53 protein-coding genes (1 of these 53 running past the window's edge) are annotated in these 57,671 nt (G+C 68.8%); 20 read left to right on the plus strand and 33 right to left on the minus strand.

All coding sequences use genetic code 11. The features are described 5' to 3' along the window. Window positions 1-104 precede the first annotated feature (104 nt). The 7 genes from A5691_RS08675 to A5691_RS08705 are packed head-to-tail and all read right to left on the minus strand — an operon-like array spanning window position 105 to window position 6,373. A complete protein-coding gene (locus A5691_RS08675) occupies window positions 105-452 on the minus strand; it encodes a metal-sulfur cluster assembly factor (RefSeq protein WP_067275683.1) in 348 nt (115 codons plus the stop codon). Further along, window positions 427-927 (minus strand): Fe-S cluster assembly sulfur transfer protein SufU, encoded by a 501-nt coding sequence (sufU, locus tag A5691_RS08680; RefSeq protein ID WP_067275677.1) that lies wholly within the window; start codon window positions 925-927, stop codon window positions 427-429. Before sufU ends, A5691_RS08675 begins: the two co-directional genes overlap by 26 nt. Next, window positions 924-2,165 carry a cysteine desulfurase gene (locus A5691_RS08685; protein ID WP_068016147.1) on the minus strand — a complete coding sequence of 414 codons (1,242 nt, stop codon included), beginning with the start codon at window positions 2,163-2,165 and terminating at the stop codon, window positions 924-926. Before A5691_RS08685 ends, sufU begins: the two co-directional genes overlap by 4 nt. Window positions 2,166-2,167: 2 nt before the next feature. Beyond that, window positions 2,168-3,004 (minus strand): Fe-S cluster assembly ATPase SufC, encoded by an 837-nt coding sequence (gene sufC / locus A5691_RS08690; RefSeq protein ID WP_068016151.1) that lies wholly within the window; start codon window positions 3,002-3,004, stop codon window positions 2,168-2,170. Further along, entirely contained in the window at window positions 3,001-4,188 is a 1,188-nt protein-coding gene (gene sufD / locus A5691_RS08695) for a Fe-S cluster assembly protein SufD (RefSeq protein WP_068016154.1), read from the minus strand. Before sufD ends, sufC begins: the two co-directional genes overlap by 4 nt. Next, entirely contained in the window at window positions 4,188-5,636 is a 1,449-nt protein-coding gene (gene sufB / locus A5691_RS08700; RefSeq protein WP_068016157.1) for a Fe-S cluster assembly protein SufB, read from the minus strand. Before sufB ends, sufD begins: the two co-directional genes overlap by 1 nt. Next, entirely contained in the window at window positions 5,633-6,373 is a 741-nt protein-coding gene (locus A5691_RS08705) for a metalloregulator ArsR/SmtB family transcription factor (protein WP_067753079.1), read from the minus strand. The genes sufB and A5691_RS08705 overlap by 4 nt, the downstream gene beginning before the upstream one ends. Before the next feature lie 164 nt (window positions 6,374-6,537). Here A5691_RS08705 and mptB point away from each other — a divergent pair, with 164 nt between their 5' ends. The 4 genes from mptB (at window position 6,538) to A5691_RS08725 (ending at window position 11,127) form a co-directional block, all read left to right on the plus strand. Further along, window positions 6,538-8,238, plus strand: coding sequence for a polyprenol phosphomannose-dependent alpha 1,6 mannosyltransferase MptB (gene mptB / locus A5691_RS08710; protein WP_068016160.1), 1,701 nt, complete (start codon window positions 6,538-6,540; stop codon window positions 8,236-8,238). Window positions 8,239-8,296: 58 nt separating this feature from the next. After that, entirely contained in the window at window positions 8,297-9,232 is a 936-nt protein-coding gene (locus A5691_RS08715) for an ABC transporter ATP-binding protein (RefSeq protein WP_156670053.1), read from the plus strand. A 77-nt stretch (window positions 9,233-9,309) separates the two neighbouring features. Next, window positions 9,310-10,020, plus strand: coding sequence for an ABC transporter permease (locus A5691_RS08720; protein WP_231968974.1), 711 nt, complete (start codon window positions 9,310-9,312; stop codon window positions 10,018-10,020). Between the two features lie 171 nt (window positions 10,021-10,191). Further along, window positions 10,192-11,127, plus strand: coding sequence for a heme A synthase (locus A5691_RS08725; protein WP_197504967.1), 936 nt, complete (start codon window positions 10,192-10,194; stop codon window positions 11,125-11,127). On the opposite strand, the gene A5691_RS08730 is transcribed toward A5691_RS08725, so the two are convergent. Beyond that, complete coding sequence (locus A5691_RS08730) at window positions 11,077-11,718, minus strand: hypothetical protein (RefSeq protein ID WP_068016163.1); 642 nt, start codon at window positions 11,716-11,718, stop codon at window positions 11,077-11,079. The two genes, A5691_RS08725 and A5691_RS08730, sit on opposite strands and share 51 nt — an antisense overlap. 19 nt (window positions 11,719-11,737) lie before the next feature. Between A5691_RS08730 and A5691_RS08735 the strand changes: the two genes are divergently transcribed. Next, on the plus strand, window positions 11,738-12,712 hold the full coding sequence (locus tag A5691_RS08735; protein ID WP_067753057.1) for a quinone oxidoreductase: 975 nt from the start codon (window positions 11,738-11,740) through the stop codon (window positions 12,710-12,712). Between the two features lie 118 nt (window positions 12,713-12,830). Here the strand turns inward: A5691_RS08735 and A5691_RS08740 are convergent, their stop codons facing one another. Then, window positions 12,831-13,757, minus strand: a complete 927-nt coding sequence (locus tag A5691_RS08740; RefSeq protein WP_068016165.1) for a heme o synthase — start codon at window positions 13,755-13,757, stop codon at window positions 12,831-12,833. A gap of 258 nt (window positions 13,758-14,015) precedes the next feature. On the opposite strand from A5691_RS08740, the gene tkt reads away from it, so the two are divergent. Genes tkt through A5691_RS08770 form a run of 6 tightly spaced genes read left to right on the plus strand, consistent with a single transcriptional unit; the run spans window position 14,016 to window position 20,917 of the window. Further along, the gene (gene tkt, locus A5691_RS08745; RefSeq protein WP_068016168.1) at window positions 14,016-16,106 is read left to right on the plus strand and encodes a transketolase; all 2,091 of its coding nucleotides are present in this window, start codon (window positions 14,016-14,018) and stop codon (window positions 16,104-16,106) included. A 15-nt stretch (window positions 16,107-16,121) separates the two neighbouring features. Continuing rightward, a complete protein-coding gene (tal, locus tag A5691_RS08750; RefSeq protein WP_067753048.1) occupies window positions 16,122-17,240 on the plus strand; it encodes a transaldolase in 1,119 nt (372 codons plus the stop codon). Further along, the gene (gene zwf, locus A5691_RS08755) at window positions 17,237-18,781 is read left to right on the plus strand and encodes a glucose-6-phosphate dehydrogenase (protein ID WP_068016171.1); all 1,545 of its coding nucleotides are present in this window, start codon (window positions 17,237-17,239) and stop codon (window positions 18,779-18,781) included. The genes tal and zwf overlap by 4 nt, the downstream gene beginning before the upstream one ends. Before the next feature lie 45 nt (window positions 18,782-18,826). Next, window positions 18,827-19,738: a glucose-6-phosphate dehydrogenase assembly protein OpcA gene (gene opcA, locus A5691_RS08760; protein WP_068016174.1), complete on the plus strand. Its 912-nt coding sequence runs from the start codon at window positions 18,827-18,829 to the stop codon at window positions 19,736-19,738. After that, the gene (gene pgl / locus A5691_RS08765) at window positions 19,735-20,490 is read left to right on the plus strand and encodes a 6-phosphogluconolactonase (RefSeq protein WP_067753039.1); all 756 of its coding nucleotides are present in this window, start codon (window positions 19,735-19,737) and stop codon (window positions 20,488-20,490) included. Before opcA ends, pgl begins: the two co-directional genes overlap by 4 nt. 28 nt (window positions 20,491-20,518) lie before the next feature. Next, window positions 20,519-20,917, plus strand: a complete 399-nt coding sequence (locus tag A5691_RS08770; protein ID WP_067275764.1) for an ATPase — start codon at window positions 20,519-20,521, stop codon at window positions 20,915-20,917. Window positions 20,918-20,928: 11 nt separating this feature from the next. Here the strand turns inward: A5691_RS08770 and A5691_RS08775 are convergent, their stop codons facing one another. The 11 genes from A5691_RS08775 to A5691_RS08825 form a co-directional block, all read right to left on the minus strand. Then, the gene (locus A5691_RS08775; RefSeq protein ID WP_067753036.1) at window positions 20,929-21,741 is read right to left on the minus strand and encodes a DUF1206 domain-containing protein; all 813 of its coding nucleotides are present in this window, start codon (window positions 21,739-21,741) and stop codon (window positions 20,929-20,931) included. Between the two features lie 16 nt (window positions 21,742-21,757). Next, a complete protein-coding gene (gene ppc / locus A5691_RS08780) occupies window positions 21,758-24,565 on the minus strand; it encodes a phosphoenolpyruvate carboxylase (protein WP_067753034.1) in 2,808 nt (935 codons plus the stop codon). Window positions 24,566-24,610: 45 nt separating this feature from the next. After that, complete coding sequence (gene secG, locus A5691_RS08785) at window positions 24,611-24,844, minus strand: preprotein translocase subunit SecG (RefSeq protein ID WP_040624202.1); 234 nt, start codon at window positions 24,842-24,844, stop codon at window positions 24,611-24,613. A 50-nt stretch (window positions 24,845-24,894) separates the two neighbouring features. Continuing rightward, window positions 24,895-26,343: an MFS transporter gene (locus tag A5691_RS08790; RefSeq protein WP_067753031.1), complete on the minus strand. Its 1,449-nt coding sequence runs from the start codon at window positions 26,341-26,343 to the stop codon at window positions 24,895-24,897. Then, window positions 26,340-26,906, minus strand: a complete 567-nt coding sequence (locus A5691_RS08795) for a PadR family transcriptional regulator (protein ID WP_067753020.1) — start codon at window positions 26,904-26,906, stop codon at window positions 26,340-26,342. Before A5691_RS08795 ends, A5691_RS08790 begins: the two co-directional genes overlap by 4 nt. Before the next feature lie 113 nt (window positions 26,907-27,019). Next, complete coding sequence (tpiA, locus tag A5691_RS08800) at window positions 27,020-27,805, minus strand: triose-phosphate isomerase (RefSeq protein ID WP_067753018.1); 786 nt, start codon at window positions 27,803-27,805, stop codon at window positions 27,020-27,022. Further along, window positions 27,802-29,040 (minus strand): phosphoglycerate kinase, encoded by a 1,239-nt coding sequence (pgk, locus tag A5691_RS08805; protein WP_067753015.1) that lies wholly within the window; start codon window positions 29,038-29,040, stop codon window positions 27,802-27,804. The genes tpiA and pgk overlap by 4 nt, the downstream gene beginning before the upstream one ends. A 5-nt stretch (window positions 29,041-29,045) precedes the next feature. Then, window positions 29,046-30,065, minus strand: coding sequence for a type I glyceraldehyde-3-phosphate dehydrogenase (gene gap / locus A5691_RS08810; protein WP_067753012.1), 1,020 nt, complete (start codon window positions 30,063-30,065; stop codon window positions 29,046-29,048). Window positions 30,066-30,175: 110 nt separating this feature from the next. Further along, a complete protein-coding gene (locus A5691_RS08815) occupies window positions 30,176-31,603 on the minus strand; it encodes an NAD(P)/FAD-dependent oxidoreductase (protein WP_067753009.1) in 1,428 nt (475 codons plus the stop codon). Continuing rightward, on the minus strand, window positions 31,600-33,363 hold the full coding sequence (locus tag A5691_RS08820) for a DUF3556 domain-containing protein (RefSeq protein ID WP_068016177.1): 1,764 nt from the start codon (window positions 33,361-33,363) through the stop codon (window positions 31,600-31,602). Before A5691_RS08820 ends, A5691_RS08815 begins: the two co-directional genes overlap by 4 nt. A gap of 141 nt (window positions 33,364-33,504) precedes the next feature. Further along, on the minus strand, window positions 33,505-33,831 hold the full coding sequence (locus A5691_RS08825) for a hypothetical protein (RefSeq protein WP_231969371.1): 327 nt from the start codon (window positions 33,829-33,831) through the stop codon (window positions 33,505-33,507). Between the two features lie 380 nt (window positions 33,832-34,211). On the opposite strand from A5691_RS08825, the gene A5691_RS08830 reads away from it, so the two are divergent. The 4 genes from A5691_RS08830 to A5691_RS08845 all read left to right on the plus strand — a co-directional run bounded on the left by A5691_RS08830 (window position 34,212) and on the right by A5691_RS08845 (window position 38,849). Continuing rightward, window positions 34,212-34,952: a lysophospholipid acyltransferase family protein gene (locus A5691_RS08830; RefSeq protein WP_156670056.1), complete on the plus strand. Its 741-nt coding sequence runs from the start codon at window positions 34,212-34,214 to the stop codon at window positions 34,950-34,952. 24 nt (window positions 34,953-34,976) lie between these two features. Beyond that, entirely contained in the window at window positions 34,977-36,584 is a 1,608-nt protein-coding gene (gene fadD12, locus A5691_RS08835) for an acyl-CoA ligase FadD12 (protein ID WP_156675578.1), read from the plus strand. Beyond that, complete coding sequence (locus A5691_RS08840) at window positions 36,584-37,846, plus strand: alpha/beta hydrolase (protein WP_067752996.1); 1,263 nt, start codon at window positions 36,584-36,586, stop codon at window positions 37,844-37,846. Before fadD12 ends, A5691_RS08840 begins: the two co-directional genes overlap by 1 nt. A 151-nt stretch (window positions 37,847-37,997) precedes the next feature. Then, a complete protein-coding gene (locus A5691_RS08845) occupies window positions 37,998-38,849 on the plus strand; it encodes a hypothetical protein (RefSeq protein ID WP_067752994.1) in 852 nt (283 codons plus the stop codon). A 64-nt stretch (window positions 38,850-38,913) separates the two neighbouring features. Here the strand turns inward: A5691_RS08845 and A5691_RS08850 are convergent, their stop codons facing one another. The 9 genes from A5691_RS08850 to uvrC form a co-directional block, all read right to left on the minus strand. Next, window positions 38,914-40,302 (minus strand): wax ester/triacylglycerol synthase family O-acyltransferase, encoded by a 1,389-nt coding sequence (locus A5691_RS08850; protein ID WP_067752991.1) that lies wholly within the window; start codon window positions 40,300-40,302, stop codon window positions 38,914-38,916. A gap of 274 nt (window positions 40,303-40,576) precedes the next feature. Next, window positions 40,577-41,584, minus strand: a complete 1,008-nt coding sequence (locus A5691_RS08855; RefSeq protein WP_156675577.1) for a PPE family protein — start codon at window positions 41,582-41,584, stop codon at window positions 40,577-40,579. Window positions 41,585-41,672: 88 nt separating this feature from the next. Next, entirely contained in the window at window positions 41,673-42,014 is a 342-nt protein-coding gene (locus A5691_RS08860) for a DUF732 domain-containing protein (protein ID WP_067752988.1), read from the minus strand. A 77-nt stretch (window positions 42,015-42,091) separates the two neighbouring features. Next, window positions 42,092-43,453 (minus strand): PPE family protein, encoded by a 1,362-nt coding sequence (locus A5691_RS08865; protein ID WP_068016183.1) that lies wholly within the window; start codon window positions 43,451-43,453, stop codon window positions 42,092-42,094. A 14-nt stretch (window positions 43,454-43,467) separates the two neighbouring features. After that, window positions 43,468-44,733 carry a PPE family protein gene (locus tag A5691_RS08870; RefSeq protein ID WP_068266534.1) on the minus strand — a complete coding sequence of 422 codons (1,266 nt, stop codon included), beginning with the start codon at window positions 44,731-44,733 and terminating at the stop codon, window positions 43,468-43,470. Window positions 44,734-45,591: 858 nt separating this feature from the next. Then, window positions 45,592-46,569 (minus strand): DNA-binding protein WhiA, encoded by a 978-nt coding sequence (gene whiA / locus A5691_RS08875; protein ID WP_139272911.1) that lies wholly within the window; start codon window positions 46,567-46,569, stop codon window positions 45,592-45,594. Beyond that, window positions 46,566-47,642 (minus strand): uridine diphosphate-N-acetylglucosamine-binding protein YvcK, encoded by a 1,077-nt coding sequence (yvcK, locus tag A5691_RS08880; protein ID WP_067752982.1) that lies wholly within the window; start codon window positions 47,640-47,642, stop codon window positions 46,566-46,568. Before yvcK ends, whiA begins: the two co-directional genes overlap by 4 nt. Beyond that, the gene (rapZ, locus tag A5691_RS08885) at window positions 47,639-48,556 is read right to left on the minus strand and encodes an RNase adapter RapZ (protein ID WP_067752979.1); all 918 of its coding nucleotides are present in this window, start codon (window positions 48,554-48,556) and stop codon (window positions 47,639-47,641) included. The genes yvcK and rapZ overlap by 4 nt, the downstream gene beginning before the upstream one ends. Next, window positions 48,553-50,508, minus strand: a complete 1,956-nt coding sequence (gene uvrC / locus A5691_RS08890; RefSeq protein WP_067752976.1) for an excinuclease ABC subunit UvrC — start codon at window positions 50,506-50,508, stop codon at window positions 48,553-48,555. The genes rapZ and uvrC overlap by 4 nt, the downstream gene beginning before the upstream one ends. A 272-nt stretch (window positions 50,509-50,780) precedes the next feature. On the opposite strand from uvrC, the gene A5691_RS08895 reads away from it, so the two are divergent. Further along, the gene (locus tag A5691_RS08895) at window positions 50,781-51,119 is read left to right on the plus strand and encodes a hemophore-related protein (protein WP_067275840.1); all 339 of its coding nucleotides are present in this window, start codon (window positions 50,781-50,783) and stop codon (window positions 51,117-51,119) included. A gap of 47 nt (window positions 51,120-51,166) precedes the next feature. Here the strand turns inward: A5691_RS08895 and A5691_RS08900 are convergent, their stop codons facing one another. The 3 genes from A5691_RS08900 to A5691_RS08910 are packed head-to-tail and all read right to left on the minus strand — an operon-like array spanning window position 51,167 to window position 53,434. Then, window positions 51,167-51,628, minus strand: a complete 462-nt coding sequence (locus tag A5691_RS08900) for a PH domain-containing protein (protein ID WP_067891077.1) — start codon at window positions 51,626-51,628, stop codon at window positions 51,167-51,169. Then, a complete protein-coding gene (gene ribH / locus A5691_RS08905) occupies window positions 51,625-52,104 on the minus strand; it encodes a 6,7-dimethyl-8-ribityllumazine synthase (protein ID WP_067275845.1) in 480 nt (159 codons plus the stop codon). Before ribH ends, A5691_RS08900 begins: the two co-directional genes overlap by 4 nt. A 52-nt stretch (window positions 52,105-52,156) precedes the next feature. Beyond that, complete coding sequence (locus tag A5691_RS08910; RefSeq protein WP_068016185.1) at window positions 52,157-53,434, minus strand: bifunctional 3,4-dihydroxy-2-butanone-4-phosphate synthase/GTP cyclohydrolase II; 1,278 nt, start codon at window positions 53,432-53,434, stop codon at window positions 52,157-52,159. 291 nt (window positions 53,435-53,725) lie between these two features. Here A5691_RS08910 and A5691_RS08915 point away from each other — a divergent pair, with 291 nt between their 5' ends. Continuing rightward, window positions 53,726-54,001, plus strand: coding sequence for a hypothetical protein (locus A5691_RS08915; protein ID WP_067891074.1), 276 nt, complete (start codon window positions 53,726-53,728; stop codon window positions 53,999-54,001). A gap of 15 nt (window positions 54,002-54,016) precedes the next feature. Here the strand turns inward: A5691_RS08915 and A5691_RS08920 are convergent, their stop codons facing one another. Next, on the minus strand, window positions 54,017-54,610 hold the full coding sequence (locus tag A5691_RS08920; protein ID WP_068016188.1) for a riboflavin synthase: 594 nt from the start codon (window positions 54,608-54,610) through the stop codon (window positions 54,017-54,019). 130 nt (window positions 54,611-54,740) lie between these two features. Here A5691_RS08920 and A5691_RS08925 point away from each other — a divergent pair, with 130 nt between their 5' ends. The 3 genes from A5691_RS08925 to A5691_RS08935 form a co-directional block, all read left to right on the plus strand. Continuing rightward, on the plus strand, window positions 54,741-55,448 hold the full coding sequence (locus A5691_RS08925; RefSeq protein ID WP_067752961.1) for an LppX_LprAFG lipoprotein: 708 nt from the start codon (window positions 54,741-54,743) through the stop codon (window positions 55,446-55,448). Continuing rightward, window positions 55,445-57,001: an MFS transporter gene (locus tag A5691_RS08930; protein WP_067752949.1), complete on the plus strand. Its 1,557-nt coding sequence runs from the start codon at window positions 55,445-55,447 to the stop codon at window positions 56,999-57,001. Before A5691_RS08925 ends, A5691_RS08930 begins: the two co-directional genes overlap by 4 nt. Before the next feature lie 268 nt (window positions 57,002-57,269). Beyond that, window positions 57,270-57,671: the start of a GGDEF domain-containing protein gene (locus tag A5691_RS08935; RefSeq protein WP_231980978.1), read on the plus strand. Its footprint extends 426 nt past the window's final position; only the first 402 of its 828 coding nucleotides appear in the window; its start codon is at window positions 57,270-57,272; its stop codon lies off the right edge, out of view.

Raw genomic sequence — 57,671 nt, forward strand, 5'->3', positions numbered from 1 at the left:
TGCCCACCGATGGGGCGCCCGCACCACCACCTTCACCTGCCGCATTTGCCCTTCCACCTTTAGCGGCGGATTGCCGCCATTGGCTAGCGGAAGGGCAGGTGGCTTCAGACGGTGAAGCCCAGGGCGCGCAGTTGTTCGCGGCCGTCCTCGGTGATCTTGTCCGGACCCCACGGCGGGTTCCACACCCAGTTGATCCGCAGGTCGTCGACCAGCCCGCTGCTGACCAGCGCGCTGCGCGACTGGTCCTCGATGACGTCGGTCAGCGGGCAGGCCGCCGAGGTCAGCGTCATATCGAGCAGGGCGACGGTCCCGTCGTCGCCCTCTTCCACGTTGAGGCCGTAGACCAGCCCGAGGTCGACGACGTTGATGCCCAACTCGGGGTCGACGACGTCGCGCATCGCCTCCTCGAGGTCGGCAAGAAATTCGTCACCCGGTGCGGCGGTCTCGCTCATCCTGTTCCTCCTCGAAGTCCGCGCCCCTGCCTGAACAAGCTTGGGCCAACGCGTCTTTGAAGGCCATCCAGCCCAGCAGTGCGCATTTCACCCGGGCCGGGTATTTGGCCACTCCGGCGAACGCGATGCCGTCGCCCAGGACGTCCTCATCGCCTTCGACGGTGCCGCGCGAGGACACCATTTCGGTGAACGCGGCGATGGTGTCCAGCGCCTCGGGCACCGTCTGACCGATCACCTGCTGGGTGAGCACCGAGGTCGCCGCCTGGCTGATCGAGCAGCCCTGCCCGTCATAGGAGACGTCGGCCACGCGCCGGCCGTCGTCCGACAGCGCGACCCGCAGCGTCACCTCGTCCCCGCACACCGGGTTGACGTGATACACCTGCGCGCCGAACGGCTCGCGCAGCCCGCGGTGCTGCGGATGCTTGTAGTGATCGAGGATCACGTCCTGATACATCTGCTCCAGGCGCACCGTCAGTCACTCCTAAAGAATTCCAGCGCGCGGCGCACGCCGGCCACCAGGCGTTCGACCTCGTCGGTGGTGTTGTACACGGCGAACGACGCCCGGGCGGTGGCCGCCACGCCGAACCGGCGGTGCAGCGGCATCGCGCAGTGATGCCCCACCCGGACCGCGACGCCCTCGTCGTCGAGCACCTGCCCGACGTCGTGGGCGTGCACCCCGTCAACGACGAACGACACCGGTGAGGCACGGTGTTCCATCGTGGTCGGCCCGATGATCCGCACGCCGTCGATGCCCGACAGGCCCTCCAGGGTCGCGGCGACCAGCTCGCGCTCGTGCGCCTCGACCGCGCCCATGCCGACGGCACCCAGATAGCGTGCGGCCGCGCCCAACCCGACGACCTGCGAGGTCATCGGCGTGCCGGCCTCGAACCGTTGCGGCGCCGGGGCGTAGGTCGACGTCTCCATGGTCACGGTCTCGATCATCGACCCGCCGGTGAGGAAGGGCGGGAGCTGTGACAACACCTCGCGCCGGGCGTAGAGCGCACCGACTCCGTTGGGGGCCAACATCTTGTGGCCGGAGAACGCGGCGAAGTCGACGTCGAGCGCGTGCAGGTCGACCGGCTCGTGCGGCACCGACTGGCACGCGTCCAGCACCGTCACGGCGCCGACGGCCTTGGCGCGGCCGACCAATTCCGTCACCGGCGCCACCGCGCCGGTGACGTTCGAGTGATGGCTGAAGGCAACGACTTTCACACGCTCGTCGAGCTCCAGCGAATCCAGGTCGATGCGCCCGTCGTCGGTCACGCCGTACCAGCGCAGCGTGGCGCCGCTGCGTCGGGCCAGCTCCTGCCACGGCACGATGTTGGCGTGGTGCTCCAGCTCGGTGGTGACGATTACGTCTCCCTCGCCGACGGCGCGCTCGAACCTGTTGTCACCCAGCACGTATGACGCCAGGTTGAGCGCCTCCGTGGCGTTGCGGGTGAAGACCAGCTCATCGGCGTGGACGCCGACGAAAGCCGCGATGTCGGCGCGGCCCTGCTCGTAGGCGTCGGTCGCCTCCTCCATCAGCTGGTGCGCGCCACGATGCACCGCGCCGTTGGACGTGGTCAGGAATTCGCGCTCGGCGTCGAGCACCTGCAGCGGGCGCTGCGACGTCGCGCCGGAATCCAGGTACGCCAACTGCTTTCCGCCGCGCATCACGCGCTTCAGGATGGGAAAGTCAGCGCGGATGGCGTCGACGTCCAGTGCGGTCATGCCTACGCTCCCGCGGCCGCCGCTCGCGGGGATCCCAAGCGCGGCGAAGCCGGGCGCAGGGGGTCGCCGCCATCGGTCTGGGTGAAGCGCACGTAGCCGTTCTCCTCGAGCTCGTCGGCCAGCTCCGGGCCGCCGGATTCGACGATCCGGCCCCCGACGAACACGTGCACGAATTGCGGGCGGATGTAGCGCAGGATCCGGGTGTAGTGGGTGATCAACAGGATGCCGCCGTGCTCGGCCTCGGCGTAGCGGTTCACGCCCTCGCTGACCACCCGCAGCGCGTCCACGTCCAGGCCGGAGTCGGTCTCGTCGAGGATCGCGATCTTGGGCTTGAGCAGACCCAGTTGCAGGATTTCGTGGCGCTTCTTCTCGCCGCCGGAAAACCCTTCGTTGACACTGCGCTCGGCGAACGCCGGGTCGATGTCGAGGTCGGCCATCGCGGCCTTGACCTCCTTGACCCAGTGCCGCAGTTTCGGCGGCTCGCCGCGGACGGCGGTGGCGGCGCTGCGCAGGAAGTTCGACATCGACACGCCCGGCACCTCGACGGGGTACTGCATGGCCAAAAACAGGCCGGCGCGGGCGCGTTCGTCGACGCTCATGTCCAGCACGTCCTGGCCGTCCAGCGTGATCGAGCCGGACGTCACCCGATACTTCGGATGGCCGGCGATGGCGTAGGACAGCGTGGACTTGCCCGAGCCGTTGGGGCCCATGACCGCATGCGTCTCACCGGACTTGACGGTCAGGTTGACGCCGTTGAGGATTCCTATCTCGCGGCTGCCCTCGGGGGCGTTCGGGTCTTCGACGCTGACGTGCAGGTCTTTAATTTCCAAAGTCGTCATGACGCTGTTGTCTTCTCCGTGATTTCCAGTTCGTGTTCGATGGCGGCGGTCAGGCGTTCGCGGATGTCCGGCACGGCGATCTTGGCGATGATCTCGCCGAAGAAGCCGCGCACCACCAGGCGACGCGCCTGGTCCTCGGGGATGCCGCGGGCCCGCAGGTAGAACAGTTGCTCGTCGTCGAAGCGTCCGGTGGCACTGGCGTGCCCGGCCCCGACGATCTCGCCGGTCTCGATCTCCAGGTTGGGCACCGAGTCGGCGCGCGCCCCATCGGTGAGCACCAGGTTGCGGTTGACCTCGAAGGTGTCGGTGTCGGTGGCCTCGGCGCGGATCAGCACGTCGCCGACCCAGACGGTGTGCGCATCGGGCCGCTGCGATGACGGATCCCCTTGCAGCGCGCCCTTATACAGCACGTTGGACTTGCAGTTGGGCTGGGCGTGGTCGACCAGCAGCCGCGATTCCAGGTGCTGCCCGTCGTCGGCAAAGTACAAGCCGAGCAGCTCGGCGTCCCCGCCCGGGGCGGCGTAGCGCACGTTCGCCGACATCCGCACCACCTCACCGCCCAGAGTGACGGCGACGTGGCGCAGCACCGCGTCCTTGCCCAGCTTGGCGTGGTGCGCGCTCACGTGCACGACGTCGTCGGCCCAGTCCGCGATCCACACCACGGTGAGGCGCGCGGCGTCGCCGACGATCAATTCGACGTTGTCGGCGTAGGTTCCGCTCCCCCGATGGTCGATCACCACGACCGCCTCGCCGAGCTCGTCGACGCTGATCTGCAGGTGCCCGTAGGCCACCGCGCCCGCACCGGGACCGGTCACGGAGATGTTGATCGGCTCGGCGACTTGCACGTCCCGGCCGACGCTTACCAGCGTCGCGGAGTTGAACGACGAAAACGCTTGCGCGGCAACGCGGTCGGTGGGCACCCCGGCGCGGCCGAGCCGCTCGTCACCGCGGTGGGCGGTTTCGGTGAGCACGCCCGGTTGCTCGCCGACGCTGATCTGCGCCTTGCCGGTGGCCTGAGCCGAGCCGTCGTGCAGCCCGCGCAGCCGCCGCAGCGGGGTGAACCGCCAGATCTCGTCACGCCCGCTGGGCACCTCGAAGGCGTCGACGTCGAAGGACGCGAACAATTCGCCCTTGTTGGCGGCGGTGAGGGCCGAACCCTCAACCGCTTCAGTCACGTTCGTCACTAGCCGACCGAGCCTTCCATCTGCAGCTCGATGAGCCGGTTGAGCTCCAGGGCGTACTCCATCGGCAGTTCCTTGGCGATGGGCTCGACGAAGCCGCGCACCACCATGGCCATGGCCTCGTCCTCGGTCAGCCCACGGCTCATCAGGTAGAACAGCTGGTTGTCGCTGACCTTGGACACGGTGGCCTCGTGGCCCATCGTGACGTCGTCCTCGCGGATGTCGACATAGGGGTAGGTGTCGCTACGGCTGATCGTATCGACCAGCAGCGCATCGCATTTCACGCTGGAACGCGAGCCGTGCGCGCCCTTGTTCACCTGCACCAGCCCCCGGTAGGAGGTGCGGCCGCCGCCGCGGGCCACGGACTTCGAGACGATGTTGCTCGACGTGTTGGGCGCCAGGTGCAGCATCTTGGCGCCGGCGTCCTGGTGCTGGCCCTCCCCGGCGAAGGCGACCGACAGGACCTCACCCTTGGCGTGCTCACCGGTCATCCAGACGGCCGGGTACTTCATGGTCACCTTGGACCCGATGTTGCCGTCGACCCACTCCATGGTGGCGCCGGCCTCGGCGCGCGCCCGCTTGGTGACCAGGTTGTAGACGTTGTTCGACCAGTTCTGAATCGTGGTGTAACGGCAACGGCCACCGGGCTTTACGATGATCTCCACCACCGCCGAGTGCAGCGAGTCCGAGGTGTAGATGGGCGCGGTGCAGCCCTCGACGTAATGCACGTAGGCGTTTTCGTCGACGATGATCAGGGTCCGCTCGAACTGGCCCATGTTCTCCGTATTGATCCGGAAGTAGGCCTGCAGCGGGATGTCGACGTGCACGCCCGGCGGAACGTAGATGAAGGACCCACCGCTCCACACCGCGGTGTTCAACGCGGAGAACTTGTTGTCCCCGGCCGGGATCACGGTGCCGAAGTACTGCTGGAAGAGCTCGGGGTGTTCCCGCAGGCCGGTGTCGGTGTCGAGGAAGATGACGCCCTGGGACTCCAGGTCCTCGCGGATCTGGTGGTACACCACCTCGGACTCGTACTGGGCGGCCACCCCGGCGACCAGCCGCTGCTTCTCGGCCTCGGGAATTCCCAAGCGGTCGTACGTATTCCGGATGTCCTCCGGCAAGTCATCCCATGAGGCCGCCTGCTTCTCGGTCGACCGCACGAAGTACTTGATGTTGTCGAAGTCGATGCCGCTCAGGTCCGAGCCCCAGTTGGGCATCGGCTTGCGGTCGAAGATGCGCAGCGCCTTCAGCCGGGTCTGCAGCATCCATTCCGGCTCGTTCTTCTTCGCCGAGATGTCGCGGACCACCGCCTCGGACAGCCCACGCTGGGCGCTCGCTCCGGCGACGTCGGAGTCCGCCCAGCCATAACCGTAGCGGCCCAGCGAGGCGATCGCCTGCTCCTGGGTCAGCGGCTCTGTTATGGCCTTCTGGGCCTCTGGCGTGAGGGTCATAACGACGCTCCTTCGATGCTCGTGGTGTCGCGACGCGGGCTGGGCGCCGGGGTAAGAGGTACGTGGGTGGTGCAGGCGCAGTTGCCGTTGACGATGGTCGCCAACCGCTGCACGTGGGTTCCGAGCACCTCGGCCATGGCCTGCTGCTCGGCTTCACACAGTTCCGGGAACTCCTCGGCGACGTGCGACACCGGGCAGTGGTGCTGGCAGATCTGCACGCCGTGGATCGGGCCGCCGACCCGCGTCGTGGTGGCGACGTAACCGGCCTTGGTCAGCGCGCCGGCCACCCGCTCCGCGGCCGCCTCGACTTCGGCGTCGTCGTCGCCCTCGGCCGACGGTACGCCGGCCAGGATCGAATCGATCCGTTGCCGGGCGAACGTGCGGACGGCGTCCTCACCGCCGATTTCCCGCAACTGCCGCATGGCGGCCGCCGCCAGGTCGTCGTAGGCGTGCTCGAGCTTGGCGCGGCCCCCCGCGGTGAGCCGGAACCGCTTGGCGGGACGCCCGCGACCGACCTGCTGCCAGGACGCGGCGGGCACCGACTCGGCGTCCCCCGCTTCGATCAGGGCGTCGAGGTGGCGTCGCACTCCGGCGGCCGCCAGCCCGAGCCGGTCACCGATCTCGCCGGCGGTGATCGATCCGGACTCCACCAGCAGGCGCACGATCGCGCGGCGGGTGTGGCCATCCGGCATCGCCGCGCCGACGGCGGCGTCATCGAGGCCGGTTCGGATTTTCACAACACCAGTGTGACGCAATTCCGGGGATCGGTCTACCAAGGGTCCCCTGCGCGGGCGTTGCACTGGTCACATTCGGTACAACGCGGCGACCCGTTGCAACCGCGCTCGCGATCGCCGCCGGGTTGGCAGGCGAGCCCGGTGACCCCGACGGTTACGCTGCTCTGATGGCAGCCCGCCACCACGTGCTGAGCTCGTCGATCGCCAGCCTGCATGGCGACGAGCAGGCGGTGGGCACGCCGCTGAACGATACCGAGCTCACCGCGCTGCAGCGCACCCGCCTCTTCGGTGCGACCGGCACCATCCTGATGGCCATCGGCGCGCTGGGCGCAGGCGCCCGGCCCGTGGTCCAGGACCCGACCTTCGGGGTGCGGTTGCTCAACCTGCCGTCCCGGATCCAGACCGTGTCCCTGACGATGACGACCACCGGCGCGGTCATGATGGCGCTGGCCTGGCTGATGCTCGGACGGTTCGCCCTGGGCAGCAGGCGGATGTCCCGCGGCGACCTGGACCGCACCCTGCTGCTGTGGACGCTGCCGCTGCTGATCGCCCCGCCGATGTACAGCAAAGACGTCTACTCCTACCTGGCCCAGAGCCAGATCTCCCTCGAGGGGCTCGACCCGTATCGGGTGGGGCCGGCGTCCGGGCTCGGCCTGTCCCACGTCTTCACGCTGTCGGTCCCGACACTGTGGCGGGAGACGCCGGCGCCCTACGGCCCGCTCTTCTTGTGGATCGGGCGCGGCATCTCGGCCATCACCGGGGAGAACATCGTCGCCGCCGTGCTGTGCCACCGGCTGGTCGAGCTGGTCGGCGTGGGCCTGATCGTGTGGGCGACCCCGCGGCTGGCGCGGCGCTGCGGCGTCGCGGAGGTCAGCGCGCTGTGGCTGGGCGCGGCCAATCCGCTGCTCATCATGCATCTGGTCGCCGGCGTTCACAACGAGGCACTGATGCTCGGGCTGATGCTGGCCGGCGCCGAGTTCGCGCTGCGCGGCATCGACTCGCCGCGGCTGTTCCCGGCCTCCTGGCGGCCCGGTCAAGACTGGGAACCGCTCGGCATGCTGCTGGCCGGGGCGGTCCTGATCGTGCTGTCGTCACAGGTCAAGCTGCCGTCGCTGCTGGCGCTCGGCTTCGTCACGATGGCGCTGGCGTACCGATGCGGGGGCAACCTGCGGGCGCTGCTGCTGGCGGGCGGCGCGATGAGCGCGCTGTCGCTGGCGGTGATGGCGCTCGTCGGCTGGGCCAGCGGCCTCGGTTTCGGCTGGATCTACACGCTGGGCACCGCCAACGTCGTGCGCAGCTGGATGTCGCCGCCGACGCTGCTCGCCCTGGGCACCGGGCAGGTGGGCATCCTGCTGGGGCTGGGCGACCACACCACCGCGGTGCTGGGGCTCACGCGCGCCATCGGCGTGCTGATCATCACGGTGATGGTCGGCTGGTTGTTGGTGGCCGTCTTCCGCGGCCGGTTGCATCCGATCGGCGGCCTGGGCGTGGCGCTCGGCGTCACGGTGCTGCTGTTCCCCGTCGTGCAGCCCTGGTATCTGCTCTGGGCGATCATCCCGCTCGCCGCCTGGGCCACCCGCAGCGGTTTCCGCATCGCGGTCATCGTCATCACCCTGGTCGTCGGCATCTTCGGCCCGACCGCCAACGGCGACCGCTTCGCGCTGTTCCAGATCGTGGACGCGACCCTGGCCAGCACCGTGATCGTGGCGGTCCTCATCGCGGTGACCTACACCCGGCTGCCGTGGCGGCGACTCCCGGGCGACAGCGCCGAACCGCAAGGGACGACGGCCGAAACGGCGCCGGCGCCCACGACCGCTGAGACCCCGCGCCCGGCCGCGGTGCCTGACGCCTACGCTGATTCCACGTGAGCCGCGCCGACGACGATGCAGTGGGGACCCCACCCGCTTGCGGGGGAGAGCGGCGCTCGTGAGCTCGGACGTTCCTGAAACGGTCGTGCGGCTGCGCGGGGTGAGCAAGCGCTACGGATCCACCACGGCGGTCGCCGATCTCGACCTCGAGGTGCATGCCGCCGAAGTGCTGGCCCTGCTGGGTCCCAACGGCGCGGGAAAGACCACGACAGTCGAGATGTGCGAGGGCTTCGTGCGCCCGGACGCCGGCACCATCGAGGTGCTCGGCCTGGACCCGATCGCCGACAACGCCCGCCTGCGCACCCGCATCGGCGTGATGCTGCAGGGCGGCGGCGGGTACCCGTCCGCGCGGGCCAGCGAAATGCTGAACCTGGTCGCCTCGTACGCCGCCGACCCGCTGGACCCGGCGTGGCTGCTGGACACCCTGGGCCTCACCGACGCCGCCCGTACCACCTACCGGCGGCTCTCCGGCGGCCAGCAGCAGCGGCTCGCGCTGGCCTGCGCTCTGGTCGGCCGGCCCGAGCTGGTCTTCCTCGACGAACCGACGGCGGGCATGGACGCACACGCCCGGCTGCTGGTCTGGGAGCTGATCGACGCGCTGCGCCGCGACGGCGTGACGGTGCTGCTGACGACACACCAGCTCAAGGAGGCCGAGGAACTCGCCGATCGGCTGGTCATCATCGACCACGGCGCGACCGTCGCCGCCGGCACGCCGACCGAGCTGATGCGCGCGGGCGCCAAGGACGAGCTCCGGTTCACCGCGCCGCCACGGCTCGACCTGTCGCTGCTGACCGCCGCGCTGCCGGAGGACTACAAGGCCTCGGAGGTGACGCCCGGCGAGTACCTGGTCGAGGGTCCGGTCGATCCGCAGGTGCTGGCCACCGTCACCGCGTGGTGCGCGCGGATCGACGTGCTGGCCACCGACATGCGCGTCGAGCAGCGCAGCCTCGAGGACGTGTTCCTCGACCTCACCGGCAGGAAGTTGCGGCCTTGAAACTGGACAAGACCCAATCGAACGTCTTCCCGGCTGGAACCTTCACCCCCGACCCCAGGCCGAACGCCGTGCCGCGGATGCTGGCCGCGCAATTCGGGCTGGAGCTCAAGCTGCTGTTGCGCAACGGCGAGCAGCTGCTGCTGACCATGTTCATCCCGATCACGCTGCTGGTCGGGTTGACGCTCTTGCCGTTCGGCTCCTTCGGCCACAACCGCGCCGCCACCTTCGTCCCGGCCATCATGGCCCTCGCGGTGATCTCGACCGCGTTCACCGGACAGGCCATCGCGGTCGCCTTCGACCGCCGCTACGGCGCGCTCAAGCGGTTGGGCGCGACCCCGCTGCCGGTCTGGGGCATCATCGCCGGCAAGTCGCTGGCCGTGGTCACTGTCGTGTTCCTGCAGGCAATCCTGTTGGGCGCCATCGGGTTTGCGCTGGGCTGGCGTCCAGCGTTGGCCGCGTTGGCGTTGGGCGCGGCGGTCATCGCGCTGGGCACGGCCGGGTTCGCCGCGCTCGGGCTGTTGCTCGGCGGCACGCTGCGGGCCGAAATCGTGCTGGCGGTGGCCAACCTGTTGTGGTTCGTTTTCGCCGGGCTCGGGGCACTGACCGTCGAGAGCGGGATGATCCCGACCGGGGTCAAGTGGGCGGCCCGGCTCACCCCCTCGGGTGCGCTCACCGAGGCCCTGTCGCGGGCGATGGTCCTGTCGGTGGACTGGTTCGGCATCGCCGTCCTGGCGGCGTGGGGCGCGGTCGCGGCGCTGGCGGCGCTGCGCTGGTTCCGCTTCACCTGACGCAATCACCTGACGCGGGTGAGATCGCCGCGGGGCGCTCGCGACACGTAAACCACGCACACGACACGCCGCGCCGGGTGTGCGTCGTTTACGTCTCGCGACGCCAGGGCTTACTACAGGACGTAGTTTTGCTTGGCCTACCATCGGGCCATGCCCGTGGGACGAACGCTGATGCGGCTGGTGGACCTGCTCCCCAATCCCAGCGTGCGCGTCCAGCGCCTCCTCGCCGCGGCCGTCATCCTCACCCAGGGCGGTATCGCCGTCACCGGGGCGATCGTCCGCGTCACGGCGTCGGGCCTGGGCTGCCCCACCTGGCCGCAGTGCTTCCCGGGCAGCTTCACCCCTGTCGCCCATGCCGAGGTGCCGCGCATCCACCAGGCGGTCGAATTCGGCAATCGCATGATCACCTTCGCGGTGGTCGTCGCCGCGGCGCTGGCGGTGCTGGCCGTGATCCGGGCCCGGCGCCGGACCGAGGTCCTCGTCTACGCGTGGCTGATGCCGGTGTCGACGGTGGTGCAGGCGGTCATCGGCGGCATCACCGTTCGCACCGGCCTGCTGTGGTGGACGGTCGCGATCCACCTGCTCACCTCGATGACGATGGTGTGGCTGTCGGTGCTGCTCTACGTCAAGATCAGCGAGCCCGACGACGGCGTGCTGCGCCGGCGGGTCCCCCGGCCGCTGCGCGCCCTGACGGCACTGATCGGGTTGGACCTGGCCGCGGTGCTCGTCACGGGCACGTTGGTGACGGCCGCCGGGCCGCACGCGGGTGACCGCAGCCCCACCCGGACCGTCCCCCGGCTGAAGGTCGCGGTCGACACCCTGGTCCATGCCCACTCCTCGCTGCTGGTCGCCTACCTCGCGCTGCTGGTCGGGCTGGGGTTCGGGCTGCTGGCGGTGCGCGCCGCCCGGCCGATCCTGCGGCGGCTGATCGTGCTGCTCGCCCTGGTGTGCGCGCAGGCCGCCGTCGGCACCGCGCAGTACTTCACCGGCGTACCCGCCGCGCTGGTCGCCCTGCACGTGGCCGGGGCCGCCGCCTGCACGGCCGCCACCGCCGCGCTATGGGCGTCGATGCGAGAGCGGGCCGAGGCCGAGCCGCTCGCAGGCTGACTCCACGGCCACCGCGAAGTCGCGCTGGGCGCGCTCGCGGTCGTCGGCGCCCAGCTGCCGCCAGCCCAGCGACCGCGCGACGAGGTCGAGTCCCACCAGCCGCCCCTCGGCGACGTCGGCGCGCGCGTACAGGAGGTCGCGGACGGCGGTTCCGGTGCGCTCGGCGGCGGCCGCCAGCGCGGCGTACCCGAGGTCCCACGGCTCGTCGTCCGGCTCGACCGGCCAGGCGTGTGATTGCTTGCCGCCGAGAAAGATCAACGCCGCCCGCGCCGTTCCGCCCGCGAGCGTCGGCACCCCGCCGGCCTCCAGGTCGCGCAGATACCGCTCATCGAGGTTCCAAGCGACCGCGTCCGGCGGGTTGAGCAGGTGGCGCACCCGCCGCGTCCAGCCGAGGAACTCGTCACGCCGGTCCGCGGGGGCGCGCAAAATCACCAGGTCGGCGTCGAGGGTCTCGGGATCGTCCCAGGACAGCCAGCGGGCGTGCAGCCCGCGGGTGCGCAGCGCGGGCACCAAGCCGGCGTCGTCGGGATGGCGCGGACCGCCCGCAAGCACGATGCGGGGATGGAAGATGTCCGGACGGGCGAGTTTCATGCCCGGGCATGATAAGCACATGCACGCAATCGAAGTCAGCGAAACCGGCGGCCCCGAGGTGCTGCGCTACGTCGACGCACTCCAGCCCACGCCCGGGCCCGGCGAGGTGCTCATCAAGGCCGAGGCGATCGGCGTCAACTACATCGACACCTACTTCCGCTCGGGGCAGTACCCGCGCGAGCTGCCGTTCATCCTCGGTTCCGAATTGTGCGGCACCGTCGAGGCGACCGGTGACGGCGTCGACGGCTTCCGCGCCGGCGAGCGGGTGGTCAGCGCATCGGCGGCCGGCGGCTACGCCGAGTACGCCACGGCCCCAGCGTTTTTGACGGCGCACGTGCCGGACGGCGTCACCTCGGACGTGGCCGCGTCGGTGCTGCTGAAGGGCCTGACCGCGCACTACCTGTTGAAGTCGGTGTATCCGGTACAGGCGGGCGACACCGTGCTGGTGCATGCCGGAGCGGGCGGGGTCGGGCTGATCCTGACGCAATGGGCGCATCTGCTCGGCGCGCGGGTCATCACCACGGTCTCCACGCCGGAGAAGGCCCGGCTGTCCCGGCAGGCCGGCGCCGACGAGGTGCTGTCCTATCCCGACGACGCGGACGACTTCGGCCGGCAGATCCGCGGGCTCACCGACGGCGCCGGCGTCGAGGCCGTGTACGACGGCGTCGGCGCCACCACCTTCGACGCCAGCCTGGCCAGCCTGGCGGTGCGGGGCACGCTGGCGCTGTTCGGCGCGGCCAGCGGGCCCGTTCCGCCGTTCGATCCGCAGCGCCTCAACGCCGCGGGCTCGGTGTTCCTGACCCGGCCGTCGCTGGCCCACTTCATTCGCACCGGCCAGGAATTCAGCTGGCGCGCAGAGGAATTGTTCGACGCGATCGCCGGCGGGGGGATCACCATCGAAGTCGGCGGCCGCTACCCGCTGGCCGAAGCCACCCGCGCCCACCAGGATCTGCAGGGCCGCAAGACGACCGGCTCGATCGTGCTGCTGCCCTGATCGCTGTCACAGCGGCCACAGCCGCCCCGCCGCCGTAGGCATGCGGCACTGTGCCACTCGAAGGCCACTCTTCGGGGGCGACGGGTGGGGCTGGTGTGGTGTGGCGGGATCGCGAGCGTCAGAACAGGTGCGGCAGCGCGATCACCGAGTCGACCGCCAACGCGCAGAACAACACCGCCAGATAGTTGTTCGATTGCAGGAACAACCGCAGCGGCTTGACCGGCTCGCCGGCGCGCACCCCGGCGTGCAGCTGGTGGGCCATCGCCAGGAACCACACCCCGGCGACCAAGGCGACGGCCGCGTACAGCCAGCCGGTGGCCAGCGCCAGCGCCAGCGTCGCCGCCACCGTCAGCCAGGTATAGATCAGGATCTGCTTGGTGACCTGGCGCTCGGTGGCCACGGCGGGCAGCATCGGCACACCGGCCGCCTTGTAGTCCTCCTTGTAGCGCATGGCCAGCGCCCAGGTGTGCGGCGGCGTCCAGAAGAAGATGATCGCGAACATCACCAGTGCCGGCCAGCCGATGGTGCCGGTTACCGCCGACCAGCCGATCATCACGGGCATGCAGCCGGCCGCGCCGCCCCACACGACGTTCTGCGACGTGCGGCGCTTGAGCAGCAGCGTGTAGACCAGCACGTAGAAGGCGATGGTGGCGCTGGCCAGGTGCGCCGACAACATGTTCGTCGTCCACCACAGCCAGAAGAATGACCCCACCGACAGCGCCAACCCGAACACCAGCGCATGGCTGCGCGGGACCGCGGCCCGGGCCAACGGCCGGCGTGCCGTGCGCTTCATCACCTTGTCGATGTCGGCGTCGGCCACGCAGTTGAGTGTGTTGGCGCCCGCGGCGGCCAGCATCCCGCCGACCAGCGTGTTGAGGATCAGCAGCGGGTTCACGGTGCCGCGGTCGGCGAGCAACATGGCCGGAATGGTGGTGACGAGCAGCAGCTCGATGACCCTCGGCTTGGTCAGCGCCAAGTACGCCAGTACCGTGCCCTGCACTCGGCTCGGCATCTGGCTCGGGGCGACGCGCCCGCGAACGCTCACGCAATAACTCCTTGGGGTCGCAGCTGCGCGCAGCATCTACTACGCACGATGGTAGACCGCGGGCCGGTGACGGTCTGCCCGCAGGGTCCAATCACGGGAGACTCCTCCCAGATTTCCGAACTGAATGTTACGGGTCGACGCCCACCGCGTAATTTTCACATCAGCCGGCGGCGGGTACCCGAAATCCAGCACTGCAAGAGCCGGCCCTCCCGCACTAGGGTGGGATTGATCAGCTCGATGACCCCAAGGACTGAGTCTGTGACCACACTCGAAGAGATCTCTACGCTGACCCAACCGCACCTCCCCGACGACTGGTCCGAGATCGACTCGGCCGCCGTCGACACGATTCGGGTGCTGGCCGCAGACGCGGTGCAAAAGGTCGGCAACGGACATCCCGGAACGGCGATGAGCCTGGCTCCGCTGGCGTACACGCTCTTCCAGCGAACGATGCGCCACGATCCGAGCGACACCTACTGGCTAGGGCGCGACCGCTTCGTGCTGTCCTGCGGACACAGCAGCCTGACGCTGTACATCCAGCTCTACCTCGGTGGGTTCGGCCTGGAGCTGTCCGACATCGAGTCGCTGCGCACGTGGGGATCCAAGACGCCCGGACACCCGGAGTTCCGGCACACCAAGGGCGTTGAGATCACCACGGGTCCGCTCGGCCAGGGTCTGGCCTCGGCGGTGGGCATGGCGATGGCCTCGCGCTACGAACGCGGGCTGTTCGACCCGGACGCCGCCCCGGGCACCAGCCCGTTCGACCACTTCATCTACGTGATTGCCTCCGACGGCGACATCGAGGAGGGTGTCACCTCGGAAGCCTCGTCGCTGGCCGCCGTCCAGCAGCTGGGCAACCTGATCGTCTTCTACGACCACAACCAGATCTCGATCGAGGACGACACCAACATCGCGCTGTGCGAGGACACCGCCGCGCGCTACGAGGCCTATGGCTGGCACGTGCAGAGGGTCGAGGGCGGCGAGAACGTGGTCGGCATCGAGGAGGCCATCGCCAACGCCAAGGCCGTCACCGACCGGCCGTCGTTCATCGAGCTGCGCACCATCATCGGCTTCCCGGCGCCGAAGTTGATGAACACGGGCAAGGCGCACGGAGCGGCGCTGGGCGACGAGGAGGTCGCTGCCGTCAAGGAGATCCTGGGCTTCGACCCGGGCAAGAACTTCGAGGTGCGCGACGAAGTCATCGCCCACACCCGGAAGCTGGTGGACCGGGGCAAGGAAGCGCACGAGAAGTGGCAGGCGGACTTCGACGCCTGGGCGCAGCGCGAACCCGACCGCAAGGCGCTGCTGGACCGGTTGACCGCCGAGGAATTGCCCGAGGGCTGGGACGCCGACATTCCGCGCTGGGAACCGGGCGACAAGGCGTTGGCCACCCGGGCCGCGTCCGGTGAGGTGCTGTCCGCGCTGGGCCCGAAACTGCCGGAGTTGTGGGGCGGCTCGGCCGACCTCGCGGGCAGCAACAACACCACCATGAAGGGCGTGGATTCGTTTGGCCCGCCGTCGATTTCGACGAAGGACTACACCGCGCACTGGTACGGCCGAACGCTGCACTTCGGCGTGCGCGAGCACGCGATGGCCGCCATCCTGTCCGGCATCGTGCTGCACGGACCGACCCGCGCCTACGGCGGCACGTTCCTGCAGTTCTCCGACTACATGCGTCCGGCGGTGCGACTGGCCGCGCTGATGGACATCGACACCATCTACGTGTGGACGCACGATTCGATCGGCCTCGGCGAGGACGGCCCGACCCACCAGCCAATCGAACACCTCGCGGCGCTGCGCGCCATCCCCAAGCTGTCGGTGGTGCGGCCCGCCGACGCCAACGAGACCGCGTACGCCTGGCGCACCATCCTGGCCCGCGGCAACGGCAGCGGTCCCGTCGGGCTGATCCTGACCCGCCAGGGCGTGCCGATCCTCGAGGGCACCAACATCGAGGGCGTGGCCCGGGGTGGCTACATCCTGGGCGACGAGGGGGCCGAGGATCCCGACGTCGTGCTGATCGCCACCGGCTCTGAGGTCCAGCTCGCAGTGGACGCCCAGAAGTTGTTGGCCGACAAGGACATTGTCGCGCGGGTGGTGTCGATGCCGTGCGTGGAATGGTTCGAGTCGCAGCCCGAGGACTACCGCGACAGCGTGCTCCCCCCGTCGGTGTCGGCCCGGGTGGCCGTCGAAGCGGGCGTCGCGCAGTCCTGGCACAAGCTCGTCGGCGACACCGGCCGCATCGTCTCGATCGAACACTATGGCGAATCCGCCGACTACAAGACTTTGTTCCGTGAATTCGGTTTCACCGCAGAAGCCGTCGCGGCCGCCGCGGAACAGGTAGTGGACAACTGAGAAAGGGTGATTCACATGACTCAGAACCCTAACCTCGCGGCGCTGTCCGCCGCGGGCGTATCCGTGTGGCTGGACGACCTGTCGCGCGAGAGGTTGCAGTCGGGCAACCTGAAGGAGCTCATCGACACCAAAAGCGTTGTGGGCGTGACGACCAACCCGTCGATCTTCCAGAAGGCGCTCGCCGACAGCGACACCTACAACGACCAGATCTCCGAATTGGCGGAGCGCGGCGCCGACGTGGACGCCACGATCCGCACGGTCACGACCGACGATGTCCGCAACGCCTGCGATGTGCTGCGGCCGCAGTGGGAAGCCTCCGACGGCGTCGACGGCCGGGTCTCCATCGAGGTCGATCCGCGCCTGGCCGCAGAGACCGACAAGACCACCGCACAGGCCGTCGAGCTGTGGAAGATCGTCGACCGCCCCAACCTGTTCATCAAGATCCCGGCGACCAAGGCCGGAATTCCGGCGATCACCGCCGTTCTCGCCGAAGGGATCTCGGTCAACGTCACCCTCATCTTCTCCGTCGAGCGGCACCGCCAGGTGATGGACGCCTACCTGGCCGGCCTGGAGAAGGCGCGCGAGGCGGGACACGACCTGTCCAAGATCCATTCCGTCGCATCGTTTTTCGTGTCGCGCGTGGACACCGAGGTGGACAAGCGCTTGGAGAAGATCGGCTCGGAGGAGGCGCTCGCTCTGCGCGGGCAGGCCGGGGTGGCCAACGCCCGGCTGGCCTACGCGGCCTACCAGGAAATCTTCGAGGGCGGCGACCGCTACGAGGCGCTCAAGGGCAGTGGGGCCCGCGTGCAGCGTCCGCTGTGGGCGTCGACCGGGGTCAAGAACCCCGACTACTCCGACACCCTGTACGTCACCGAGCTGGTCGCGCCGAACACGGTGAACACCATGCCGGAGAAGACGATTGACGCCGTGGCCGACCACGGCGAGATCAAGGGTGACACCGTCACCGGCACCGCTTCCTCGGCCCAGGAACTGTTCGACAAGCTGGCCGGAGTCGGGGTCGACCTGACCGACGTGTTCGTCGTGCTGGAGAACGAGGGCGTGGAGAAGTTCGTGGAGTCGTGGACCGAGCTGCTGGAGGAGACACAGAAGCAGCTGGGTTCCGCCTCGAAATGAGTCCGGCTCGCACCGCTGAACAATGGCATAACCCGTTACGGGACAAGCGCGACAAACGGCTGCCGAGGATCGCCGGCCCCTGTGGCATGGTGATCTTCGGCGTCACCGGGGATCTCGCCCGCAAGAAGGTGATGCCGGCCATCTACGACCTGGCCAACCGCGGGCTGCTGCCGCCGAGCTTCTCGCTGGTGGGATTCGCGCGCCGGGACTGGGAAACCCAGGACTTCCGCAAGGTCGTCTACCAGGCCGTCAAGGACCACTGCCGCACCCCCTTTCGAGAGGAGAACTGGGAACGGCTGGCCGAGGGATTCCGCTTCGTCCCAGGATCTTTCGACGATGATGCGTCGTTCGGCCGGCTGGCCGAAACCCTGGACAAGCTGGACGCCGAGCGGGGCACCGGCGGCAACCACGCGTTCTACCTGGCGATCCCGCCGAAGTCCTTCCCGGTGGTGTGCGATCAGCTGCACAAGTCCGGGTTGGCGCGCCCGCAGGGCGACCGCTGGAGCCGGGTGGTCATCGAGAAACCCTTCGGACACGACCTGGAGAGCGCGCAGGCCCTCAACCACGCGGTCAACGCCGTCTTCCCGGAGGAGGCGGTGTTCCGCATCGACCACTACCTCGGCAAGGAGACCGTGCGTAACATCCTGGCGTTGCGCTTCGCCAACCAGTTGTTCGACCCGATCTGGAACGCGCACTATGTGGACCATGTGCAGATCACGATGGCCGAGGACATCGGATTGGGCGGGCGCGCGGGATATTACGACGGCATCGGGGCCGCCCGCGACGTCATCCAGAACCACCTGATGCAGCTGCTGGCGCTCACCGCCATGGAAGAGCCGGTCAGCTTCAACCCGTCGGCGTTGCAGACCGAGAAAATCAAGGTGCTCTCGGCGACCCAACTGGCCCAGCCGCTGGACGAGACCACCAGCCGCGGCCAGTACACCGGTGGCTGGCAGGGCGGCGAGAAGGTCGTCGGGCTGCTCGACGAGGAGGGGTTCGCCAAGGACTCCACCACCGAGACGTTCGCGGCCATCACGCTGGAGGTGGACACCCGCCGCTGGGCCGGCGTCCCGTTCTATCTGCGGACCGGAAAACGGCTGGGCCGCAGGGTCACCGAGATCGCCCTGGTCTTCAAGCGTGCCCCGCACCTGCCGTTCGATGCCACCATGACCGACGAGCTGGGCGCCAACGCGATGGTCATCCGGGTGCAGCCAGACGAGGGCATCACGCTGCGGTTCGGTTCCAAGGTGCCGGGAACCGCGATGGAGGTCCGCGACGTCAACATGGACTTCTCCTACGGCTCAGCGTTCGCCGAGGAGTCACCGGAGGCCTACGAACAGCTGATCCTCGACGTACTGCTGGGCGAGCCCTCCCTGTTCCCGGTCAACGAAGAGGTCGAATTGGCTTGGGAGATATTGGATCCCGTGCTGGATAACTGGGCTTCCGACGGCAAACCCGAGCCGTACGAGGCCGGCACCTGGGGCCCGGAGTCGGCGTTCGAGATGCTGCGACGGACCGGGCGCGAATGGCGGCGGCCCTAAATGATCCGCGCCGACGACGATGCAGAACGCTGAGGAGGGGCGCCCTTGATCATCGACATGCCGGACACCACCACCACCGTGGTCAACAAGAAGCTCGACGAACTGCGGGAAAAGGTCGGCGCCGTGACCATGGGCCGGGTGCTGACGCTGATCATCGCGCCGGACAGCGATGCCATCCTCGAAGAGTCGCTCGAGGCGGCCAACAATGCCAGCCACGAGCATCCCAGCCGGGTGATCGTGACGATGCGGGGCGATCCGTACGCCGATGAGCCGCGCCTGGACGCGCAGTTGCGGGCGGGCGGCGACACCGGCGCCACCGAGGTCGTGATCCTCAACCTGTCCGGGGCGCTGGCCGGCCACGCCGCCAGTGTGGTGACCCCGTTTCTGCTTCCCGACATCCCGGTGGTGGCGTGGTGGCCGGACGTGGCGCCGGCCATCCCCGCCCAGGATCCGTTGGGCAAGTTGGCGATTCGGCGCATCACCGACGCGACCAACGGAACCGATCCGCTGGCGGCGATCAAGGGCCGGCTGCCCGGCTATACCGCCGGCGACACCGACCTGGCCTGGGCCCGCATCACCTACTGGCGGGCGCTGCTCACCTCCGCGGTCGACCTGCCGCCCCACGAGCCGATCGAGTCGGCCCTGGTGTCCGGTTTGAAAACCGAACCGGCGCTTGACATCCTCGCCGGCTGGCTGGCCAGCCGCATCGACGGCCCGGTGCGCCGGGCGGTTGGCGAGCTCAAGGTGGAACTCACGCGCAAGAGCGAGACCATCGTCTTGAGCCGGCCTCAGGAGGGCAGGACGGCAACACTGAGCCGCACCGCCAAGCCGGATGCCCTACTTCCCTTGGCGCGCAGGGAAACCGGCGAGTGCCTCGCCGAAGACCTGCGGCGGCTCGATCCCGATGAGATTTACCAGACAGCGTTAGAAGGCATTGAGAAAGTGCAGTACGTGTGAGCACCATCGTCGAAGTTTTCCCGCAGAGCAAGGCGCTGGTCGAGGCCGCGGCCAACCGATTGGCGGAGAGCATCCGCAACGCCGTGGCGGCCCGGGACCGGGCACTGGTGGTGCTGACCGGCGGCGGCAACGGCATCGGGTTGCTCGAGTCGCTGGCGGGCCTCGAGATCGCCTGGCCCAAGGTGCACCTGTTCTGGGGCGACGAACGCTACGTCCCCGAGGACGACGACGAGCGCAACGACAAGCAGGCGCGGGCGGCGCTGCTGGACCGGATCGACATCCCGTCCAGCCACGTGCACGCGATGCCGGCCAGCGACGGCGAATTCGGCACCGATCTCGCCGCCGCGGCGCTGGCCTACGAACAGCTGTTGGCGGCCAACGCCGAACCCGGCCAACCGGTGCCGAACTTCGACGTGCACCTGCTGGGCATGGGCCCCGAGGGTCACATCAACTCGCTGTTCCCGGACACCCCCGCCGTGCTGGAAACCAGCCGCATGGTGGTACCGGTCGAGGACTCCCCCAAGCCGCCTCCCCAGCGAATCACCCTGACATTGCCCGCGGTTCAACGTTCGCGTGAGGTCTGGCTGATGGTGTCCGGGGCTTCGAAGGCGGATGCCGTGGCGGCGGCCATCGGTGGTGCCGCGCCGGTCTCGGTGCCGGCCGCGGGCGCGATCGGCCGGGAAACCACGCTGTGGCTGCTCGACGAGGAGGCCGCCTCCAAACTCCCCGCACGCCCGGGTCAGTCAAGCTAGTCCCGCACCCGGTGGGATCCGGGTCATAATGACGGGCATGGCAGACAGAACCGTGCGCGGTGGGCAAGAGCGAAGCCGGATCAAGACCCTCACCCAGGCTGCGTTGAACGCCGACAAGACGGTGGAGCAGGTCGAAGACGTACTCGACGGCCTGAGCACGACGATGAAAGAGCTGAACACGTCCCTGTCCGCCCTGAACGCCACGGTCGAGCGCATGGAGAGCGGCCTGGACCACCTGGACGGCACCCTATCGCGGCTGGACGATCTGGCGCGGCGCCTGATCGTCCTGGTCGAGCCTGTCGAAGCGATCGTCGGGCGGATCGACGACATGGTCAAAGTCGGCGAGGTGATGATGACGCCGCTGTCCATGACCGAGCACGCGGTGCGCGGCGTGGTGGACCGGCTGCGCAACCGCGCGGTGGAATAGCGGCGGACGCGTCACATCTTGGTCGACCGGGCCATCACGAAGCTGTACAGCCCGTAGATGATGAGCCCCACCCCGGCGGCGATCAACAGTGCCGCCCCGAAGTGCTGAGCCCCGAGCGTCTTCAGCGCGCCGTCGAGTCCGGTGGCCTTCTTCGGCTCCGAGCGGCACGCGGCGACGATCACCAGCGCGCCTGTCAGGGTGATCACGATTCCCTTGCCGATATACCCCGCCACGCCGAGGCGGCGCACCAAGTCGCCGGACTCGCCCCGCAGGTCGTCGACGAAGTTGCGGCTGGCGCCCTTGTAGATGTGGTAGCCGCCGACCGCGACGATGATCGCGCCGCAGCCGATCAGCGCGACGGTGCCGCCGGTCGTCGCCATCAGCCGCGCGCTGATGCCCGAATTCTGTTGGTCCGCCTGCCTGCCCGCGCCGCGGGCGAACCCGAACGCGGAATAGGCGAAGGCCAGGTAGACCGCCGCCAGACCCAACGCCTTGAGCCGTGTCGACGCATCCGACGACGGCCCCTCCGACTCACGGTCGCACGATCGTCCGAGGGCGGTTTCGACGAGCCGCCACAGGCCCATCGCCAGCAGGGCGGCGGTGGCGATCCAGAGCGCGAACGGGCCGCCCGGCTTGGCCGCCAGCGTCGCCAGGGCACCGGTTTGGTCGGCGGTGCCGCCTTCTCCGCACGCGACCCGGATCGCGAGGTAGCCGACGATCAGGTGCAGTATCCCGTTGACCACGTACCCGACCCGGGCGAGACGTTCGAAGACGCCGTTCTGGGCCACTTCAGCCGCGCTGACGGGCGACGCGATGTCCGACATGGCTTACGAATGCCCGTCACCCGCTGTTCCGTAACGCGCTGGCCAATCCGTTCATCGTCAGCAGGATGCCGCGCTGCACCAGTTCGTCGTCGTCGCCGGAGCGGTAGCGGCGCAGCAACTCGACCTGCAGGTGGTTCAGCGGCTCCAGATAGGGGAACCGGTTGAACACCGAACGCGCCAGCGCGGGATTGTCGGCGAGCAGGTCGTCCTGACCGGTGATCAGCTTGTGCATCGCGATGGTTCGCCGGTGCTCGTCCACGATCTTGTCGAACACCCGGTGCCGCAGCTCCTCGTCGTCGACCAGCTCCGCGTACCGCGCCGCCAGGCCGAGGTCGCTCTTGGCCAGCACCTGGGCCATGTTGGACAGCACGCCGCGGAAGAAGGGCCAGCGCTCGTAGAGCTCGTGCAGGATCGCCACCCGTTCGTCTTCGCTTTCCGGGCCCGCCGCGATCCACTGCTCGAACGCCGACCCGGTGCCGTACCAACCGGGGAGCATGACCCGCGACTGGGCCCACGCGAGCACCCAGGGGATGGCGCGCAGATCCGAGATCGACGAGGTGGGTTTGCGTGACGTCGGCCGGCTGCCGATGTTCAGCGAACCGATCTCGCTGACCGGCGTGGAGGCCATGAAGTACTCGACGAAACCCGGTGTGTCGTGCACCAATTCGGCGTAGGCGCGTTGCGCGAGGGTGGCCACTTCGTCGAGCACCGCGTAGGCCGGCTCCGCGGCATCACCCAGACCCTCGACGTCGAGCAGCGTCGACTCCAGCGTGGCGGCCACCAGGCTCTCCAGGTTGCGCCGCGCCGCTTGCGGTTCGGCGTACTTGGCGGCGATCACCTCCCCCTGCTCGGTGAGCCGCAGCGAGCCGTTCACCGCGCCGGGGGGCTGCGCCAGGATGGCCTGATAGCTCGGGCCGCCGCCGCGGCCGACGGTGCCGCCGCGACCGTGGAAGAGCCGCAATCGGATTCCCGCCTTGCGGGCCACCTCGACCAAGGCCAGCTCGGCGCGGTAGACCGCCCAGCTGGAGGCCAGGTAACCGCCGTCCTTGTTCGAGTCGGAATAGCCGAGCATCACCTCTTGACAACCGCCCTGGGCGTCGACGACCGCGCGGTACAGCGGCAGGTCCAGCATCGCGTGCAGGATGTCCGCGCCGTTGTGCAGATCCTCGATCGTCTCGAAGAGCGGCGAGATGGACACCGGACAGTACGGTTCCGGCCCGGAAGCGTCCAGCAGCCCAGCCTCTTTCAGCAGGATCGCCACTTCCAAGACGTCGGACACCGAGCGGCACATCGAGATCACGTAGTTCGGGACGGCGGCCGGCCCGTAGCGCCCGACGGCGTGCGTCGCGGCGCCGATGACCTCGAGCTCCTTGCGGGCCAGGTCGGACAGTTGCGTGCGGTCACCGACCAGTGGACGGCGCGTGCCCAGTTCGCCCGCCAGCAGCGCGACCCGCTCGTCCTCGGGCAGCGAAACGTAGTCCGGGTGCACCCCGGCCCACCCCAGCAGCTCGGCCACCACCTCTTCGTGGACGTCGGAGTTCTGCCGCAGATCGAGGCCGCTCAAGTGAAACCCGAAGACGCTCACGCCTTCTCGCAGCAGCGCCAGGCGGTCCTCGGCGAGCAACGCGCTGCCGTGCGTGCGCAGCGACTCGTCGATGGTGTCGAGGTCCGCTTGAAGTTCGGCCGGCGCGGAATACGGCGCCAGGCCGAGATCCAGTTCGTGCTGAGGTTGACGGTCCAGGATCTGGGCGCCCGTCGCGGTGAGCCGGGCCCGGATCACCCGCACCGCCCGCCGGTACGGCTCGTCGGCGCGGGCCTGCTCGGCGCAGCTCTCGGCCAGTTCGGCCAGCCCGGGCGTGACGGGGACGAGTCGCGCCGACATCGACAGGTCCTGCTCGAGGGCGATGAGCTCTTCGAGGTAATGCGACAGCGCGGTGAACGCGGCGCTGCCCGTGGCCTGGCGGACCACGTCGCCCGTCACGTTCGGGTTGCCGTCGCGGTCGCCGCCGATCCAGGAGCCGGGCCGCAGGATCGGAGCCGCGAGCAGATCGGTGTCGGGCCAGCGCTTCCGCAAAGCGTCCCGGACCTCCGCGTTGACCTGGGGAATGACCTGGAAGAACGCGGCGGCGTAATACCGCAACCCGACCTCGATCTCGTCGGTGATCTGCAGCCGGGACAGCCGGATCAGTGCGGTCTGCCACAGGGTCAGCACCTGACGGCGCAACTCGCGCTCGATATTGCTGCCGTCGTCGGTTTCGGTGTGCCCCTCCGCGTGCAACCGCATCAACTGGGTGATCCGGTGCTGGGTGACGAAGACGGTGCGCCGCCGGGTTTCGGTGGGGTGGGCGGTGATCACCGGGGATATCAGGGCGCCGCGCAGCGCGTCGGCGACCGTGGCCGAATCGAGTTCGGCGCCATCGAGTTTCGCGTAGGTGGCGGCTAGGCTGCTGTCCTGCGGCGGCTCGCCGGCGGCGACGTGGATCGCGCGGCGTCGCTCCCGGTGGATGTCCTCGGCCACGTTGGCCAGCAGCGCGAAGTGACTGAACGCGCGGATGACCGGGATCGCCTGGTGAATGTCGATGCCGTCGAACATCCGGGCCAGCTCGGCCCGGTCGATCTCGGAGCGGCGCACCCGAAACGACTCGACCCGGGCGCGTTCCACGAGGTCGAAAACCTCGTCCCCGTTCTGCTCGCGCACGGTGTCGCCGAGGATGGCGCCCAGCAGCCTGATGTCGGCGCGCATCGGCTCGGTCGCCTCGCGACCGACCAGCGTCCTTTGCACGGCGCCGATCGGTTCGAGCGCGATGTCGGAAACGTCAACCATGTGTCCCAGTATCGGTGCGGATCACGTGGTCCGCCCGCCGACGGGTCACCGGTATTTGATCAGCAGGGCGACCCCGATGATGGACACCAGCCAGATGCCGGTGATGAACAGCGTCAACCGGTCCAGGTTCTTCTCCACCACCGTCGAGCCGGAAAGGCTGGACTGCACGCCGCCGCCGAACAGTGTCGACAGGCCGCCACCCTTGGCGCGGTGCAGCAGCACCAGCAACACCACCAGCACGCTGGTGACCACCAGGGTGATCTGCAGGGCCAACTCCATGACGCAAAAGCCTACCGGTTGGCGCGCCGTCGGCCGTAACCGACGCCCGGCTACCCGTCCCAGGCGCGCCGCGGCAGCGCGAACACCAGCGCGAAGGCCGTGACGCTGAGGGCCGCGCTGGCGGCCATGGCCAGAGTCGCGCTGTGCCCGAACGCCGCCGCCAGGGCCTCGGGTCCGCCCCGGCCGACGTGCAGCGTGCCGAACAGGACGGTGCCGATGATCGCGATCCCGATCGCGCTGCCGACCCGCTGCGCGGTGCCGATCACACCACTGGCCGCCCCGGCGTCTGCCGCATCGACGGTGGCGACGATGAAGTCGACGTTCGGGGCGATGAACAATCCACTGCCCAGGCCGGCGATCAAGAGCGGGGCGGCGAGTTGCCAGCCGCCGTACGCGGTGCCCGGCGTCAGGGCGAGCACCAGCCAGATCGCGGTGATACCGACGGCCACCATCCCCAGCCCGACCACCAGCACGGTCCGGCCGAAGCGCGCCGCCAGGGTGTCGCTCTGGGAGGCGCCGCCGACCAGCCCGATCGCAAACGGTGTCACCACCAGGCCGGATTGCAGCGCGGTGTGTCCCAGCCCCGCCTGCCACAACAGCGCGATGGTGAAGAAGATGCTCGTGAACGCCGCGAAGTACACCAGGGCGAGCAGCACGCCGCCGGTGAAGGACGCATGCGAGAACAGCCGCGGCGGCACCAGCGGGTTGCCCCCGTTCGTCTCGACGTGGCGCTCCCACTGGGCGAAGACCACCAGCAGCGCGACGGCGCCGGCCATCGAGGCGTACGTCCACAGTGGCCAGCCGTCTTGCTGACCCTGGATCAACGGGACCAGCAACGCGACCAGCGCCGCGGACAGCAGGATCAGGCCGGCCCAGTCGGCCGACGCCGCCGCACGTTCGGTTCCCGCCGGAAGCAGGATGGCCGCGGCGACGACGGCGAGCACGCCCAACGGCACGTTGACGTCGAACACCAACCGCCACCCGGGGTCCGCGCCGAACGCCTGAATGATCAGCCCGCCGATCAGCGGCCCGAGCGCAACGGAGAAGCCGATGGTCGATCCCATGATCGCCAGGGCCCGCGCCCGCTTGCGCCGGGCGAACATCAGCTGGATCAACGCGGTGATCGGGGTGAAGAAGATGCCACCGCCGAGCCCCTGCACCGCGCGGGCGCAGACGAGCCCGCTCTCGCCCTGCGCGAGCCCGCACGCCAGGCTCGCCATGGTGAACAAGGACAGGCCCGCGATGAAGACCCATTTGTGCCCGAACCGGTCCCCCACGCGGCCGGCGGGTATGAGGGCCAAACCGAATGCCAGGGCATAGCCCGAGACGATCCACGACAGTGTGGCGTTCGAGGCCGAAAGGCTGGTGCGGATGGCAGGCAGGGCAACGTTGACGATCGTGCTGTCCAGCAATGCCATGAAAGCCCCGACCAGCAGCACCGCCAGGGCAAACCAGTTACGGCGTTCGGTGCCAATGGTTTTCGGTATCGACGCCGTCACGCTTCGTCACCTCCCGCGCGCCGGCCGGCGACGATGGCGGGGAGCGCCGCGGAAAGCTCCTCATGCCAACCGATTTCGGCGCGCAGCCGGTCGGCCCTGTGCTTCATGACCAGCTTCTCGGCGAGGGTGAGGTAGCGGTCGATGGCGGCGGCATGGGCTTCCCACTCGGCGAGCATGGCACTCAGCGATGTGATCCGGGCCGCGATGGTCACCGGCAGGTCACCGAGATGGTCGGGCTGCAACCGGGTGATCGCCAGGTCGAATGGGTCGGGTTTGATGACGATCTCGCGGAGCGCGCGCAGCCGCAGACCGCCCAGCGCCTCGCGACCGGCATCGGTGATGGCCCAGATCTGCCGTTGCGGATACGCACCGGACCGCTCGACGCGCACCTCCTCGATGAGGTCCTCGGCGGCCAGTCGTTTGATCGCCCCGTACAGGGCGCCGACGGTGATGTCCGTCCACAGGGCCACGTGCTCTTCCTCGGCGAGCAGCCGGAGCTGGTGTCCATGCATCGGGCCACGCTCCTCGAGCCCCGCCAGGATGAAGATCCGTATCGACGACACGCAACTACTCTCGCACGAGTACTCGCTCGCGGTCTAGAGGGCAATGCTCTTCGACTGACTTATCCCCGTGCCGGGGTTTCGAGTCCCCCGGTGCCGGTTCGCGCCGGCCGGGGCTACGGCAGCGGCCCGCCGGCGGCGATGGCCGCCAGCGTGGCGAACTGCTCGCCGTCCAGCGATGCGCCCCCGACCAGGCCGCCGTCGACGTCCTCCTGAGCGACGAGATCGCCGACGTTCTTGGCGTTCATCGAACCGCCGTAGAGCACCCGGACGCTTTCGGCGATCTTTGGCGAGGCGAGGGACGCCAACCCTTTGCGGATCGCCGCACACACCTCCTGGGCGTCGGCGGAGCTGGCCACCCGGCCGGTGCCGATCGCCCAGACCGGCTCGTAGGCGATCACCACGTTGGCGATCTGCTCGGCCGATAGCCCGGCCAGCGAGCCGCGCAGCTGGTTTTCGCAGTAACTGACGTGCTCGCCCGCTTCCCGAGTCTCGAGGTGCTCGCCGATGCACACGATCGGGGTCAGCTCGTGCTTGAGCGCCGCGGCGGCCTTCGCGGCCACCAGCGCGTCGTCCTCGTTGTGATAGGTGCGCCGCTCGGAGTGGCCGACCACGACGAAGCTGCAACCGAGCTTGGCCAGGAAGGCCCCGCTGATGTCACCGGTGTAGGCGCCCGAGTCGTGCGGGGACAGGTCCTGGCCGCCGTAGGTCAGCCGCAACTTGTCGCCGTCGACCAAGGTCTGCACGCTGCGCAGGTCGGTGAACGGCGGCAAGACGGTGACGTCGACCTTGTCGTAGTACTTGTCGGGCAGCGCGAACGCGATCTTCTGCACCAGCGCGATCGCCTCGAAGTGATTGAGATTCATCTTCCAGTTGCCGGCGATCAGCGGCTTGCGGCTCACGCGTCTCCTCCACTTGGTTGCGGCTCCCCGAGCACCTCGATGCCCGGCAGCGTCTTGCCCTCAAGGTATTCCAGCGACGCGCCTCCGCCGGTGGAGATGTGCGAGAAGTCGGCCTCGGGGATGCCCAGGGCACGCACCGCGGCGGCGGAGTCACCGCCGCCCACCACACTGAACGCACCCTTGCCGGTGGCCGCGGCGATGGCCTCGGCGACGCCCCTGGTGCCCGTGGCGAACGCCGGGAACTCGAACACGCCCATGGGGCCGTTCCAGAAGACGGTGCGGGCGTTGGACAGCAGGGCCGCGAACCGCTTCACCGATTCGGGCCCGATGTCCAGCCCGATCACGTCGTCTCCGATGGCGTCGGCGGCCACCGTCTGCGGCGGCGAGTCGGCGGCGAATTGCTCGGCCACCACGACGTCCCTCGGCAGCCGCAGCACGTCGACGTAGGTGTCCAGCAGCCGGCGACAGGTGTCCACCATCTCTTCTTCGAGCAGCGACTTACCCACCGAAAAGCCTTGTGCGGCAAGGAATGTGAAGCACATACCGCCGCCGATCACGATGCTGTCGGCCTTGGTCGCCAGCGATTCGATGACGCCGAGCTTGTCGGACACCTTCGACCCGCCGAGCACGACGGCGTAGGGCCGCTCGGTGGAGCTGGTCAGCTGCTCCAGGACCGCGATCTCCTCGGCCACCAGCTTGCCCGCGTAATGCGGCAGCAGCGTGGCCACGTCGTACACCGAGGCCTGCTTGCGGTGCACCACGCCGAAACCGTCGGAGACGAAAGCGCCTCCGGGCGAGACCAATTCGGCGAGTTCGCGGGCGAGCGCGAGTCGCTCCCCGTCGTCCTTGCTGGTTTCGCGCGGATCGAAGCGGATGTTCTCCAGCAGCAGGACGTCACCGTCCGTGAGCCCCTCGGCCCGGGCCAGCGCGTCACCGCCGACGACATCGCCGGCGAGCTGCACGTGCCGGCCGAGCTGCTCGCCGAGCGCCGCGGCGACCGGCGCCAGCGACAACTTCGGGTCCGGCCCGTTCTTCGGCCGACCGAGGTGCGCGGCGATCACCACCTTGGCCCCGGCGTCGACGAGCGCCTGCAACGTCGGCACCGATGCGGTGATCCGGCCGGGGTCGGTGATCGCGCCCTCTTCGTCGAGCGGGACGTTCAGGTCGGAGCGCACCAGCACGCCTCGACCCGAAACCCCTTCGGCCAGGAGGTCTTCGAGTGTAGGAACGGCCACGACGACTACAGCGACTTGCCGACCAGCGCGACGAGGTCGATGAGGCGGTTGGAGTAGCCCCACTCGTTGTCGTACCAGGACACCACCTTGGCCTGGTTGTCGATCACCTTGGTCAGTCCGGAGTCGAAGATCGAGCTGTGCGGGTCGGTGACGATGTCACTGGAGACGATCGGGGCGTCGTAGTACTTCAGGATGCCCTTCAGCCGGCCCTCGGCGGCGGCCTTGAAGACCGCGTTGATCTCGTCGGCTCCAGCCGGCTTGGCCAGCTCGACGGTCAGGTCGGTCACCGAGCCGGTGGGGATCGGTACCCGCAGCGCGTAGCCGTCCAACTTGCCCTTCAGCTCGGGCATCACCAGGCCGATGGCCTTGGCCGCACCGGTCGAGGTCGGCACGATGTTCAGCGCCGCGGCGCGCGCCCGGCGCAGGTCTTTGTGCGGACCGTCCTGCAGGTTCTGGTCCTGCGTGTAGGCGTGGATGGTGGTCATCAGGCCCTTGACGATGCCGAACTCGTCCTGCAGCACCTTGGTGACCGGCGCCAGACAGTTCGTGGTGCACGAGGCGTTGGAGATGATGTTCTGGCTGCCGTCGTACTTGTCGTCGTTGACGCCCAGGACGATCGTGATGTCCTCGTCGGTGGCGGGCGCCGAGATGATCACCTTCTTGGCGCCGGCGTCCAGGTGGCCCTTGGCCTTGGCCGCGTTGGTGAAGATGCCGGTGGACTCCACCACTACGTCGACGCCCAGGTCGCCCCAGGGCAGCGCCGCCGGGCCTTCCTTGACCTCCAACGCCTTGATCTTGGCGCTGCCAACGACGATCGTGTCCTCACCTTCGAGGCTGACGTCGTAGGGCAGCCGGCCCAGGATGGAGTCGAACTTGAGCAGATGCGCCAGGCTGGCGTTGTCGGTGAGGTCGTTGACCGCCACCACCTCGATGTCGGCGCCGCCCTGCTCCTGTTGAGCCAGCAGGGCCCGGTAGAAGTTGCGTCCGATTCGACCGAAGCCGTTGATACCTACTCGGACCGTCACTGATCTCTCCCTGTCTTCTGATGTCTCTAGAGCCGCTGAATACGCGCTCGTGGTCAGCCTAGATGAGCAACACGCGCGGTCGCCCCCCGGTTCCCGCGGACTCTGTGACGTCAGTCGCGGCGCGTCTTGCGCAGCCACCTCAGGGCCGACTCGGCGGCGTGATAGCCGCAGAGGCCGTGGACGCCGGCGCCCGGCGGAGCGGACTGCGAACACAGGTAGACGCCGGGCACCCCGATCGCGTAGGGGTCGACGGCGATGCGCGGGCGGAAGATGACCTGCAGCCCGTCGTTGGCGCCGCCGATGATGTCGCCGCCGATGAAGTTGGCGTTGTAGGCCTGCAGTTCGGCGGGCCCCTTACTGACCGTCGCCAGGACGCGGTCGCGAAAGCCGGGGGCGAACCGCTCGATCTGGGCGACCACGCCGGCGGTGGCGTCGCCGTCATAGCCGAACGGCACGTGCGCGTACGCCCAGATGGGGTTGACGTTGCCGGCCGAGCGCGACGGGTCGGCCCGGTATTGCTGCCCGAGCAGCACGAAGGGGCGGTCCACCATCTTGCCCTGTGCGCGTTGGCGTTCGGTGTCCGCCGTCTCGGCGAACGTGCCGCCGAGGTGCACGGTGCCTGCGCGGGCGCAGTCCGGGTTCGTCCACGGGATGTCGCCCTCGATGGCGAAGTCGACCTTGAACGCCGACGAGCCCTCGCGGTAGCGCCGGTACGACCGCCGGATCCGGCCCGGCATGGCATCGCCGTAGAGCGCGAGGGCCGCCGCCGGGCTGAGGTCGAGCATCACGATGTCGGCGTCCGGGATGTCCTTGCGGCTCGCGACGGTCACGCCGGTGGCCACCGCGCCGCCGTGCTCCTCCAGCGCGGCCGAGAGCGCTCGGCTGATCGACCCGGACCCGCCTTCGGCGACGGGCCAGCCGTAGCGGTGGCCGCTGGCCAGGATCATCAGCCCGAGCGACGCGGTCAGCGGGCGGTCCAGCCGGGTGTAGACATGGGCGGCGGCGCCGCCGAACAGCGCGCGCACCTGCTCGGTGCGAAACCAGCGGGCCATGGTGGTGGCCGGTAGCAGCGCCCGCGGCCCGAAGCCGGCCAGGCGAAGCGGGTGACGCGGGATCCCCAGCACCGGGCCCATGAGATCCTCGGCCAGCTCGTCGAATCCCGCCGCCAGGTCGCCGATCGCCCGCCTCCAGCGGGTGCCGTCGGGTCCCATGCGGGCCACCGTCTCGTCGATCGAGTGGTGCAGCACGCCGGCGCTGCCGTCGTCGAGTGGGTGCGCGCAGTCGATCTCCGGCCACTTCCACCGCAGCCCGTAGCGCTGCAGGTCGATCTCCTTCCACAGCGGCGAACCGACGCCCAGCGGGTGAAACGCCGAGCAGTGGTCGTGGATCACGCCGGGTCTCGTCAGTTCGCCCGAGCGGGCTCCCCCGCCGACGGTGTCGCGCGCCTCGAGCACCTGGACGTCGATGCCGTGCCGAGCGAGGTGGATCGCCGCGGCCAGGCCGTTGGGGCCGGCTCCGACCACCACCGCTCTGGTCATCGAGCGCTGCGCCGCGACGGGTCACCGCGGCCGATCACATGCACGGGCAACTCGTCACCGGGCTCGGGCCACGGCTGGCGGGTGAGCATGTCCTCGACGTTGACATAGCCTTCCTCGATCAGTCCAGCCTTGGCGTCGAAGATGCGGTACCACTGCTTCTGGATGTGGATGGGCTGACCCTCGAGGACGATCACCCGGACGTCGCCCTCGGAGAAGTGGCAACGGCGCTGCACGGCTTCGAGCAGCTGCTCGTTGTGCAGGTGGCCCTCTCCGAAGTTCCAGCCGACGAGCGGCCCGGCGACGATTTCGCCCTCGCGGATCTTGTAATCGGCTTCGTCGTCGATCGCGCGAGGCACCAGGGCGTTGAGCGCGCGGCCGTGCAGGTGCATGGCCCGGAAGGCGGCGGTCTTGTCCGCCATGATCTCCGCGGTCTCCGGGTCGTAAAGCCGGGCCAGCTGGTTGACGACGAGGGCGGAGCTCTTGACGATCTCGGCGTCGATCTTTTCCTCCGCGCCGGTGCGGAAGCACCACACGCTGGACGCCCAGTTGCCGGCGTAGTACCTCATCGCGGGCAGGAACGAAATCTTTTTGGGGAACATGTTTCCCGCGATCACGAATGCCAGCGCGGCGATGACGAGGGCCCACAGCAGCGGCGAACGCAAATCGGTGGCCCGGATCGAGGCGTAGTGCCCGAACAGATAGAAGAGCGAGAAGATGAAGAAGACGTTCCACTCCAACGGAACTCCCATCGGGAGGTTGGAAATGATGTTGAGGTGAAAGATCACCATGAATCCGATCAGGAACCACCGCCACGGGTGATCGCCGGCGAAGAAGACCAGCACCGTCGGAACCACGAATTCGGCTGTGGTGCCGCCGACGTGGGCCATCATCTTCGGCAACCAGGTGGGACGCAGATCGTTGATGTGGTCGCGGTACAGCATGTGCTTGACCGGGTTGAACAATGTGGGCCGCAGCAGCGCGTTGTTGCTCGTCATCACCGACACCACGTACGGGAAGTGGTGGTTGAGCTTGGATGTTGCGGCGCCCCACCACAACAGCAGCATGATGAGCTTGTATGCCGCGATCTGATCGGTGAACGGAAAGAAGAACACGAACAGCTTGAGCCAGTAGTGCTCGCCACGCGCGGCCAGGAAGATGGTCTTGTCGCGCAGGCCCAGTACCGCCAGCGCGACGATCGTCGGGATGACGCGGACGGGGTCGATCAGGCCGACGTCCCCGGCCGCGGTGACCGGCCCGCCGTGGCCGGGCGACAGCAGCGCCCACACTCCGCCGGCCAAAACGATTGCGTACAGCGCAACGTCGACGGCGGTGCGGCTGTCACCGGCGGTGAACGGCACCTTTCCGGGCCACGCCGGCAGCCGAATCGTGTTGGGCCGCAACCAGTACAAGATTCCGCCGATGGGCGGCATGAACCGTCCGGTCAGCGGACCGGACCCACAACCCAGGCCCATCACCTCGAACAGCAGCGTGAAGACGATGACCTTCTGGTAGACGATCGGCTGCGTCCACCAGTCGGCGATGCGGCCGAGCCCGCCGAGGCCCGGGGTCAGCGAGATGACCGCGGCGGGGACGGCGATGTACAGGGCGATCTTGAGCAGGTAAAGCAGATACACGGCATACGGTGTCCCGAAGCCGTGTTCCGCCCAGTGCCGCGTCACCACCTGCAGCCGGGTGGCCCGGGGCAGTGTGGGCCAGGTCTTGCGATCGACGTCGGGAAGGTCAGGGGTCATGAATCCCATGGCGGCCTCGTTCGGTGTCGGAGGAAACCAGTTGGCCCGTCAAATGTATCGGCACCGCGGTGCGGGCGTGGCCGATTCGGCCGGCCTCAGCCCGCCCACGCTCGCTTGAGGGACGTAAAACGCTGCGCGGTAAGCGAATTGCTAGCGGACAGCGGATCGCGGGCGAGGGGATTGAACGGGCGGGTCGGCTGGGGCCCGGCGGGCGAAGCGGCTTCGCAATCGCTCGAGCATGCCGTCGAGATTGTCCCGATCCTGTTCCTCGATGCGCGCCATGCGCCGGAGGTTGCAGACGGCATCCACGTCGCCGCCGGCTTGCGCGGTCGCGATCGCCTTCTGGTAGTCGTCGAGCCGCTGTTCGATGAGCCTGCGATTCTGGGAGAGCAACCGCACGAAGTAGTCGGCCTGGCGCTGGTCGGCCGCGTCGGGGGCGTCTGCGGCAGCCCGGTCGGCGCTCGGCGCCGACGGCACGGATCCCCTCGATTCGGGACGGGCCAGCCCGGCGTGCGCACGACGTACCCGATGCTCACGGGAGCCGACCCTGCGGCTGCCCCGGGCGCTGCGCTCTGCGGACAAACCGGCAACGTCCATCGGGTTCCGTTTCTCGAAATTTCACTGAGGGCGTCGTAACAATAACGCCCGCACCCCGCCGGCACCATATCCCCGGAAAGGGAAAGAGATAAACACCATGACGGCCGGCCCGCACCGGTCGCTACCATCGAGGAACTCGACGCGGCTCGTTCAGATCCGAGGCAGCCTCGCGGGAGCGTCAAGGGAGGAACGTGACCGACGACGATCACCCCGATGTCGGCGACATCGGCAAATTCGACCCCGTGTTGACCCAGCGCCTGATGGGCGTGATGCGCCCGGCCATGAAGACCTACTTCCGGTCGGAGGTGCACGGGCTCGGCGCCTTCCCGCCCGGCGGTGCGCTGGTCGTCGGTAACCATTCCGGCGGCATGTTCCCGATGGACGTCCCGATCTTCACGGTCCACTTCTACGAGAAGTTCGGCTACGACCGGCCGGTCTACACGCTGAGCCACGACATCCTGATGACCGGCCCCACCGGGGAGTTCTTCCGGCGCACCGGATACATCCGGGCCAACCGGGAGAACGCGGCCCAAGCCCTGCGGTCAGGCGGGGTCGTGATCGTCTTCCCGGGCGGAGACTACGACGCATACCGGCCCACGCTCGCGGAGAACGTCATCGACTTCAACGGCCGCAAGGGATACGTCAGGACGGCGATCGACGCCGGCGTCCCCATCGTCCCCGCGGTGTCCATCGGAGGGCAGGAGACCCAGCTCTACCTGTCGCGCGGCACCTGGCTGGCCGAGCGGCTCGGCATCAAGCGCCTCCTGCGCAGCGCCATCCTGCCGCTGTCGTTCGGCTTCCCGTTCGGCTTCAGCGCGGTGATCCCGCCGAACCTGCCCCTGCCCACCAAAATCGTCACGCAGGTGCTCGAGCCGATCGACATCGCCGCGCAATTCGGTGAGGACCCGGACGTCGACGAGGTCGACGAGCACGTGCGGTCGGTCATGCAGCAGGCCCTCAAGGACCTGGCCGCCAAGCGACGCTTCCCGATCCTGGGCTGACCCGTGGCTTCTCCGTTGAGTCCTATCAGCCACGCCCTCGGCGTCATCTCCACGCTGCGCCGCGCCGGCATGATCGCGCCGATGCGGCCCGACCGCTACCTGAAGATCGCCTCGGCCATGCGCCGCGAGGGGCTGGGGATGACCGTCGGCTTCGCCAGCGCGGCGCAACGCTGCCCGGACCGGCCGGGCCTGATCGACGAACTCGGCACGCTGACCTGGCGCCAGCTCGACGAGCGCATCAATGCCCTCGCCGCGGCGCTGCAGCAGCTGCCCACGGGCCAACCCAAGGTCGTCGGGATCATGTGCCGCAACCACCGCGGCTTCGTCGAGTCGGTGGTGGCCGTCAACCGGCTCGGCTCCGACGTGGTGCTGCTGAACACGTCGTTCGCCGGTCCCGCGCTCGCCGAGGTGGTCAACCGCGAGGGCGTCGACGCCGTCATCTACGACGAGGAGTTCACCGAGACGGTGGACCGGGCGCTGGCCGACAAGCCGGACGCCACCCGCATCGTGGCCTGGACCGACGGCGACCACGACCTGACCGTCGAGAAGCTCATCACCGATCACGCAGGCCAGCGGCCGGAACGCTCCGGCCGCAAGGGCAGGATGATCTTGCTGACCTCCGGCACGACCGGAACGCCCAAGGGGGCCAACCAAACCGGTGGCAATGCCGGCATCGGCACCCTCAAGGCCATTCTGGACCGCACGCCGTGGCGGGCCGAGGAGACGATCGTGGTCGTGGCGCCGATGTTCCACGCCTGGGGTTTTTCGCAGTTGATCTTCGCGGCGTCGATGGCGTGCACGGTGGTGACCCGGCGCAAGTTCGATCCGGAGGCGACGCTGGACCTGATCGACCGGCACCACGCGACCGGCCTGGCGGTGGTTCCGGTGATGTTCGACCGCATCATGGAGCTGCCGCCCGAGGTTCGAAAGCGCTACAGCTGCAAGTCATTGCGCTTCGCCGCGGCGTCCGGCTCACGGATGCGTCCGGACGTCGTCACCGCGTTCATGGACGAGTTCGGTGACGTGATCTACAACAACTACAACGCCACCGAGGCCGGCATGATCGCCACCGCCACCCCGGCGGACCTGCGCGCGGCGCCCGACACCGCGGGACGGGCCGCCGGCGGGACCGAAATCCGCATCCTGGACAGCGAATTCAACGAGCTGCCCACCGGCGAGGTCGGCACGATCTACGTCCGCAACGACACCCAGTTCGAGGGCTACACCTCGGGGGCCACCAAGGATTTTCACGCCGGGTTCATGTCGTCGGGCGACGTCGGCTATCTGGACGAGGCCGGCCGCTTGTTCGTGGTCGGCCGCGACGACGAGATGATCGTCTCCGGCGGTGAGAACGTCTACCCGATCGAGGTGGAGAAGATCCTGGCGGCGCACGACGACGTGGCCGAGGCCGCGGTGATCGGCGTCGACGACGAGCAGTACGGGCAGCGCCTGGCGGCGTTCGTCGTGCTGGGCGACGGCGCCGAGGCGACGCCCGAGACCCTCAAGCAACACGTCCGGGACAACCTGGCCAACTACAAGGTCCCCCGCGAAATCGCCGTCGTCGACGAACTGCCGCGCAGCAGCACCGGCAAGATTTTGCGCAACGAACTGCAGTCGCGGGTCAACGGCTGATGCGCCGATTGGTACGCCCCCGGCCGCTGGCCCGCGCCGCGCTGGAATTGGCCAACGCCGCCAACGGATTACGGCCGCTCGCCCGCAAGGGGTACAGCACCGTGCTGGTCTTCTGGTTCGGCTGGCCGACCTCGGAGGTGCCGGGCGTCTACTTCACCATCTCGCTGGTGGATGCGCTGCGACGCGCGCGGCGCGGCCATTTCGAGGGGCGGCGCGGCAAGGCGGCGCTGGCCATGACCGCCGCGTCGTGGGCCATCCTCGGGGTGATCCGCTACCGCGCCGTCACCACCCCGGGCCGGGTGCTCGAGGCGGGCCTACGCGAGCAGCTGGGTCACGACTACGAGGAGGCGCTGGGCAAGCTGCCACACGCCAAGCCCACGCGCAGCGGGCGGCGCAGCCTGCCGCTGGGCAACACCGTGGCGCGCCGGCGGTACGTCGAGAAGACGAACGTGGTGTCCTACGGCCCCAACGGCCGCGCCAACCTCGCCGACATCTGGCGCCGCCGCGACCTGCCGCGCGACGCGAAGGCGCCTGTGCTGCTGCAAGTTCCGGGCGGCGCCTGGATGATCGGGATGCGCCGGCCGCAGGCCTACCCGCTGATGAGCCACCTCGCCGCGCGCGGCTGGGTGTGCGTGTCCATCGGCTACCGCGTCTCCCCCCGCCACACCTGGCCCGACCACATCGTCGACGTCAAACGGGCGCTGGCCTGGGTCAAGGAGAACATCGCGGACTACGGCGGTGATCCCGACTTCGTCGCGGTCACCGGCGGCTCGGCCGGCGGGCACCTGTGCGCGCTGGCGGCGCTGACCCCCAACGACCCGCAATTCCAGCCGGGCTTCGAGGACGCCGACACGTCGGTGGCGGCCGCCGTCCCGATCTACGGCCGCTACGACTGGTTCTCCACCGAGGGCGAGGGCCGACCCGAATTCGTCTCGCTGCTCGAAAAGTTCGTGGTGAAGCGGGAATACGACGCGCACCGCGACGTCTACGTCGACGCCTCGCCGATCCGGCGGCTGCGGGCCGACGCGCCACCGTTCTTCGTCCTGCACGGCTGCGACGATTCGCTGATTCCCGTCGGGGAGGCCCAGGAGTTCATCGAGGAGCTGCGGGCGGTGTCGAAGTCGCCGGTCGCCTACGCCGAATTGCCCAACGCGCAACACGCTTTCGACATTTTCAGTTCCCCGCGGGCGCATCGGTCCGCGGAGGCTGTCGCCCGGTTCCTGTCCTGGGTGTACGCGACGAACCCGCCCGAGCGCGACTAGGCCGGGGCTGGCGCCCCCAGCGTCACGCCCCCTCCGCCCAGCGTCACGCCAGCGTGGCTCAGGGGCGCGAGGGTCACGCTGGCGTGGCCGATTGTGGATAGCCGGGCCCTACTGACCTGACGTTCGTTGCGGTTTGTGCGACGCTGCCGCGATGGCGGAGCCTTTCATCGGCAGTGAGGCAGTCTCGAATGGAGATGTCGTCAAGAGCGCTTTGCGCACTCACTACCGGAAGTTGTTTCGCGACGTCTATGTCGACCCTCGCGCCGAACTCACCCCTCTTATCCGAGCCCGCGCGGCATGGCTGTGGTCGCGTCGGCGGGGCGTTGTCGCGGGCCTGTCGGCTGCCGCCGTTCATGGTGCCCAGTGGGTCGACGCCACGGCACCGATTGAGATCCTCCATAGCAACAGAAACCCATTGCCCGGACTACGGGTTCACGGTGGTCCCCTAGAAGACGACGAAATCACGCTGTTCGACGGTGTTCCCGTGACCACGCCGGCCCGTACCGCCGTCGATCTGGGATGCTGGCATCCGACGAACGACGCTGTGGCCGCGATCGACGACCTGCTTCGCGCAACGAACTGCAAGGAGGCTGAGATCGAGTTGCTCGCTGAGCGATACGCGGGGCGACCCGGCATTCGGTCGGCGCGCAATGCGATCAGTCTCGCTGACGCCGGCGCGCAGTCCCCGAAGGAAACGTGGGTGCGACTGTTGCTGATCCAAGCGGGGCTGCCCCGACCGCAAACCCAGATCCCGGTCAGTGACGAGTTCGGCGACCTAACGTACTACCTCGATATGGGGTGGGAGGATTTCAAAGTCGCAGCCGAGTACGACGGTGAGCAACATCGTCGGGATCGCTGGCAATACACGTGGGACATCAGGCGGCGCGAAACGCTCGAGCGCCTGGGCTGGATCGTCGTTCGAGTGGTGGTCGGTGATCGTCCCACGGACATCGTCGGGCGGGTACGAGCCGCGTTGGCCAGGCGCGCGGTCACGCTAGCGTGATAGTCGCTTGCGGCGGACACGCTAGCGTGACGCTCGGCGAAAGGCACGTTCGATGGTTTCCGGCTCACTCCCGGGTGGCGGCCTTCTCCAGTTCGGTGAGCGCCGGCTCGATGCGGTCGGCCATGTCGTCGATGTCGTTGGCGACCTCGGGCGTCGTCACGAAGCCGAAGTCCAGGTAGTCGGTGTAGGAGAAGCAGGTGATGTTCAGGGCGACGTCCATGACGGGCGGCCCCAGCGGCACCAGCGAATCCAGTTTGGCGCCGGCCATGTACAGCGGGAACGGTGGGCCCGGCACGTTGGACACAACCAGGTTGATGGGGGCCAGGTTTCGCGACAGCCCGCTAGCCGTGTAGGCGCGGGCGGCCAACTGCAGCAGCCCCGGCGGGGTGGTCTCGGTCAGCCCCATGATCTGGTGCGCCGACAACGCCTTGGCCATCAGCTTGGCGTTCTGGGTGCTCTCGTGGATGGCCCGGAGCCGCTCGGCGGGGTCCTCGACGTCGGTGGCCAGCGACACGGTCATCGAGCTCACCTGGTTGCCGACGTCGTCCTTGTTCTCGTCGGTCCGGGTGGAGACGGGGATCTGGGCGATCAGCGGTTTGGCGGGCAGCTCGCCCCGCTTCTGCAGGTACTCGCGGGCGGCACCGGCCACCAGCGCCAGCACGACGTCGTTGAGCTTGACGCCATAGGCATCCTTGACGGCCTTGGCCCGGGCCAGCTCCACGCGGCAGCCGGTGATCCGGCGGTGCGGCGACACGGGCGCGTTGAACCGGGTCTTGGGCGCTTCGAAATAGCGCGGGGGCCTGCCGCTCACACCGAGCGCGGCGATCTGCTGGCGCACCGTCTGCTCCACCAGTCGGGCGATGCGGAAGGGCGTCTTGACGCCGACGTTGATGAGCGCGCCCACCGCCCGCCGCTCTATGCCCGGAATCCGGTTGCCGACCAGGGATCCCACCGTTTCCTGTTGCGGTGGTCGAGGTTCCGGGGTGATGTCCAAGAGAATTTCGCCCAGCCCGGCTCCCGAGACGCCATCGACGATGGCGTGGTGCATCTTGGTCAGCGAAGCGATCCGGCCACCCTCGACCCCCTCGATCACCCACATCTCCCACAGCGGCCGCGCACGATCCAGCTTGTAGGACATCAACCGGCCGACCAGCTCCTCGAGCTCGCGCCGGCCGCCGGGCGCTGGGACGGCGATGCGGCGGATGTGGAAGTCGGGGTCCAGGTCCTCGTCCTCGACGAACCACGGCCGGTCCAGCCCGAGCGGCGCCCCGGTGACCCGCCACCGCAGCTGCGGCAGCTCCGGCAGCCGTTCGATGATCAGTTCGCGCAGCCGCTGGAAGTTGTACTCCGGTGCGTCCTTCGGGTCGCAGATCGCGAGCGCGCCCACATGCATGTGCCAGCCCGCAGTCTCGGCTGACCAGAACGCCGCATCAACACTCGAGAGCCGTTTCATCCCCCGACCGTAGCCCCCCGACCCCCGTCGCGACCAGCAATGGCAAACAAACTACCCGCAGGCTGAGCCGGGCGCGCATCCGCCCGGTCGCCAGGTCGTTGCGACCGCCTGCGCCGTTCGGGACCGGTCCCGAGGAGCCCGCCGCGCAAAGGTGCCGACGGACGCCGGCGGGCACCGCCGGCACGCGAGGTCCGCGGTTGACGTCATGCGTCGCGCGCACAGCGGCGGCGAATGACGGGAACCCTTGCGCCGCAACTCGTCGGCCGCGGATGGCTCACTGGCTTCGATCGACGGGACTCGCTTGCGGACTCGGCCATGGGGGGCTTGGCATCGACCGAGTCCACGCCCTGGGGACCGACAAGGCCCCCACCGCTGCGCGGTTACCGACGCTCACACGCGTCGCGGCGTCGTCCGCGCCGGACGCGGTAACCCACCGGGACCGCACGGCCGAGGCCCTATCCAGCGCGGCGGCCTTGTTGAGGGAACTCAGGTGGTTGAGCGCGACGTCCAGCGGCGCCGACAGTGAACTCAACCTGGACAGGGCCGCCGTTTTCGGCAGCAGGGCCACGTCGAAGGAGGCCAGCGGCGAGGAGGCCAGCGCATCGAGCGCTTCGGAGATGGTCGAGATCACCTGCGCCCCAGTCGATATGACCTCCGGCGCCACCGTCAGACGCCATCGACGGGACGGCTCGGTGACCGCCGCAGCGTGGCGCGTCGTCTCGCTCAGACGAGCGCAAGGCGAACTGAATGGTGTAAGCGTGATGGCCGCCGAGGCGCGGGCGTAGGCAACCAGAGCGGCGGTGTCTTGGGCCCACATCCGATCGTAGTCGGCGTCGGCGTCGGCGATGGCCGGACTCAGCTGGCCTAGGCAGTTCGCCGCGGCCAGCCAGATCCGCCGCAGCCGGTTGGCGATGATCGCACCAGGCGCCGCTGCCGCCGCACGGGTCAGACCGTAAGCGCTTGCGGCCGCCCCGGCCTGGGTGGCCGTCTGCCGGGCCTGGGCAGCGGTGGCGTCGAGCCACGCCGCGTGGGCCGCGAGGGCTTGAGTTATCGCCCTCACCGAAGCGTTCTGTTCCGCCACACCCAGCTCGGAGATCACCGCCCGGTATTTCTCTGCCATCTCACCGAGTTGAGCAGCGAGCACTTCCCACGCCCTGGCGGCTTCCATCATCGATTCGGCGCCGGGCCCCGAATGCATTCGACCGGAAATGGCTTCCGGCGGCAGGGCACCGGAATCCAGCACCGGCTCCAGCTCAATGGCTGGCGACTTGTGTTGCGACATCGGGTTTTTCTCTGCGACGGGGGAACGTGAGTGCTTATCGACCGCGACTCATACCGCGGCGTTGGCTACTTGGGGTTTCAGGCACCGCCTAGCTCTTCGCGGAAGCGTCGAGTTGTCGCGGGCAGAACGACTTCGCTGATATCGTCGCGAACTGGGCGGCACCGTTGGTCGTCAGCGCGGGATTGTTGTCCCGCAGGTCATTGAGCAGCTGAAGGCCGGACACGCCACGAGAGATCAGGCCGCACACCGCCTTTCCGGCGGCGACGGCTTGATCGGGGTCCGCGAAACTGATCCCCACCCTGTGCAGGTCGGCGATGAAGACCTCGTTGTTCTCGTCGGTCGCCGCTTCGTCCTCCCCGGGGATGGCGTGCGCGGGCGCCGCGGCAACGATGCCCAGCGACACACCGAGAAGCGCTAACAACAGTCTCATCAGTCCTCCTTCGTGCGGATTGCCCGCTATGGCCCGGCCCGGCCCGCGATCACGACGCGAAACCCGTTGCGCCCCAACTATCCCGACTTGGCTTCGGCGCCGCCGACCGCGACCTCCGCGCCGTCCGTCACGTGCACGGCGTGCACGCCCGGCGTCGTTCTGAGTTTGGCGACCAGGTCATCGAGCCCGGCCTCGTCGACGTTCCAGTGCTGCACCTGGTCGGGCATCTCCTGGAGCTGGGCGATGATGCGGTCGAGCTTGACCGGTGGGGTGCGCCGCTCGCCGGTGCCGACGCGGGGCTGCTGGATGCCGGTTGAACTGACCACGCGCGCCGCCGGGCCGCCCAGCGCGCCACCGGCCAGGCTGCCCAGCGTCGCCTCGTTGACCAGGCCGGGGACATCCGCCGCCGCGGCCGCGGCCACGCTGGTGCCGGGCAGAGCCGCCAGCCGGACCGCCGGGGCGGCGGTCGCCCAGCCGGGCGGCACCGAAAGCTTCCCCACCGTCGGCGCGTTGCCCAGCACCGCCGACACCGGTTTGGCCGCGACCCCGGCGGCGACGTGGCCCGGCGACGCCAGACCGGCGCCCAGCGAGGTTTTCGACATCGCGGCGCTCCACGGCGCGTAGATGAAGAAGTTCTTCCACTGCGACACGCCCAGGCCGATGCTGGCGTTGGTGACGTTGGTCCACGTTGCCTGGGTGCCGATCTGGGAAATGCTGGAATACAACGTTTCCCACAGGGGTGCGACGTCCGGGCTCCCCGTGACTCCCCCGATCAGCTGCTGCCAGAACTTGGTGTATTGGCCGGTGAGCGAGGTGAGGTAGTCCTCTATCTGCTTCAGCCAGGACGACAACGACGTGGGCTCTGACGCGGCCGTGGCGGCCGCCTGGGCCGCCGGCCCGCCGTCGTTGGTGGTGGCCGGCGCCCCCTCGAAAGCGGTCAGCTCACCGGCCGATTCCGACGCGCCGGCGTAGCTGAACATGGCGGCGACATCCTGGGCCCACATCTGGCCGTACTCGTCTTCGATCGCCGCGATCGCCGCGTCGTTCTGCCCCAGTAGGTTCGTCTGCAACAGTTCGGCCAACGCGATGCGGTTCGCCGCGACGAGCTGCGGCGGCACGGTCGCGGCCAAGGCGGCTTCGTAGGCGGCGGCCGCGGCGCGGGCCTGGGCGCCGGTCTGCTCGGCTTGGCCCGCGGTGGTCGAGATCCACGCGAGATACGGTGCTACCGCCGCGGCCATCGACTCCGACGACGGACCCTGCCAGGCCTCGCCGACGAGGTCCGAGATCACCGTGCCGTAAGAGGCGGCGGTGGAGTGCAACTCGGCGGCCAGCGTGTCCCAGGCCGCGGCGGCGGCCAGCAGCGGCCCGGCGCCCGGGCCCGCATAGATCTGGGTGGAGATCACCTCCGGTGGCAGCGTTGCGAAATCGCTGAAGACCATTGCCGCACCCTTTCTTATTTGGCGTTCGGCGGGATCACGATGACGGTGGACGTGGTCGCGATGTCGTCGACGACGACGGCACCCGGCACGCGAACGGTCGACCCGGCGACCGCGCGAGTCGCGGTGTCCCCCATGGCACGTCCGGCCAGACTTGACAGGGCAGCCGGGCCGAACATCCCTTGTTGGCCGTTCACGGCCATCGCGGGAGCGGCTTCCACGATCGTCTCCGGCAGCTCGGCCGCCACCGCGCGGATCGCGGGAACGGCAGAAGCCCAATTCGCCGGCACCGACAACGACCCGACCAGCCCGGCCTGACTCGTCGCGGCCGAAACCGGACTCGCACTCGACAACGCGGCCGCTCCGGTCAGCAGGTCGCTGCGCAGCAGCGGCGCAAGGACCCCGGTGAGCGCTTTGGGGTGCAATAGCGGCCCGATACCTTGGATGCCCGTCCCCACGCTCGGGATGCTGAGGGCGATCTGGTACCAGTTCTTCGCGAGGTTGGCCACCCCGAGCGGGGTGTACGGGCCGGAGATCGTGCCCATGATGCTGTTGAAGGTCTTCAGGATCCCGGTGATGTCCGCCAGGCCCAACGGCAGGGCGGCCGCCGGCGTCGTCACCACGTTCGCGCTCACCGCGAGGCTTTGCAGCCCGGCCGGCGCCTGCGAAACCGCCTCCGAGAGCGCAGATTCCACCCTCGAGGCGCTCGACGACCCGAGCGCGGAGGCCACCGCGGCCGACTGGTCGGCCTCCGCGCTGCCCTCGGTGGTCGGCGCCGGCGCCGCGAACGGTGTCAGTTGCGCCGCCGCCGACGACGAGGCGGCATAGGCATACATGGCGCCCGCGTCCTGCGCCCACATCTCGGCGTACTGCGCCTCGGTGGCCGCGATCGCCGGGGTGTTTTGACCCAGGATGTTGGTCGCGATCAGCGAGGCCAGCAAGGCCCGGTTGGCCGCGACCACCGGGGGCGGGACGGTGGCCGCGAAGACGGCTTCGTAGGCGGCCGCGGCCGCCTTGGCCTGCACGGCGGTCTGCTCGGCCTGCACGGCGGTACCGTCTAGCCACGCGATGTAGGTCGTCGCCGCGGTCGCCATCGCCGTCGACGCGGGCCCGCGCCAGAGGACTCTCAGCTCCGAGATCGTGGAACCGTAAGACCCTGCTGCCGAACGTAATTCGGCCGCCAAACCGTCCCAGGAAGCCGCCGCCGCCAGCAGCGGCGCCGGCCCCGGCCCTGAATAGACCCTGCCGGAGTTGATCTCCGGCGGTAACGCCCCGAAATCCATGCCATCCTCCGCCTCCGGCAGTGTCGCCACCGCCGGCCCTGTGCTTGCGTCCGCCGACCAGCCGAACGCCGCCAATCGAGCCCTTCGTGCCGCCGCCGAAAACGGGATAAGAGAATTTGCTGGCGAGCGGGCGATTCCTTGCAGACAGGACACTAGCCAGCCGCGGCCGAAATGCCTTCCGCCCGACTCGCCCGGTTCGGCACCGTCGCAGCGCCCGGGGTGGACGACCGCTTCTGGGTGGGCCCGGCACGCAAAACGGCGATAAACCTCCCTACCTCGCGCGAATCGGACAAGGCGACCGCATGAATACTTGGTGAAAATGCGAGTGGGAAGCCCGGGAAGCGCCGGCGGATGAATAAAAATCTCACGAGCATAAATTGCGATCACGGCGAAATGAGACCGCTGCCGGACGCCTCCACGGGACGGGGCGACGGAGCAGTACCTGGCCATGAGTTGCGTCTGGCCCCAACGGATTCGCCGTGGCACGGGTTACCTGCGCCCGCGTGACTCACCGAAGACCGACACGTCCGAAACTCATATGATCTTCAGAGAAGATATGTGCGTTGTATGAATTCGCCAGTCACCGGCTTGCGTAACAGCGGAGCGGGCGTGCCGCAGTCAGCCGCCTAAGCGCCCGAAATGGGATTGCATGTCACCAAAGAGCGAATTTATGAATTACATGATCTATGTGAATTGAATGTGGAATGTAGATCAGCGCTGCCAGTCCCGGATTATTTGGCACCAATCACGCGGGGCAAGCATTGCCGGCGTGATCACTCATGCGCTCGAACGGGATTTGCCAGGGACAGGGCGGCGGTTAGCTCAGCGTCGCGCCCCCGCTACAAGCCGTTGTCCGGGTCAAGCGTCTTCCAGCAGATCGGGCGTGACCGCCGATTCGGTGTCCGGGATGCCCTCGATCTTCGCCTTGCGGTCGGCCATCGACAGCAGTCGCCGAATTCGGCCCGCCACAGCGTCTTTCGTCATCGGCGGATCGGCGAGCCGGCCGAGCTCCTCCAGCGACGCCTGCCGGTGCTCGACCCGCAGCTTGCCGGCCGAGGCCAGGTGGTCGGGGACCGTGTCGCCGAGGATCTCGAGTGCGCGTTCCACCCGGGCGGCCGCCGCGACCGCGGCCCGGGCCGAGCGGCGCAGGTTGGCGTCGTCGAAGTTGGCGAGGCGGTTGGCCGTCGCACGCACCTCGCGGCGCATCCGGCGCTCCTCCCAGATGAGCCGGGTGTCCTGGGCGCCCATCCGGGTCAGCAACGCGCCGATCGCCTCGCCGTCACGCACCACCACCCGGTCGGCGCCGCGGACCTCGCGGGCCTTCGCGCTGACCCCGAGCCGGCGCGCCGCGCCCACCAGCGCCAGGGCGGCCTCCGGGCCGGGGCAGCTGACCTCCAGGGCCGACGACCGTCCCGGCTCGGTCAGCGAACCGTGCGCCAGGAAGGCCCCGCGCCAGGCGGCTTCGGCGTCGGCGACGCTGCCGCCCACGACTTGGGCGGGCAGACCGCGCACCGGCCGGCCGCGGTTGTCGAGCAGTCCGGTCTGGCGGGCCAGCGCCTCACCGTCGTTGGCCACCCGCAGCACGTAGCGGGTGGTCTTGCGAATCCCGCTGGCCGACAACACATGCACGACGGCGTTGTAGCCGTAGAGCTCGAAGATGTCCTTGCGTAGCCGGCGCGCGACGTTGCCGAGGTCCACCTCGGCCTCCACCACCACGCGACCGCCGACGATGTGCAACCCGCCGGCGAACCTGAGCAGCGACGTGACCTCCGCCCGGCGCGCGCTGACCGACTTCACGACCAGGCGGCTGAGCTCGTCCTTGACTTCGGTCGTCATCGCCACGCGTCGTCACCCCTTGGTCCGCTGCCAGCCGGTCCGCTCCCACCGGTCTGTGGACTTGCACTGTCGACCCGAATATCCGCGGTGGCCGTGACCGGAGGCGCTCCCGGAGCCTTGTGGGCCGTCCGGACCCCGTCCAGGGCCGCCGCGAGTTTGCCCGGATCATGTAAAGGTGTACCAGGTCTGGCCACATCGGCGAAGTGGACCTCGGCTTGAAGCAGCATCGCGGTGCGGCGCAGGTGCTCCCGCTCCCGCTCGCCGGGCACCCGTTCGGCGTCGATGATGATGTCGTGCACGGTGAACCCCGGTGCGTGCTGGGCCAACACGTGCAGATGACGTTCGACGGAGAAGCCCGCCGTCTCCCCCGGCTCGGCCACCAGATTGAGCACCAGCGCCCGACGGGCCGTGGTCGCCCGCAGCGCCGCAGCCAGGCCCGGCACCAGGACATGCGGGATCACGCTGGTGAACCACGAGCCGGGACCTAGCACCACCAGGTCGGCGGCCATGATGGCGTCGACGGCCTGCCGGGTCGCCGGCGGGTCGGACGGGAGCAGCCGCACCCGGCGCACCTTGCCCGGGGTGGTGGCGATCGCCACCTGGCCGCGAATGAGCCGGAACATCCGCGGATCGGTCTCCAGGCCGGAGACGTCGGCCTCGATCTGCAACGCGATCGGGCACATCGGCAGGACGCGGCCCTTGACGCCCAGGATGCGGCCGAGCTCGTCGAGGGCGGCCACCGGATCGGCCAGCACCTCGGACAGCCCGGCGAGCAGCAGGTTGCCGATCGGGTGCCCGGCCAACGCCCCGTTGCCGCCGAATCGGTGTTGCAGGATGGTCGCCCACAGCCGCCCGTGGGGGCTGTCAGATGCCAGGGCCGCCAACGCCATTCGCAGGTCGCCCGGTGGCACCACATCCAATTCGCTACGCAGCCGCCCCGACGAACCGCCGTCGTCCGCGACGGTCACCACGGCGGTCACGTGTGGGGTGAGCCGGCGGGCCGCGGACAGCGTCGCGTACAGGCCGTGGCCGCCGCCCAGGGCGACGATGCCGTGATTCGTCGGCCCGCTCATTCGCGGCCCAGATCCCGGTGCAGCACCCGCACCGACAGTTGAGGATTGGCCTTCAGCAGCCCCATCAGCGCCTCGGCGATCGCGACACTGCGATGCTTGCCGCCTGTGCAGCCGATCGCCACCGTCATGTAGCGCTTGCCCTCCCGGCGGTAGCCGTCGACGACCAGGGACAGCAACCGGTGGTAGGCGTCGAGGAAGTCCGCGGCCCCGGGCTGACTCAAAACGTACTCGCTCACCGCGGGGTCCTGCCCGGTGAGCGGGCGCAGCTCGTCGACCCAGTGCGGGTTGGGCAGGAAACGTACGTCCATCACCATGTCGGCGTCCATCGGCAGGCCGTACTTGAAGCCAAACGATTCGACGGTGACGCTGATCGACGTGCCGGCGTCGCCGCCGAACGCGCGCTCGATGCTCTCCCGCAACCCGCGCACGGACAGGGTCGACGTGTCGATGATCAGATCGGCCGTGGCGCGCACCTGGGCCAGCATCCGGCGCTCGGCGGCGATGCCCTCCGCCAGGGTCGCCTCGCCCTGCAACGGGTGGCTGCGGCGGTTCTGCTCGTAGCGGCGCACCAGCATGTCGTCGGAGGCCTCCATGAACACCACGCGCGGGGTGATGTTGCGGGTGGCCAACTCGTTGCGCACCTCGTCGAGGTCGCCGGTGAAGCCGCGCGACCGCACGTCCATCACCACCGCCAACCGGGTGATCCGAGATCCTGCGTCCATGCCGAAGTCCACCATCCGCGTGATCAGCTGGGGCGGCAGGTTGTCGGCCACGTACCAGCCCAGGTCCTCGAGCACCTTGGCCGCGGTACCCCGCCCGGCGCCCGACAATCCGGTCACCAGAACGACGTCGATGCCGGCCCCGCCTTCGGGGCGGGCCTCCACCGGGTGGCCCTCGGCCACTTCACCCGTCATTCGGCTTCTCCGGGCTGCTCCGGTCGCAGCGCCTCCAGAACGGCGGTGGCGGTGGCCACACCGATTCCGGGAACGGCCGTGATCTGGTCGACGGTGGCCTCCTTGAGGCGGGCTATGGATCCGAAATGGGTTACCAGCGCCTTGCGGCGATGTTCCCCCAATCCTGGCACCGAATCCAGCGCTGAGGCGGTCATTCGCTTAGATCGCTTGCTGCGATGGTAGGTGATGGCGAACCGATGCGCCTCGTCGCGAATTCGTTGCAGCAGATAAAGCCCTTCGCTGTTGCGCGGCATGATGACGGGGTCCGGCTCGGAGGGCACCCATATCTCTTCCAGGCGCTTGGCCAGGCCGATCACCGCGACATCGGTGATGCCGAGGTCTTCGAGCACGGCGCTGGCCGCGTTGACCTGCGGCGCGCCACCGTCGACGACGTAGAGGTTGGGCGGATAGGCGAATCGGCGCGACTTCCCTTCGGGGGAAAGCATATTCGGGTCGTTCTGTTCGCTGAGGTGTCGCGCGAACCGGCGGCGGGTCACCTCGGCGATCGAGGCGACGTCGTCGGAGCGTCCCTGCCCGGCGGCCTCCCGGATCCCGAAGTGGCGGTAGTCCGACTTGCGTGGCAGGCCGTCCTCGAACACCACCAACGAGCCCACCACGTCGGTGCCCTGCACGTGGCTGATGTCGACGCATTCGATGCGCAGCGGCGCGTCGGCCAGCCCCAGCGCCTCCTGAATGTTCTGCAGCGCAGCAGATCTGGCGTTGAAGTCGCCAGCGCGCCTCAGCTTGTGTTGTTGCAGAGCCTCTTTGGCGTTGCGTTGCACCGTCTCGGCCAGCGCCCGTTTGTCACCACGGCGCGGCACCCGCAGCACGACCCGGGAGCCACGCAGGCCGGAGAGCCAGCTGGCCAGTTCATCGGAGTTGGACGGCAGGCAGGGCACCAGCACCTCGCGCGGCACCGGGTTGGCGGCTTCGTCGGCCCCTTGGTTGTCGTGGCCACCCAGTTCGGCCTGCTCCCCGTAGAACTGCGTCAGGAACTGCTCCACCAACTGCTCCTCGCCGGAATCACCGGCCTCCGCGGACTTTTCGACGATCCAGCCGCGCTGGCCGCGCACCCGGCCGCCGCGGACGTGAAACACCTGAACCGCGGCCTCCAACTCGTCGTCGGCGAAGGCGACGACGTCGGCGTCGGTGCCGTCACCGAGCACCACCGCCTGCTTCTCCATCGCGCGCTTGAGCGCCCCCAGGTCGTCCCGCAGCCGCGCGGCGCGCTCGAAGTCGAGTTCGTCGGATGCGGCCTGCATCCGCTGTTCCAGCTCGCGGGCGAAGCGGTCGGTCTTGCCGGACAGGAAGTCGCAGAAGTCGTCCACGATCTGGCGGTGCTGCTCGGCGCTGACCCGCCCGATACAGGGCGCCGAGCATTTGTCGATGTAGCCGAGCAGGCACGGACGGTCGATCTGCTTGTGCCGCTTGAACACACCGGCCGAGCACGTGCGGGCCGGGAAAACGCGGGTGAGCAGGTCCAGCGTCTCCCGGATCGCCCAGGCGTGGGAGTAGGGCCCGAAATAGCGGACCCCCTTGCGGCGCGGACCGCGATAGACCATCAGCCGCGGAAATTCCTCGTTGAGGGTGACGGCCAGCACCGGGTACGACTTGTCGTCGCGGTAGCGGACGTTGAAGCGGGGGTCGAACTCTTTGATCCAGTTGTATTCGAGCTGCAACGCCTCGACTTCGGTGTTGACCACGGTCCACTCGACCTTGGCGGCGGTGGTCACCATCTGCCGGGTGCGCGGATGCAGGCTTGCGATGTCGGCGAAGTAGGACGTCAGCCTGCTGCGCAGGCTCTTGGCCTTCCCGACGTAGATGACTCGCCCGTGCGCGTCCCGGAATCGGTAGACGCCCGGCTCGACCGGGATGGACCCGGGCGGGGGACGGTACGTGGCGGGATCTGGCACTCATCCAGGCTAGTAGCCGCCCGGGACACGCCGGCGCCGCGGGAGCACGGCTCGACGCGGCGAAAACGCCGCCCCCGGTTCGGGCGCATCCTGTAACGCATTCGAGCGCTTGTTCGATAGACAAGTAGCCCACCGACCGATCCGCCAATTCCCGAAAAGGCCCAATGACCTCGGATTATGACGACCGGTCGGCGGTGTGGACGGTTTGTTCTGGTTACCAAGGGGGTAGCTGGACGTTACAGTGGGTGGCAATCAATGGAGGGAGTCCACAGATGTTCAAGCGCTCGTTGACCAGGATCGCGATGGGGGTCGGCGGCCTGGCATTGGCGTCGACCGCCGCAGCTGGGGTCGCATCCGCGGCCCCCGACTACGGCCCGATGATCAACACGACCTGCAGCTACGACCAGGCGATGCGGGCGGTGCACGCGGAAAACCCGATGGCCGCTCAGTACCTCGACCAGTCGCCGCCGAACCAGCAGTTCTTGCAGCAGTACCTGGCGTCGTCGCCGGATCAGCGCGTGAACCTGCTGCACGCCATCGAGCACAACCAGGGCGCGCAGCAGGCTTTGCCGATCTTCCAGCAGATGATGACCGACTGTAAGAACTTCTGACCCGCTCACCTGAAGGGAGCTATCCGTGCCGGCACGGATAGCTCCCTTCAGTGCGTAGGAAGGTCCGGCCGGTACTGCGCCAGCAGCGACCGCACGGTGTCCATGGCGTTGACCGCGCGTTCCTTGTCGACGGCCTGGATGGCCATCACGGGAATGTATTCGTCGTCGGGTAGATCGACGCGCGCCCACCGGTTGCCCACCGGGAACGAGACGCCGGCGACGTCCGGCCACTCGATGAGCTTGTCGCCCAACAGGTTACGCACGGAGATTCCCGCCGCCCCGATCCGCAGCCGCGGCCGGGCGAACAGCAGCACCAGCCCGGCGAGCACCAGGCCGAGCAGGGCCATCGCCACCTGGTCGGTGGTCTGGAACACCACCCCGGTGGATCCGACCTTGAGCAGGAAGCCGATCGCGATGTGCACCGCGGCGATGGTGAACGCCGCGACGTAGACGAATATCGGTGTGCGGTGGGGACGCAACTCGACGTCCCAGCCCTCGCTCGTGGTCACGACCGAGCGCGCAACTCACGCAGCGTCAGCGCCGCGGTCAATGCCGCCCCGGCCGCCTGGGCGCCCTTGTCTTCGACCGATTCCGGAAGCCCGGCGCGATCAAGCGCCTGCTGCTCGGTGTTGGTCGTCAGCACCCCGTTGGCGACCGGCGTCGAGGCGTCCAGCGCCACCCGGGTCAAGCCCTGGGTCACGGCGTCGCAGACGTACTCGAAGTGCGGTGTTCCCCCGCGGATCACGACACCCAGGGCGATGACCGCGTCGTGGTTGCGAGCGAGCTCCTGCGCCACCACCGGGAGCTCGATGGCGCCCAGCACGCGGACCACCGTCGGGTTGTCGATGCCCGACTCGGCGGCCACCCGGCGGGCGCCGTCCAGCAGCGCTTCGCAGATCTTGCTGTGCCAGGTGCTGGCCACGATGCCGACGCGCAGGCCGGACGCGTCGAGCGCCGGGATGTCCGGCTCCCCGCTACCGCTCACCTGCGCCGTCCCCCACCAGCGGGAGGCGCCCCCGCTGCGTCGTCGCCGGCGGTCACAGAGCGCCGCCGAACTCGCCCGGCAGGTGAACCGATTCGTGGAAGTCGTCGAGACCGGCCAGGTCGTGGCCCATCTTGTCGCGCTTGGTCATCAGGTAGCGGATGTTCTCGGCGTTGGCGCGGACAGGCAGCGGCACCCGCTCGATGATGTGCAGGCCGTAGCCGTCCAGCCCGACGCGCTTGGCCGGATTGTTGGTCAGCAGCCGCATCGAGCGCACCCCGAGGTCGACCAGGATCTGCGCCCCGATTCCGTAATCCCTTGCGTCAGCGGGCAATCCGAGTTTGAGATTGGCGTCGACGGTGTCCTCGCCGGCGTCCTGCAGCTGGTAGGCCTGCAGCTTGTGCATCAGGCCGATGCCGCGGCCCTCGTGGCCGCGCATGTACAGCACGATGCCTCGCCCCTCCCGCGCGACCATCGCCATCGCGGCGTCCAGTTGGGGCCCACAATCGCAGCGCCGGGAGCCGAACACGTCACCGGTCAGGCACTCGGAGTGCACGCGCACCAAGACGTCGTCGCCGTCGGCGTTCGGCCCGGCGATCTCGCCGCGCACCAGCGCGACGTGTTCGACGTCCTCGTAGATGCTGGCGTAGCCGATGGCACGAAACTCGCCGTGCCGGGTCGGTATGCGGGCCTCGGCGATCCGCTCGATGTGCTTCTCGTGCTTGCGTCGCCACTCGATGAGGTCGGCGATGGTGATCAGTGCGAGGTCGTGCTCGTCGGCGAAGACCCGCAGCTCATCGGTCTGCGCCATCGAGCCTTCGTCCTTTTGGCTGACGATCTCGCAGATCGCGCCGGCCGGCTGCAACCCGGCCATCCGGGCCAGGTCGACGGCGGCCTCGGTGTGCCCGGGCCGGCGCAGCACGCCGCCGTCCTTGGCGCGCAACGGAACCACGTGCCCCGGGCGGGTGAAATCGTTGGCGACGCTGGCGGGGTCGGCCAGCAGCCGCATGGTGGTGGCCCGATCGGAGGCCGAGATTCCGGTGCCCACACCGTTTTTCGCGTCGACGGTGACGGTGTAGGCGGTCCCGTGCTTGTCCTGGTTCACCGCGTACATGGGCAGCAGAGCCAGCCGGTCGCAGATCGCGCCGTCCAGCGGCACGCAGAGGTAGCCCGAGGTGTAGCGGACCATGAACGCCACCATCTCCGGCGTCGCCTTCTCGGCGGCGAAGATCAGATCGCCTTCGTTCTCACGATCCTCGTCATCGATGACGACCACGGCCTTACCGGCCGCAATGTCGGCAACCGCCCTCTCGACGGAGTCCAACCTCGTCATCGTCGCTACCTTGCTGTCTCAGGGGTCCGCAGGAAGAGCCCAAGTCTTGCATTCAGTATGAACCACCGGGCGAGGGCGGTTATTGCGATGCTGTTCACAGGGACGCGCGGGCGCGGGCGACCCCGGGAGGTTGTGCCCCTATACATTCGTCGCGGCTCGCACTGCATCATCGGCCTGAACCGCGGGCAAAAGCGCCCCGCTCGCGGTCGCCGGCCGCGGGTGGGCTCCAGCAATAGGCCGACTGCGGCGAAACGGCTCCCTATTCGCGGCCAGCAATCTACTCTGACCGGCATGAGCATCACAGTGAGACTGGCGGTACCGGTCGTGACCTCGATATTCGCGGCCGGACTTGGAGCGGGCATCGCCTGCCCGCAACGGGCCACGGCCGACGCGTGCGCCGACGTCGGCGGTCGGCACGTGAGCGTCGGTGGCTGCACCGACCCGGGGCGCTGGGGTAACTGGGTGCTGCCCGCCGGTGCGATGACGGTCCCGCCGCCCGACGCACCACCGCCGTGCTACACCCCGTCCGGCGAGCCATACTGGACGCCGCCGGGCGAGCCCTGCTGACCCGAGGCGGCAGGCTTATCGCGCGGTGAGCAACCGCTCTACGTACTTCGCGATCACGTCGACTTCCAGGTTCACCTGCGTCCCGACCGGGGCGCGACCCAACGTGGTCAGCTCCCGGGTGGTGGGGATCAGCGAAACCTCGAACCAGTCGGGGCCGAGCCCGGAGACCGTCAGGGAGATGCCGTCGACGGTGATCGATCCCTTCTCGACGACGTAGCGCGCCACCGCCGCGGGGACCTCGATCCGCACCACTTCCCAGTGCTCGGACGGCGACCGGCTGACCACCTGACCCGTCCCGTCCACGTGCCCCTGCACGATGTGCCCACCGAGCCGGCTGTTCACCGCCGCGGCGCGCTCCAGGTTGACCGGGCTGCCGACCTCCAGAGCGCCCAGGTTCGACCGGGTGAGGGTTTCGGCCATCACGTCGGCGGTGAACTGGCCGTCGGGCAGCAGCTCCGCGACGGTCAGGCAGACGCCGTTGACGGCGATCGAGTCGCCGTGCCCGGCGTCCGAGGTGACGACGGGTCCGCGGATGGTGAGCCGGGCGGCGTCGGCCAGCACGTCGCGCCCCGTCACCTCTCCGAGTTCCTCGACAATTCCGGTGAACATGCCATCAGGTTAATCGGACGCCCAAACGCGGCGGTCGCGCTGGTGAGCAGCCCCAAACCGGCGTCGCCGGGCGGGCACCGGGCCCCCGCGTCTCCAAAGCCGGCCGGCGGCACCCTCTACGATGCAAGGTATGCAGACCCGCCGCCGTCTATCGGCCGTCATCGCATCCCTGACCCTCGCCACCGCCTTGATCGCCGGCTGTTCGTCGGGTTCAAAGCAGAGCGGCGCCCCGCTGCCCGACGCCACGACCCTGGTCAAGCAGTCGGCCGACGCCACCAAGGCCGTCAAGAGCGTGCACCTGGTCCTGTCGATCCAAGGCAAGATCCAGGGGCTGCCCATCAAGACGCTCACCGGTGACCTCACCACGGCGCCGGCCACCGCCGCCAAGGGCAACGCCACCATCACCCTGGGTGGATCCGACATCGACGCCAACTTCGTGGTCGTCGACGGCACCCTGTACGCCACCCTGACGCCGAACAAGTGGAGCGACTTCGGCAAGGCTTCCGACATCTACGACGTGTCGGTGCTGCTGAACCCGGACACCGGGCTGGGCAACGCGCTGGCCAACTTCAGCAACGCCAAGGCCGAGGGCCGCGAGACCATCAACGGGCAGAGCACCATTCGGGTCAGCGGCAACGTGTCGGCGGACGCGGTGAACAAGATCATGCCGCAGTTCAACGCGACGCAGCCGGTGCCCAGCACGGTGTGGATCCAGGAGAGCGGCGACCACCAGCTGGTGCAGGCGAACATGCAGAAGAGTTCGGGCAATTCCGTTCAGGTCACCCTGTCGAACTGGGGTGAGCAGGTCCAGGTCACCAAGCCCCCGGTGAGTTCATGAGTTCGCAGACCGGACGCCGCGTCGCGATCAGCGCCGGCAGTCTGGCGGTGCTGCTGGGCGCGCTGGACGCCTATGTCGTCGTGACGATCATGCGCGACATCATGAGCGACGTTCACATCCCCATCAACCAGCTGCAGCGCATCACGTGGATCATCACGATGTACCTGCTGGGCTACATCGCCGCCATGCCGCTGCTGGGCCGGGCCTCGGACCGGTTCGGCCGCAAGCTGGTGCTGCAGGTCAGCCTGGCCCTGTTCATGGTGGGCTCGGTGGTGACCGCCCTCGCCGGGCACTGGGGCGATTTCCACCTGCTGATCGCCGGCCGCACCATCCAGGGTGTGGCCAGCGGCGCGCTGCTTCCGGTCACCCTCGCCCTGGGCGCCGACCTGTGGGCGCAGCGCAACCGCGCCGGCGTGCTGGGCGGCATCGGCGCCGCGCAGGAGCTCGGCAGCGTGCTGGGCCCGCTGTACGGGATCTTCATCGTGTACCTGTTCCACGACTGGCGCTACGTGTTCTGGATCAACGTGCCGCTCACCCTGATCGCGATGGCGATGATCCAATTCAGCCTCCCGTCGCACGAGAAGGTCGAGAACCCCGAGCGGGTCGACCTGGTCGGCGGAGTGCTGCTCGCGGTCGCCCTGGGCCTGGCCGTCATCGGCCTGTACAACCCGCAACCCGACGGCAAGCAGATCCTGCCGAGCTACGGGCTCCCGCTGGTCATCGGGGCGGTCGTCGTCGCGGTGCTGTTTTTGCTCTGGGAACGGTTCTCGCGCACCCGGCTGATCGAGCCGGCGGGGGTGCACTTCCGCCCCTTCCTGGCCGCGCTGGGCGCATCGTTGGCCGCAGGTGCGGCGCTGATGGTGACGCTGGTCGACGTGGAGCTGTTCGGCCAGGGCGTGCTGCAGATGGACCAGACGCAGGCCGCCGGCTTGTTGTTGTGGTTCTTGATCGCGCTGCCGATCGGGGCCGTGCTGGGCGGCTGGATCGCCACCCGCGTGGGCGACCGGGTGATGACGTTCATCGGGCTGCTGATCGCGGCCTACGGTTACTGGCTGATCCACTACTGGCGCCAGGACGTATTGAGCCAGAAGCACGACATCTTCGGGGTGTTCAGCGTTCCCGTGTTGCACGCCGACCTTCTGGTCGCCGGCATCGGCCTGGGCCTGGTGATCGGGCCCCTGACGTCCGCGGCGCTGCGGGTCGTGCCGTCGGCACAGCACGGCATCGCCTCGGCGGCCGTGGTGGTGGCCCGGATGACCGGCATGCTGATTGGGGTCGCGGCGCTCAGCGCGTGGGGCCTCTACCGGTTCAACCAGATCGTCGCGGGGCTGACCGCTGCGATACCGCCCAACGCCTCCCTGCTGGAGCGGATCGCCGCGCAGGGGACGATGTACCTCAAGGCGTTCGCAATGATGTACGGCGACATCTTCAGCGCCACCGTGGTCATCTGCATCGTGGGAGCGCTGCTCGGCCTGTTGATCGGCGGTCGCAAAGAACACGCCGAGGAGCCGGAAGCCGTTGAGCCGCAAGCGGTTTCGTTGGGCGAGCGCTAGCGCCACGCGCTTCCGATCGTCACCGGCGGACCGGTAGCACACCCGACAGGGTGGCCGGCACCGGCGCTTGGGTCCCGCACGGTGGCCCCGGGTCTCCTATTCTGGCTGCGTGCCGTGGCGCATTGATCCTCAACCGTCAGCCGAACGGCTGCACGCGATCGGCTGCACGGCGTTCCTTGCGATGCTCGGCTTATACGCCGCGGCCGGAACGCACGCCGGAACCACCGGCCGCGACACCACCCTGAATTGGGCGCTCGGCGCGGCCGCGTTGCTGGCGGCGTTCGTCGCGCTGACGGGCCGGCTCCGCGGTTGGCAAGGCCGGCGCGGATTGCTGGTGGGATGGCCGGTGGCGTCGCTTGTCGTCACCCTCCTCGCCGGAGCCATCGAACCGGCCGCCACGCGCGACTTCCCCGGCACGATCACGATCACCTTCGCCTACCTCGGCCTCACCGGTCGGCGGTGGCGCTCACTGGCCCTGCTCCCGCTCGGCGCCGCGGCGTTCGTGGTGGCCTGCGTGAAACCGCTTCCCGCCTCGACGCTGACCGTGGTGCTGGCCGCGACCATGTGGGTCCTCGTCGCGGAGGTGCCGGCCTGGCTCATCGACCGGCTCGTGCAGCAGAGCCTGTTGCTGCGCGACATCGCGCAGACCGACGCGTTGACCCAATTGCTG

The organism is Mycobacterium sp. E183, assembly GCF_001667735.1.
Classification (GTDB): Bacteria; Actinomycetota; Actinomycetes; order Mycobacteriales; family Mycobacteriaceae; genus Mycobacterium.

Excerpts from the sequence above, each read along its gene's own strand:
- A5691_RS08675 (WP_067275683.1), bottom strand. The coding sequence starts at position 452 with ATGAGCGAGACCGCCGCACCGGGTGACGAATTTCTTGCCGACCTCGAG.
- A5691_RS08685 (WP_068016147.1), bottom strand. The coding sequence starts at position 2,165 with ATGACCGCACTGGACGTCGACGCCATCCGCGCTGACTTTCCCATCCTG.
- sufC (WP_068016151.1), bottom strand. The coding sequence starts at position 3,004 with ATGACGACTTTGGAAATTAAAGACCTGCACGTCAGCGTCGAAGACCCG.
- sufB (WP_068016157.1), bottom strand. The coding sequence starts at position 5,636 with ATGACCCTCACGCCAGAGGCCCAGAAGGCCATAACAGAGCCGCTGACC.
- mptB (WP_068016160.1), top strand. The coding sequence starts at position 6,538 with ATGGCAGCCCGCCACCACGTGCTGAGCTCGTCGATCGCCAGCCTGCAT.
- A5691_RS08720 (WP_231968974.1), top strand. The coding sequence starts at position 9,310 with ATGCTGGCCGCGCAATTCGGGCTGGAGCTCAAGCTGCTGTTGCGCAAC.
- A5691_RS08725 (WP_197504967.1), top strand. The coding sequence starts at position 10,192 with ATGCGGCTGGTGGACCTGCTCCCCAATCCCAGCGTGCGCGTCCAGCGC.
- A5691_RS08730 (WP_068016163.1), bottom strand. The coding sequence starts at position 11,718 with ATGAAACTCGCCCGTCCGGACATCTTCCATCCCCGCATCGTGCTTGCG.
- A5691_RS08735 (WP_067753057.1), top strand. The coding sequence starts at position 11,738 with ATGCACGCAATCGAAGTCAGCGAAACCGGCGGCCCCGAGGTGCTGCGC.
- tal (WP_067753048.1), top strand. The coding sequence starts at position 16,122 with ATGACTCAGAACCCTAACCTCGCGGCGCTGTCCGCCGCGGGCGTATCC.
- zwf (WP_068016171.1), top strand. The coding sequence starts at position 17,237 with ATGAGTCCGGCTCGCACCGCTGAACAATGGCATAACCCGTTACGGGAC.
- A5691_RS08770 (WP_067275764.1), top strand. The coding sequence starts at position 20,519 with ATGACGGGCATGGCAGACAGAACCGTGCGCGGTGGGCAAGAGCGAAGC.
- A5691_RS08775 (WP_067753036.1), bottom strand. The coding sequence starts at position 21,741 with ATGTCGGACATCGCGTCGCCCGTCAGCGCGGCTGAAGTGGCCCAGAAC.
- ppc (WP_067753034.1), bottom strand. The coding sequence starts at position 24,565 with ATGGTTGACGTTTCCGACATCGCGCTCGAACCGATCGGCGCCGTGCAA.
- secG (WP_040624202.1), bottom strand. The coding sequence starts at position 24,844 with ATGGAGTTGGCCCTGCAGATCACCCTGGTGGTCACCAGCGTGCTGGTG.
- A5691_RS08815 (WP_067753009.1), bottom strand. The coding sequence starts at position 31,603 with ATGACCAGAGCGGTGGTGGTCGGAGCCGGCCCCAACGGCCTGGCCGCG.
- A5691_RS08820 (WP_068016177.1), bottom strand. The coding sequence starts at position 33,363 with ATGGGATTCATGACCCCTGACCTTCCCGACGTCGATCGCAAGACCTGG.
- A5691_RS08830 (WP_156670056.1), top strand. The coding sequence starts at position 34,212 with ATGGGCGTGATGCGCCCGGCCATGAAGACCTACTTCCGGTCGGAGGTG.
- A5691_RS08840 (WP_067752996.1), top strand. The coding sequence starts at position 36,584 with ATGCGCCGATTGGTACGCCCCCGGCCGCTGGCCCGCGCCGCGCTGGAA.
- A5691_RS08845 (WP_067752994.1), top strand. The coding sequence starts at position 37,998 with ATGGCGGAGCCTTTCATCGGCAGTGAGGCAGTCTCGAATGGAGATGTC.
- A5691_RS08850 (WP_067752991.1), bottom strand. The coding sequence starts at position 40,302 with ATGAAACGGCTCTCGAGTGTTGATGCGGCGTTCTGGTCAGCCGAGACT.
- A5691_RS08855 (WP_156675577.1), bottom strand. The coding sequence starts at position 41,584 with ATGTCGCAACACAAGTCGCCAGCCATTGAGCTGGAGCCGGTGCTGGAT.
- A5691_RS08860 (WP_067752988.1), bottom strand. The coding sequence starts at position 42,014 with ATGAGACTGTTGTTAGCGCTTCTCGGTGTGTCGCTGGGCATCGTTGCC.
- A5691_RS08865 (WP_068016183.1), bottom strand. The coding sequence starts at position 43,453 with ATGGTCTTCAGCGATTTCGCAACGCTGCCACCGGAGGTGATCTCCACC.
- A5691_RS08870 (WP_068266534.1), bottom strand. The coding sequence starts at position 44,733 with ATGGATTTCGGGGCGTTACCGCCGGAGATCAACTCCGGCAGGGTCTAT.
- whiA (WP_139272911.1), bottom strand. The coding sequence starts at position 46,569 with ATGACGACCGAAGTCAAGGACGAGCTCAGCCGCCTGGTCGTGAAGTCG.
- yvcK (WP_067752982.1), bottom strand. The coding sequence starts at position 47,642 with ATGAGCGGGCCGACGAATCACGGCATCGTCGCCCTGGGCGGCGGCCAC.
- rapZ (WP_067752979.1), bottom strand. The coding sequence starts at position 48,556 with ATGACGGGTGAAGTGGCCGAGGGCCACCCGGTGGAGGCCCGCCCCGAA.
- A5691_RS08895 (WP_067275840.1), top strand. The coding sequence starts at position 50,781 with ATGTTCAAGCGCTCGTTGACCAGGATCGCGATGGGGGTCGGCGGCCTG.
- A5691_RS08910 (WP_068016185.1), bottom strand. The coding sequence starts at position 53,434 with ATGACGAGGTTGGACTCCGTCGAGAGGGCGGTTGCCGACATTGCGGCC.
- A5691_RS08915 (WP_067891074.1), top strand. The coding sequence starts at position 53,726 with ATGAGCATCACAGTGAGACTGGCGGTACCGGTCGTGACCTCGATATTC.
- A5691_RS08920 (WP_068016188.1), bottom strand. The coding sequence starts at position 54,610 with ATGTTCACCGGAATTGTCGAGGAACTCGGAGAGGTGACGGGGCGCGAC.
- A5691_RS08925 (WP_067752961.1), top strand. The coding sequence starts at position 54,741 with ATGCAGACCCGCCGCCGTCTATCGGCCGTCATCGCATCCCTGACCCTC.
- A5691_RS08930 (WP_067752949.1), top strand. The coding sequence starts at position 55,445 with ATGAGTTCGCAGACCGGACGCCGCGTCGCGATCAGCGCCGGCAGTCTG.